At 29.3% G+C, this 57671-nt stretch carries 54 protein-coding genes (1 of these 54 running past the window's edge); 42 read left to right on the top strand and 12 right to left on the bottom strand.

What is annotated here, in order from left to right; genetic code table 11:
* A protein-coding gene (locus L8W56_RS05540) for a cation:dicarboxylate symporter family transporter (protein WP_263659665.1) crosses the window boundary here: on the bottom strand, positions 1-1299 show its 5' portion. 78 nt of this gene lie to the left of the window's left edge; the window shows 1299 of its 1377 coding nt (coding positions 1-1299); its start codon is at positions 1297-1299; its stop codon lies off the left edge, out of view.
* A gap of 285 nt (positions 1300-1584) precedes the next feature.
* Here L8W56_RS05540 and L8W56_RS05535 point away from each other — a divergent pair, with 285 nt between their 5' ends.
* The 11 genes from L8W56_RS05535 to L8W56_RS05485 all read left to right on the top strand — a co-directional run bounded on the left by L8W56_RS05535 (position 1585) and on the right by L8W56_RS05485 (position 18019).
* On the top strand, positions 1585-3636 hold the full coding sequence (locus L8W56_RS05535) for an FTR1 family iron permease (RefSeq protein ID WP_263659664.1): 2052 nt from the start codon (positions 1585-1587) through the stop codon (positions 3634-3636).
* A complete protein-coding gene (locus L8W56_RS05530) occupies positions 3633-4154 on the top strand; it encodes a ferrirhodotorulic acid transporter, periplasmic binding protein (RefSeq protein ID WP_012661874.1) in 522 nt (173 codons plus the stop codon). The genes L8W56_RS05535 and L8W56_RS05530 overlap by 4 nt, the downstream gene beginning before the upstream one ends.
* 77 nt (positions 4155-4231) lie before the next feature.
* Positions 4232-5653: a Fe-S-containing protein gene (locus tag L8W56_RS05525; RefSeq protein ID WP_263659663.1), complete on the top strand. Its 1422-nt coding sequence runs from the start codon at positions 4232-4234 to the stop codon at positions 5651-5653.
* Entirely contained in the window at positions 5643-6935 is a 1293-nt protein-coding gene (locus L8W56_RS05520) for an ABC transporter permease (protein ID WP_133319910.1), read from the top strand. Before L8W56_RS05525 ends, L8W56_RS05520 begins: the two co-directional genes overlap by 11 nt.
* Positions 6925-8040: an ABC transporter permease gene (locus L8W56_RS05515; RefSeq protein WP_263659662.1), complete on the top strand. Its 1116-nt coding sequence runs from the start codon at positions 6925-6927 to the stop codon at positions 8038-8040. Before L8W56_RS05520 ends, L8W56_RS05515 begins: the two co-directional genes overlap by 11 nt.
* The gene (locus tag L8W56_RS05510) at positions 8040-8696 is read left to right on the top strand and encodes an ABC transporter ATP-binding protein (RefSeq protein WP_012661870.1); all 657 of its coding nucleotides are present in this window, start codon (positions 8040-8042) and stop codon (positions 8694-8696) included. The genes L8W56_RS05515 and L8W56_RS05510 overlap by 1 nt, the downstream gene beginning before the upstream one ends.
* Positions 8686-9177, top strand: coding sequence for a TlpA family protein disulfide reductase (locus L8W56_RS05505; protein WP_220566705.1), 492 nt, complete (start codon positions 8686-8688; stop codon positions 9175-9177). Before L8W56_RS05510 ends, L8W56_RS05505 begins: the two co-directional genes overlap by 11 nt.
* Positions 9138-9635: a TlpA family protein disulfide reductase gene (locus L8W56_RS05500; protein WP_220566706.1), complete on the top strand. Its 498-nt coding sequence runs from the start codon at positions 9138-9140 to the stop codon at positions 9633-9635. Before L8W56_RS05505 ends, L8W56_RS05500 begins: the two co-directional genes overlap by 40 nt.
* Before the next feature lie 392 nt (positions 9636-10027).
* Positions 10028-12529 (top strand): hypothetical protein, encoded by a 2502-nt coding sequence (locus L8W56_RS05495; RefSeq protein WP_263659661.1) that lies wholly within the window; start codon positions 10028-10030, stop codon positions 12527-12529.
* Between the two features lie 27 nt (positions 12530-12556).
* Positions 12557-15982, top strand: coding sequence for a filamentous hemagglutinin N-terminal domain-containing protein (locus L8W56_RS05490; RefSeq protein WP_263659660.1), 3426 nt, complete (start codon positions 12557-12559; stop codon positions 15980-15982).
* Positions 15983-16102: 120 nt separating this feature from the next.
* A complete protein-coding gene (locus L8W56_RS05485) occupies positions 16103-18019 on the top strand; it encodes a ShlB/FhaC/HecB family hemolysin secretion/activation protein (RefSeq protein WP_263659659.1) in 1917 nt (638 codons plus the stop codon).
* A gap of 17 nt (positions 18020-18036) precedes the next feature.
* Here the strand turns inward: L8W56_RS05485 and L8W56_RS05480 are convergent, their stop codons facing one another.
* On the bottom strand, positions 18037-19128 hold the full coding sequence (locus L8W56_RS05480; RefSeq protein WP_263659658.1) for a CinA family protein: 1092 nt from the start codon (positions 19126-19128) through the stop codon (positions 18037-18039).
* 100 nt (positions 19129-19228) lie between these two features.
* On the opposite strand from L8W56_RS05480, the gene ileS reads away from it, so the two are divergent.
* The 10 genes from ileS to L8W56_RS05430 all read left to right on the top strand — a co-directional run bounded on the left by ileS (position 19229) and on the right by L8W56_RS05430 (position 31800).
* Positions 19229-21994: an isoleucine--tRNA ligase gene (gene ileS, locus L8W56_RS05475; RefSeq protein ID WP_263659657.1), complete on the top strand. Its 2766-nt coding sequence runs from the start codon at positions 19229-19231 to the stop codon at positions 21992-21994.
* Positions 21995-22093: 99 nt separating this feature from the next.
* A complete protein-coding gene (gene gatA, locus L8W56_RS05470) occupies positions 22094-23458 on the top strand; it encodes an Asp-tRNA(Asn)/Glu-tRNA(Gln) amidotransferase subunit GatA (RefSeq protein ID WP_263659656.1) in 1365 nt (454 codons plus the stop codon).
* A gap of 10 nt (positions 23459-23468) precedes the next feature.
* Positions 23469-24920, top strand: coding sequence for an IMP dehydrogenase (gene guaB, locus L8W56_RS05465; protein WP_263659655.1), 1452 nt, complete (start codon positions 23469-23471; stop codon positions 24918-24920).
* The gene (gene xseB, locus L8W56_RS05460) at positions 24920-25093 is read left to right on the top strand and encodes an exodeoxyribonuclease VII small subunit (protein WP_039628709.1); all 174 of its coding nucleotides are present in this window, start codon (positions 24920-24922) and stop codon (positions 25091-25093) included. Before guaB ends, xseB begins: the two co-directional genes overlap by 1 nt.
* On the top strand, positions 25086-25874 hold the full coding sequence (locus L8W56_RS05455; RefSeq protein WP_263659654.1) for a carbon-nitrogen hydrolase family protein: 789 nt from the start codon (positions 25086-25088) through the stop codon (positions 25872-25874). The genes xseB and L8W56_RS05455 overlap by 8 nt, the downstream gene beginning before the upstream one ends.
* Before the next feature lie 35 nt (positions 25875-25909).
* On the top strand, positions 25910-26167 hold the full coding sequence (locus tag L8W56_RS05450) for a hypothetical protein (protein WP_220567308.1): 258 nt from the start codon (positions 25910-25912) through the stop codon (positions 26165-26167).
* Between the two features lie 190 nt (positions 26168-26357).
* Positions 26358-27881, top strand: a complete 1524-nt coding sequence (locus L8W56_RS05445) for an LTA synthase family protein (RefSeq protein ID WP_263659653.1) — start codon at positions 26358-26360, stop codon at positions 27879-27881.
* A gap of 88 nt (positions 27882-27969) precedes the next feature.
* Positions 27970-29262, top strand: coding sequence for a UDP-N-acetylmuramate--L-alanine ligase (murC, locus tag L8W56_RS05440; RefSeq protein WP_263659652.1), 1293 nt, complete (start codon positions 27970-27972; stop codon positions 29260-29262).
* A complete protein-coding gene (locus L8W56_RS05435) occupies positions 29255-29602 on the top strand; it encodes a hypothetical protein (RefSeq protein ID WP_220567306.1) in 348 nt (115 codons plus the stop codon). Before murC ends, L8W56_RS05435 begins: the two co-directional genes overlap by 8 nt.
* Complete coding sequence (locus tag L8W56_RS05430; RefSeq protein ID WP_263659651.1) at positions 29602-31800, top strand: endonuclease MutS2; 2199 nt, start codon at positions 29602-29604, stop codon at positions 31798-31800. The genes L8W56_RS05435 and L8W56_RS05430 overlap by 1 nt, the downstream gene beginning before the upstream one ends.
* Here the strand turns inward: L8W56_RS05430 and L8W56_RS05425 are convergent.
* Complete coding sequence (locus L8W56_RS05425; RefSeq protein WP_263659650.1) at positions 31795-32808, bottom strand: hypothetical protein; 1014 nt, start codon at positions 32806-32808, stop codon at positions 31795-31797. The genes L8W56_RS05430 and L8W56_RS05425 overlap by 6 nt on opposite strands.
* On the bottom strand, positions 32774-33703 hold the full coding sequence (locus tag L8W56_RS05420; RefSeq protein ID WP_263659649.1) for a polysaccharide deacetylase family protein: 930 nt from the start codon (positions 33701-33703) through the stop codon (positions 32774-32776). Before L8W56_RS05420 ends, L8W56_RS05425 begins: the two co-directional genes overlap by 35 nt.
* 94 nt (positions 33704-33797) lie before the next feature.
* Between L8W56_RS05420 and L8W56_RS05415 the strand changes: the two genes are divergently transcribed.
* From L8W56_RS05415 to L8W56_RS05375, 9 genes are all read left to right on the top strand, one after another.
* Positions 33798-34496, top strand: a complete 699-nt coding sequence (locus L8W56_RS05415; protein WP_263659648.1) for an SIR2 family NAD-dependent protein deacylase — start codon at positions 33798-33800, stop codon at positions 34494-34496.
* Positions 34490-35083 (top strand): LysE family translocator, encoded by a 594-nt coding sequence (locus L8W56_RS05410; protein WP_263659647.1) that lies wholly within the window; start codon positions 34490-34492, stop codon positions 35081-35083. The genes L8W56_RS05415 and L8W56_RS05410 overlap by 7 nt, the downstream gene beginning before the upstream one ends.
* A 3-nt stretch (positions 35084-35086) precedes the next feature.
* Positions 35087-36187: a succinyl-diaminopimelate desuccinylase gene (gene dapE, locus L8W56_RS05405; protein ID WP_263659646.1), complete on the top strand. Its 1101-nt coding sequence runs from the start codon at positions 35087-35089 to the stop codon at positions 36185-36187.
* Between the two features lie 133 nt (positions 36188-36320).
* On the top strand, positions 36321-37079 hold the full coding sequence (locus tag L8W56_RS05400; protein WP_263659645.1) for a CAAX protease: 759 nt from the start codon (positions 36321-36323) through the stop codon (positions 37077-37079).
* A gap of 31 nt (positions 37080-37110) precedes the next feature.
* Positions 37111-37302, top strand: coding sequence for a sulfur carrier protein ThiS (gene thiS / locus L8W56_RS05395; protein WP_066006795.1), 192 nt, complete (start codon positions 37111-37113; stop codon positions 37300-37302).
* Complete coding sequence (thiF, locus tag L8W56_RS05390; protein WP_263659644.1) at positions 37299-38099, top strand: thiamine biosynthesis protein ThiF; 801 nt, start codon at positions 37299-37301, stop codon at positions 38097-38099. The genes thiS and thiF overlap by 4 nt, the downstream gene beginning before the upstream one ends.
* A complete protein-coding gene (locus L8W56_RS05385) occupies positions 38099-38857 on the top strand; it encodes a thiazole synthase (protein WP_263659643.1) in 759 nt (252 codons plus the stop codon). Before thiF ends, L8W56_RS05385 begins: the two co-directional genes overlap by 1 nt.
* 1 nt (position 38858) lies before the next feature.
* Positions 38859-39992 carry a 2-iminoacetate synthase ThiH gene (thiH, locus tag L8W56_RS05380; RefSeq protein WP_263659642.1) on the top strand — a complete coding sequence of 378 codons (1134 nt, stop codon included), beginning with the start codon at positions 38859-38861 and terminating at the stop codon, positions 39990-39992.
* A complete protein-coding gene (locus L8W56_RS05375; RefSeq protein WP_263659641.1) occupies positions 39982-40596 on the top strand; it encodes a thiamine phosphate synthase in 615 nt (204 codons plus the stop codon). The genes thiH and L8W56_RS05375 overlap by 11 nt, the downstream gene beginning before the upstream one ends.
* A gap of 4 nt (positions 40597-40600) precedes the next feature.
* Here the strand turns inward: L8W56_RS05375 and L8W56_RS05370 are convergent, their stop codons facing one another.
* Positions 40601-41962 carry a DASS family sodium-coupled anion symporter gene (locus L8W56_RS05370; RefSeq protein ID WP_133319807.1) on the bottom strand — a complete coding sequence of 454 codons (1362 nt, stop codon included), beginning with the start codon at positions 41960-41962 and terminating at the stop codon, positions 40601-40603.
* Between the two features lie 203 nt (positions 41963-42165).
* Here L8W56_RS05370 and mapA point away from each other — a divergent pair, with 203 nt between their 5' ends.
* The 6 genes from mapA to L8W56_RS05340 all read left to right on the top strand — a co-directional run bounded on the left by mapA (position 42166) and on the right by L8W56_RS05340 (position 48241).
* The gene (mapA, locus tag L8W56_RS05365; RefSeq protein ID WP_258107956.1) at positions 42166-42813 is read left to right on the top strand and encodes an outer membrane lipoprotein MapA; all 648 of its coding nucleotides are present in this window, start codon (positions 42166-42168) and stop codon (positions 42811-42813) included.
* Entirely contained in the window at positions 42810-43391 is a 582-nt protein-coding gene (locus L8W56_RS05360; RefSeq protein ID WP_133319809.1) for a ComF family protein, read from the top strand. Before mapA ends, L8W56_RS05360 begins: the two co-directional genes overlap by 4 nt.
* A 21-nt stretch (positions 43392-43412) precedes the next feature.
* A complete protein-coding gene (gene gyrA, locus L8W56_RS05355; protein WP_263659640.1) occupies positions 43413-45983 on the top strand; it encodes a DNA gyrase subunit A in 2571 nt (856 codons plus the stop codon).
* Positions 45984-46044: 61 nt separating this feature from the next.
* Positions 46045-46554, top strand: a complete 510-nt coding sequence (locus L8W56_RS05350; RefSeq protein ID WP_133319811.1) for an LPP20 family lipoprotein — start codon at positions 46045-46047, stop codon at positions 46552-46554.
* Positions 46530-46976: a hypothetical protein gene (locus L8W56_RS05345; RefSeq protein WP_263659639.1), complete on the top strand. Its 447-nt coding sequence runs from the start codon at positions 46530-46532 to the stop codon at positions 46974-46976. Before L8W56_RS05350 ends, L8W56_RS05345 begins: the two co-directional genes overlap by 25 nt.
* 62 nt (positions 46977-47038) lie before the next feature.
* A complete protein-coding gene (locus L8W56_RS05340; RefSeq protein WP_263659638.1) occupies positions 47039-48241 on the top strand; it encodes an ABC transporter permease in 1203 nt (400 codons plus the stop codon).
* Between the two features lie 10 nt (positions 48242-48251).
* Here L8W56_RS05340 and L8W56_RS05335 read toward each other — a convergent pair whose 3' ends face one another.
* Genes L8W56_RS05335 through L8W56_RS05325 form a run of 3 tightly spaced genes read right to left on the bottom strand, consistent with a single transcriptional unit; the run spans position 48252 to position 49678 of the window.
* Positions 48252-48809 (bottom strand): SCO family protein, encoded by a 558-nt coding sequence (locus L8W56_RS05335; protein ID WP_263659637.1) that lies wholly within the window; start codon positions 48807-48809, stop codon positions 48252-48254.
* Between the two features lie 3 nt (positions 48810-48812).
* Positions 48813-49259: a hypothetical protein gene (locus L8W56_RS05330; protein ID WP_133319815.1), complete on the bottom strand. Its 447-nt coding sequence runs from the start codon at positions 49257-49259 to the stop codon at positions 48813-48815.
* On the bottom strand, positions 49259-49678 hold the full coding sequence (locus L8W56_RS05325; RefSeq protein ID WP_263659636.1) for a copper chaperone PCu(A)C: 420 nt from the start codon (positions 49676-49678) through the stop codon (positions 49259-49261). Before L8W56_RS05325 ends, L8W56_RS05330 begins: the two co-directional genes overlap by 1 nt.
* A 126-nt stretch (positions 49679-49804) precedes the next feature.
* Between L8W56_RS05325 and L8W56_RS05320 the strand changes: the two genes are divergently transcribed.
* From L8W56_RS05320 to L8W56_RS05310, 3 genes are read left to right on the top strand one after another with little or no spacing between them, the layout of a single operon-like run.
* Positions 49805-50776, top strand: coding sequence for a L,D-transpeptidase family protein (locus L8W56_RS05320; protein WP_220567290.1), 972 nt, complete (start codon positions 49805-49807; stop codon positions 50774-50776).
* Entirely contained in the window at positions 50776-51783 is a 1008-nt protein-coding gene (locus tag L8W56_RS05315; RefSeq protein WP_263659635.1) for an alanine racemase, read from the top strand. Before L8W56_RS05320 ends, L8W56_RS05315 begins: the two co-directional genes overlap by 1 nt.
* Before the next feature lie 37 nt (positions 51784-51820).
* Positions 51821-52030 carry a hypothetical protein gene (locus tag L8W56_RS05310; protein ID WP_133319819.1) on the top strand — a complete coding sequence of 70 codons (210 nt, stop codon included), beginning with the start codon at positions 51821-51823 and terminating at the stop codon, positions 52028-52030.
* Here L8W56_RS05310 and L8W56_RS05305 read toward each other — a convergent pair.
* The 4 genes from L8W56_RS05305 to hemB are packed head-to-tail and all read right to left on the bottom strand — an operon-like array spanning position 52027 to position 56114.
* A complete protein-coding gene (locus L8W56_RS05305) occupies positions 52027-53301 on the bottom strand; it encodes a (Fe-S)-binding protein (protein WP_263659634.1) in 1275 nt (424 codons plus the stop codon). The genes L8W56_RS05310 and L8W56_RS05305 overlap by 4 nt on opposite strands.
* 1 nt (position 53302) lies before the next feature.
* Positions 53303-54658, bottom strand: a complete 1356-nt coding sequence (hemN, locus tag L8W56_RS05300; RefSeq protein ID WP_263659633.1) for an oxygen-independent coproporphyrinogen III oxidase — start codon at positions 54656-54658, stop codon at positions 53303-53305.
* Complete coding sequence (locus L8W56_RS05295) at positions 54655-55128, bottom strand: DUF2603 domain-containing protein (RefSeq protein WP_220567285.1); 474 nt, start codon at positions 55126-55128, stop codon at positions 54655-54657. Before L8W56_RS05295 ends, hemN begins: the two co-directional genes overlap by 4 nt.
* A 2-nt stretch (positions 55129-55130) precedes the next feature.
* Positions 55131-56114: a porphobilinogen synthase gene (gene hemB / locus L8W56_RS05290; protein WP_133319823.1), complete on the bottom strand. Its 984-nt coding sequence runs from the start codon at positions 56112-56114 to the stop codon at positions 55131-55133.
* A 71-nt stretch (positions 56115-56185) separates the two neighbouring features.
* On the opposite strand from hemB, the gene ribA reads away from it, so the two are divergent.
* The 3 genes from ribA to L8W56_RS05275 all read left to right on the top strand — a co-directional run.
* Positions 56186-56746: a GTP cyclohydrolase II gene (gene ribA / locus L8W56_RS05285; protein ID WP_220567283.1), complete on the top strand. Its 561-nt coding sequence runs from the start codon at positions 56186-56188 to the stop codon at positions 56744-56746.
* Positions 56743-57336, top strand: a complete 594-nt coding sequence (rsmG, locus tag L8W56_RS05280) for a 16S rRNA (guanine(527)-N(7))-methyltransferase RsmG (protein ID WP_263659632.1) — start codon at positions 56743-56745, stop codon at positions 57334-57336. Before ribA ends, rsmG begins: the two co-directional genes overlap by 4 nt.
* Positions 57330-57671 (top strand): hypothetical protein (locus tag L8W56_RS05275; RefSeq protein WP_263659631.1); only part of this gene is annotated, 342 nt, incomplete at its 3' end. The genes rsmG and L8W56_RS05275, both read left to right, overlap by 7 nt.

The raw sequence follows: 57671 nt of genomic DNA, 5'->3' as shown, positions 1-57671 counted from the left end.
CCAAATAGCTACGATTAAAGCTGCTACGCTATTACCACATAAATTTCCCACAGCACGAATTTCAGACATAAATTTATCCACGCCCAAAAGTATAGAAATGGCAGCCACAGGTAAAACCTCGCCCAAACTTGCTCCTAAGCCATTGTTAGCTTCTGCAATGTGCATATTAGATAAAGCCGCAAGTGTACTTCCTAGTATAATAAAACCTGATCCAGTCACACCAACAGCACCTTTTGAGGCTATCATAAGCACTATTAAAATGCTAATTTCATGAGTTAAAGAAAGTTCTACATTAAAAGCTTGAGCAAGGAAAATTAAACTCATAGCCAAATAAATATTAGTACAATCAAGATTAAAACTATATCCAGTTGGTAATACCAAGCCCACAGTGGCTTTTGAAATTCCTGCTTTTTCAAGTTTTCTCATAAGCGGAGCTAATGCTGATTCGCTAGAACTCGTGGCAAAAACTATTAAAACTTCTCTTGAGATAAAATGCATAAATTTAAAAATATTGACTTTAGCAATAAAACAAATAAGCCCTAAAACTCCAAAGATAAAAAGCAAAGAAGCAAGCAACATAACAATAAGCAAATAACCCAAATTTAATAAAGAATCAAGTCCATATTTTGCCACTAAAAAAGCCATCGCAGAAAAAGCGGCGATGGGAGAAAAATACATAATGATTTCTAAGATTTTAAAAACAAAACTTTGCATAATTTCTAAGGTTTTTTGTATAGCTTTTCTCTCATCAATTCTCATAAGCGAAATAATAAAAGCACAAGCTAGGGCTATAACTAAGATTTGCAAAGTTTTTCCCTCGCTAAAAGCAGCTATGATATCAGTAGGTATAGCGTCTTTTAAAATATGCAAAATTTCATTTTGCACACTTATTTCTATATTTTTATTAACAAATTGAGCCACACTTTCTTGATCTAGAGTGCTTGGATCAAGGTTCATTCCTTTACCAGGTCCCATAATGTTTGCCATAAAAATGCCAATAGCTAAAGCAAAAGTGCTTACTATTTCAAAATAAAGCAAAGCTTTAGCTCCTATGCTTCCAACTTGTTTTAAGCTTTCAAGACTAATAACACCTAAAACAATAGTTAAAAATATAATAGGACCTATGAGAATTTTTAAAGCTTGTATAAAATAATCTACACCGATTTTACTAGCTAATGCAAATTCCTTATCTAATAAGCCAAGGCAAATGCCAGCTATAATTCCTATAATCACCCAAAAACCTAAATTTTTTAACATTTTTTTGAGTTTGCTTGGTTTTTCATGAGTAATAACTAGCATAAAAAACTCCTTGTAATTTTAAAAAACGATACATATTAGCAAATAAAAACTTATTTTTATTGTTAAAATAAATAAAAAATAAATATAAAAGCTAAAAATAATAATTTTTTATCTTATTTTGTAGATAAAAGTAGCATTTTGTAGTATTTTTGTATGATTTATTATGAAATAAATAATGATAATGTTTATCTAAATTTAAGAAAGCTAGTACTATACTTGTGACTATGATTTTAAAAATGAATATCATTTCGGAGTAAAATAGTGTTTAAAAAAATAAGTTTATTAATGATTTTTTTATTTTGTTCTTTAACACTTGCTAGGGATATTGATTATCAAAAAGAAAGTCAAAATATTAAGCAAATTTTGAATGAAAGCATGGTGTTATATAAAGATAATAAAAATTTAGAAGCTAAGAAAAAAGCTGAAGATGCATATTTTCAGCATTTTGAAACCATGGAAGGCTCTATTGGTCGCAATGTCGGTAGAAAAGTCATTGTGATGGAGCGTAAATTTATTAATTTAAGAAAAATGTATAAAGATAAAGAAGATATTTCTAAGATAGAAGCTTTAATTAGTAGCTTGTATTTTGATTTAGATGAAGTCATTCCTATATTAGAAAAAGGATTTCAATTAAAAGCCGAAGCTAGTGATATAAATTATGATAAAAAAGCAGCTGAAAGCTCATCTTTAAAAGCAGAAAAAGAGCGTCAAGCGCAAGCTGAAGCTATGTTTGCATCTTTACTTGGAGAGGATATTAAAGGACAAGCATCATCAAATTTGACTCAAAATTCAACTACTCAAGAGCAAAATATCCAAAAAGATGAAACATTATTAGCCTTACAAGAAGCTTCAGCTATGGATGCAAGATTGCAATTTTTAATGGATTCAATGATTTCAAAACTTGATCAAGCAGCATTGGCTTTTGTAAATAAAGATTACCAAAAAGCTAAAGATTTAATCCAATCAGCATTATTCGAAGATTATAGAAATTCAAAGGTAGAAGTTTTAGTAGCAAGATACACAAAAGCGGGTATGGATAAAAAAATTCAAACAAAACTTAGAACTATAATAAGAAAAATCAACAATAACACTTTGGATGAAAAAGCTATAAGAGATGAAATTTCATACATATCAGATTTATTATATGAAGCATTCCTAGCTTTACCCAAAGAAGAATTAGCTTTACTTCAGGTTAAAGGCTTTGATGAAAGTGTTATGAGTACTAAAAACTATACTAAAGTATATGATGATATAAAAATTGCACTTAATAATATTTTACAAAATTATGATGGTTTTAATTTAAATAGCATAGATGCTTTACAAAATGTTTATTTGGATATTTTTGAAGCAAGTGGTATGGAAAGTAAAATTGGTGCTATTGATAGTGCTTTAAAATTAAAAATAGAAAGTTATTTTTCAAAAGGTGTTGCACTTATTAAAGCAAGTGCTTCTAAAGAAGAATTAAAACAGAATTTTGATGAGCTTGGTGCATTAATTGAAAATTCTTTGGATAAAATTCAAGAATCTTCACCTATGTCTTTATTTATATGGGCTTTGGGTATTATCTTAAGAGAAGGTTTAGAGGCTTTAATCATTGTTGTAGCCATAGTTTCATATTTAGTTCAAAGTGGCAATAAAAAGCGTTTAAGTATAGTATATTCAGCACTTTGGAGTGGAGTATTTTTAAGTTTTGTAACTGCATTTTTTATTTCATGGATTTTTAAAGAACAAGCAGGGCAAAGTAGAGAATTTTTAGAGGGCATTACTATGCTTGTGGCTGTTGCATTACTATTTTATGTCGGTTTTTGGCTTTTATCAAATGCGCAAAATAAAAAATGGGCAAATTATGTAAAAACTCAAGCAGTTGAAGCTATCTCAAATAATTCAGCAAAAACTTTATGGTTTAGTGTGTTTTTAGCTGTATACAGAGAAGGTGCTGAAACTATTCTTTTTTATCAAGCTTTATTATTTGATGCAAAAACAAGCACAGATTATAGTTTTATATTTATAGGATTAGCTAGTGGATTAATTATACTTATAATACTTTATTATTTATTAAAAGCTGGTGCTTTAAAAATACCAGTAAAACAATTTTTCTATATAACTTCATACATTATTTTTTATATGGTCTTTGTCTTTACAGGCAAAGGCATTGGTGAGCTCATAGAAGCCAAGGTTATTACACCAAGCTTACTTCCTTTTGATTTTGAAGGAATTTTATGGCTTGGAATTTATCCTTACTATGAGAGCATCATACCTCAGTTTATGGTTTTAATCTTACTCATTATGGGTATTTTTATAACAAAGCAAATTTCAAATAAAAGGGAAAAAATATGAAAAAAACTTTATTAAGTTTAGGTGCAGCAGCTAGTATTTTAGCTAGTTCAGTTTTTGCAGCAGAGGTGCCAATTGGCGATCCTTATGAATTAAATGGTATGGAAATAGCAGCAGTTTATTTACAGCCAATCGAAATGGAGCCAAGAGGGATTGATCTTGCAGCAAGTTTAGCAGATATTCACCTTGAAGCAGATATTCATGCATTAAAGGGCAATAAAAACGGCTTTCCAGAAGGTTTTTGGATTCCTTATTTAACTATAGCTTATAAGCTAACTAATCTTGATAATGGTAAAGTAAAAACAGGAACTCTTATGCCTATGGTAGCAGATGATGGTCCTCACTATGGTGCAAATTTAAAAATGGATACAGGTATTGGAAATTACGAGTTAGTATTTTTAATAGAAAGCCCAGAAAAACAAGGTTTTGGACGCCATGTTGATAAAGAAACGGGTGTTGGTAAATGGTTTGAGCCATTTTCAGTTAAATACAACTTTAAATACACAGGAAAACCTAAGTGATTTTTTCCCTAGCTTTTTGCTAGGGTTTATTTATAAAATTATTGATTTTATAAATAAATTCTATCAAAGAAGAGCCCATGTCGATTTATTTTGTACATTTTTTTGGAGTATTTTTTTCTTACGCACTTTTAAGTGCTTTATTTTTTTATAATCTAAAAAATTCTTTAGTGTTTAAACTTGCTTTTGTGGGTTTTGTTTTTTCTTATTTTGCTTTTTTTATTAGCGCTAAAACACTAAGTTATGATTTGTTGTATTTTTCTAATGATGTTTTATTTGTTTTATTGCTTTTAAGTGTTATCATTTTTTCTTTTATAAAAAATAATTTTTTAAAAGAAAAAATTCAAGTAATATTGCTTTTTTTATTATCTTTTGCTTTTGGTATAAAATATTTACATATTTCTATCGACTTTCCTATATTAAGCACTAATTTTTTAGATTCTTTAGCGATTAGTTCTTTTGGGCTTATTTTGCTTGCTTTTGTGATGTGTTTTGGGGTTTATCTTTTTACAAGATGGCTAAGGGAATTTAAATTTAAATTTTTAAATTTATTTTTACTCATTATCGTGATTTTTTATCTAAATGAAGCTTTAGCACAAATTTTATTGCACCTTATGAGAGAAGGTGTGATAGAAACAGAAAGTTTATATTTAAGCTATGTGGCAAAAAGTGTATATTATGCTAAATTTTATACATATATATGGTTTTTATTGCTAGGAATTTGTATAGTTTTAGCTCTAAAGCAAAGAGTGAGTGAAAACAGCAAGAAAAAAGATTTTGATATAGAATTTAGAAAAAATCAAGCAAAAAATTCAACTATAACTAATTTTAGTGCAAGTATTTTTAGTGCCATGATTTTAAGTCTTTGTATTTTTCTCTTTTATGACTTGCATGCTTCAAGACCAATCACCATAGACGAGCCAACCTATGTAGAGCCAAATGAAAATAATGAATTTGTTTTTGATGTGGCAATATTAAGAGATAATAACTTACATCGCTTTGCTTATATTAGCGATGAGGGTAAAGTGGTAAGATTTTTCTTGATTAACAAAAGAGAAGATAAGGACTCTCCAGTAGCAGTTTTTGATGCTTGTAGTATATGTGGAGATATGGGGTATGTTAAAAAAGGTGGAGAGTTAATTTGTATTTCATGTAATGTTAGAATTTTCTTACCAAGTGTAGGTAAGGCAGGTGGGTGTAATCCTATCCCTATGAAATATAAATTTGAAAATGGTAAAGTTATCATACCTTTTTCAGAAATTTTAGATGGGGTAAATTTTTTCACTCAAGTAGTAGAAAAGAAAGTTTATGATCCTATTGATCATACCGAGCTTATTAACTTAAAAGCACCAAGATCTTATGTTTATAAAGGAAGAACATATTTTTTTGCTAATGAAAAAAATTATGAAGAGTTTAAAAACGATCCTTTAAAATACATCGATATGAATAAATCTTCAAAATATAGAATTCATAATTTATTAGGAAATGACTATGCAAGTTAAGATTGTAAAAAACTCTATTTTTCAAAATAAAATCCAAAAATCTCTAGCCTTACTAACGATTTTTTTAGCTACTTTACTTATGGCTACTATGTTAAATCTTACTTTGGGTATAGGTAATGAAATTACAAAAGAATTAAGAAGTTATGGATCAAACATTTTAGTTTTACCTAAAGGTGCAAGTTTGAGTGTAGAAGTGGGTAATAAAATTTATGAGCCTTTGAAAAATCAAAATTTTTTAGAAGAAAACAAGCTCCATACTATAAAAGAAATTTTTTGGAGAAATAATATCAATGCCTTTGCGCCATTTTTAGATACTCAGGTAAAAATTCAAACTCCAAATGCAAATTATGAAAATATCTCTTTAGTGGGAACTTATTTTGATAAGGCTATAAAGATTCAAGATGATGATGATTTTTATGCAGGTATTAAAGAATTATACAAATATAGTCAAATCAAAGGAAATTACCCAAAAGATGATAGTTTAGATGAAATAATGCTAGGAATAGATTTAGCACAAAAGTACGATTTAAAAATAGATGATGAAATCACCCTTGTGCAAAATGATCAAATTTTTAAAGTAAAAATTGTTGGTATTATGGATTTAACTCAAGCTTTTTCAAATAAAATCATCACTTCTTTGCTTTTGGCACAAAAGCTTTCTAAAAAAGAAGGTTTATTCTCAAAAGCAGAAGTTTCAGCTTTGACTATACCTGAAAATGATTTAGCACAAAAAGCAAGACGCGATGTAGATAGTCTTGATCAGCTTGAGTATGATCAGTGGTATTGCACTGCTTATGTAAGTTCTATTGCCTATCAAATTGCAGAAGATTTTAAAGGTGCAAGCACAAAAGTAGTGAGTGCGATTTCAGATGCAGAAAGTTTGATAGTATCTAAAATTCAATCTTTAATGGCAGTAGTTAGCATTATATGCTTAATCGTAGCTTCCATAGCCATATCATCTTTAATGAGTGCGGATATTTTTAGAAGAAAAAGTGAAATAGGGCTTTTAAAAGCTTTAGGTGCTAGCACTTTGCAAATTTATATGATTTTTGCGTTAGAAGGGGTTGTGGTAGCTTTAGTTGGGGCTGTTTTGGGCTTTGCTTTTGGTATAGGTATGTCAGAGATTATCGCCTTGAGTATATTTGAACATACCATTGAAATTTCTTGGATTATCCTACCAATTTGTTTATTTTTTGCAGTGCTTATAGTATTTTTAGGATGTTTGTTTTCTATCAAAGGAATTTCTAAACTTTCTACTTCAGAGGTTTTATATGGGAAATAATTTTTTTATGCAAGAGGTTTTTAAATCTCTTATTTTTTCTTATAAAAGAGTTTGTATTATTTTTATAGCTGTGTTTATGGGTGCTATGGTCAGCGCCTCATTTTTTAATATTTATTTTGATATTGACACAAAATTGTCCAAAGAATTAAAAGCTTATGGAGCTAATTTTATCATCACGCCAAAAGATGATGAGTTTTTAAGCATGGATGAATTTAATCAAGCCAAAGAAAACTTGAAAGCAAAAGCTTTAACCCCATTTTTATATGGTTTTTATAATCTTGAAAGTTCAAGTGCGGTAGTTGTTGGGGTTGATTTTGCAAATTTAAAGCTTACCAAGCCTTTTATGGAGGTTTTAAAAGGAAGCTTTTCTTTGAGTGATTTTAGTGAAGATAGTGCCTTTGTGGGGGCTGATTTAGCTAAACAATTAGAGCTTAAAATAGGACAAGAATTGCAAATTTATAACCCAAGTATATCTAAAATAGTCAAAGTAAAAATCAAAGCTATTTTAAGAAGCAATGATGAGCAAGATGGGGTTTTAATCATCTCTTTAAAAAAAGCTCAAGAATTAGCAGCTAAAGAAGTGATAAATTATGCTCAAGCTATTTTACTAGGTGATTATGAAAGCTTAGATCAAAAAGCAAAAGAACTTAGCAAGGCTAATGTAGAAGCCAAAGTCATAGCTTCAGTATCCATTAGTGAAGGTGTGATTTTAGAAAAGATCAAGGCTTTGATGGCTTTGATTAGTTTAACTATTTTGCTCATTAGTTCTTTGAGTGTAAATACCACTCTTAGTGCAGTGATTTTTTCAAGAAAAAAAGAAATAGCCTTGCACCTTGCACTAGGAGCTAAGCATAAAGAAGTTATTAAACTTTTTGGAGCTGAAGTGTTTATTTTAAGCTTGAGTGCGAGTTTGTTCGGCGCTTTTTGTGGATATTTTTTGGCAAATATTTTTGGGTATTTGATTTTTAATGCAAGTATAGATTTTAGATTGCTTTCAGTGTTTTTTGCGGTACTTGTTTCTTTGGTATTTGCATTTTTTGCAAGTATCTTACCGCTAAAAAAAGCCTTAAAAATCAATGTTTGTGAAAATTTAAAGGGTGAGTGATGAAAAATATTATAAAAATTTCAAATTTAAATCGTAATTTTAATGAAGTTAAAGCTTTGCAAAATATCAACCTAGAAGTAAAGCAAGGCGAATGGCTAGCCATTATGGGCCCATCAGGTTCAGGTAAATCAACACTTTTAAATATACTTTCTTTAATGGATACTCAAAGTAGTGGGGAGTATTTTTTAGATGATAAAGAAGTTGGAAATTTAAGTGAAGAAGAAAAAAGCGTAATTAGAAGAGAAAAAATAGGTTTGATTTTTCAACAATTTCATTTAATACCTTATTTAAATGCTTTAGAAAATGTCATGCTAGCTCAGTTTTATCACTCAAGTATAGAACAAAAAGACGCTATAATGGCACTAGAAAAAGTAGGGCTTTCACACAGACTTACGCATTTACCTAGCCAATTAAGTGGCGGGGAGCAACAAAGGCTATGTATAGCAAGAGCTTTAGTGAATGATCCTGAAATTTTATTAGCAGATGAGCCAACTGGAAATTTAGATGAGGCAAATGAAAAAAATATTCTAGAGCTTTTTTGTAAATTAAAACAAGATGGTAAAACCATAGTTTTAATCACTCACAATCCAGACTTAGCTACTTTTGCTGATAGAACTATCATTTTAAGCCATGGAGTGATGAAAAGTGAAAATTAAAAGTATAATTTTAGCTTGTTTATGTTTAGTTTTTTTAAGTGCATGTTTTGAAAACAACAATAAAAATGGCGGCAAAGTAGGCTTAAAAGCACCAGAAATCGCAGCTAAAAATTTAGAAGGTGAGAAAATCAAACTAGCTGATTTTGATAATCTTATTGTTTTAACCTTTGTAGAGCAAGGTTGTGCATCTTGTTTAAAAGACTTACCACTCTTGGAAAAACTAGCTAACGAATATCCTAAAAAAATCACTATTTTAGCGCTTGATTCTGTGGATAAGGGGAAAGATTTTGAAGAATTTGCTACAAAATATGATTATAAAAATATTATATTTTTGCAAGATGATTTAGATATATCATGGCAAAGATTTAACATTTTTGCAGTACCAACAACTTTTGTCATTAAAGATGGAGTTGTGCAAGATAAAATCATAGGAGAAAAACCATGGTCACAACTAAAAGCTTCTATTGCTTCTTGGCTTTAATAAGTGTTTTTTTCTTTAGTGCATGCTCAAATAATGAATTTCAAACCTTAAATTCAAGTCAAAACTATACTTTTAAATACGATGGTTTTGAAAAAACCTTAAAAACACAAAATGCAAATCAAGCTTATGCTTTATTTTTTTTCACGCAAGATTGCGGTGCGTGTAATGCACAAATTCCGATGCTAAATGAACTTTATAGAGAAAGAAATTTTCCTATTTTAGCGGTGTTAAATGGAGCTAAATCAAAAGAAGAAGCTCAAAAAATTCTTTTGGAAAAAAAGTTAGATTTACCACTTATGTATGAAGCTAAAGCAAGCTCATTTTTGTCTAAGGCTGTGGGTGGAATTTATGGTGTGCCTGTGATAGTTTTTTATGATGAAAAAGGCAAAATAAATGAAAAATTCATCGGACTTACTCCAAAAAGTGTTTTAGAAAATAAAATTAAAGTTTTACAATAACTACTGCTAACTTTTTTAAGTTTATTTTTAATTAAAAAATAAAATTTGCAATTATTTTTTTTAAGTGATTTTTTATGTACTCAAAATGCAAATATATTGTTAATGTTATTGATAGGCTGTATGTTGATTGTTTGGTATGTTACAAAAATACCCAATTAAAATAATTAACCTAAAAGCCTATAAACAAGCATTTTGATAATTTTTTTCAAAATGAGATATTTTATATCTTATTCTTAATTTAAGCTTAAATTTATATGCATAGCAGTAGTATAACTTTTTTATGAAAATATAAAATTTCTAGGAGGTATTTTAAATACCATGAAAAGATTATTTTTTAATTTAAACCTTAGGGGGGGGGGATATTGTTCAGTCATATTTTGAGAAAATATTGCATGATATTAAAATTTTTCTTACTCACTATATTTTCCTTAAACTCTTTAGAAGCTGCCACCCAGGCAAATTATGATAAAACTTCTAATGCTTATATTATTAAACAGCACAAATTTAATAATAATGATGTTTATGATTATAATCTTGACACATATAAACTCTTAAGTGGTAAAAACTTCTATGGTCAAATGGCTAGCAATAAAAACCTTTCAAATATTACTTTAATTTATGATAATCCTAAAGATAAGGCTCATTTGAATTTAAATAAATTAGCCTTTAGACAGCATATACTTACTCCAAGTATTAAAGAAGATATTTTTGTAGTTAATGGTTTTCATAGTTTTAGTTCGGTTAATACCGCTTTAAATCAATTAAGCTATATACCTTTTTTAGTTTCAGCCTATACCTTTAATGCAAAAGCAAATAATAATACCTTAGTATTAAAAGCAGGGGAATTATCTTCAGTATATTATTTAAAACCTACCGATAAAGAGGTAATTAATCCTAAAGCTAGTGGCTTAGATAATAAATATAATTTTTTAATCACTCCAGCCATAGCAAGAAAAGGTGAAGCAAGTAATAATACTTTAAATTTCTTAAAAGATGCCTATGTGGATATGGGTGTTGAAAACACCTATACCTTACCTTTAAATGGTGCTCCTTATATCTTAGGTGCTTTTGGGGTTGATGCTAATACTAATAACAATACTGTTATTTTAAATAGCGGCTCTAAGATAGACTTTCATACTACCCCTTATAAACAAAGCACTTTAGGGGATAATATTTTTGATGAGAGAATGACTCATGTAGTGGGAGCTTATACTTATAATGGCAATGCTAAAAATAATAAGGTTATTATAGATGGAGCTTCTTTATTAGTCCATGGTCCAAGTGGAGCTTATTCAACATCAGCTGCTACTCACTTAGGAGGAGCTTTTGTAGATGTAAATAACAATCAAAGCTATGAAGTAAGCAATAATAGTGTAATTATTAATGATTTAAAACTAGATTTAAGAGTGGATACTAAAAATACTCCATTAGCATACAATGCTATTTTAGTAGGAGCAGTTTATGGGGGTAGGATTATAGAAGGTAATGCATATAGAAATGTTATTATTATTAAGGATTTACAAACCTTATTAGCATTAAATACCAATATAGAAGTAAAAGCACTCTTAGACTTTTATGCAGGTATAACTAATAATGGTATGGCTAATGATAATGTTATTTATATGAATTTGAAAAAGCCATTTGAAATCAATTTTAATTTTACCGGTAAAGATGAAATCAATCTTTATGGCGGAGTAGCTACTAAAGGAGCTAGTAGAAATAGTATAAATATAGAAGGAAGTATTACTCAAGGAGTAACAGATAAAAAAAGATATGATAAGATTAATATTATTGCTGCACAAACTCTAAGTTCTAAAGCAAATAATAATAGTATTAATATCAGTAATTCTAATTCTGATATTCCTATGTTTTTATATGCAGTTATGTCTGAAGATGGTAAATATTATGCAAGTAGTGCTAATGCTAATAGTATAGTTTTAGATAATGTAAAATCAGGTAGAAACCTAACTGCTATTATAGAAGCTGATAATTTAGAAAAAAACACTATAAAATATAATATGGTGCAATCTTTATCCAATGCTTCTAATATAGATAAAGGTTCTAAAATCATTTTAAGAGCTAATGAAAATGCTAATGATAATACTTTAAATATTAAAGATTATTCAAGTGCAGCTAGTTCTAATGTATATATTATTAATGCAAAAAATGAAAGTGCTAATAATACTTTTATCTTTGATAATTTAGCCCTAGGTACAGCTTCTGATAAAAGAGAAGGGGAAATAATAATTAGTGCAGGTATAGCTAAGAATACTCATGATAATTATACTCATATAAATAATTTAAATATAGATGAGTATAAAAACAACAAAGCTATATTTATAAGCGCTTCTGGAGTATATAGTGAAAATGATAAAAGCTATAATAATACTTTATACTTAAGTGGTAATACTAATATTTTTAACAATACCAATATAGAAGTATTAGCAGGAAGCTTTTTACAAACTAAAAAAGATAATAACTTTGTATCAAAAGCTCTAATGCATAAAAGTGGTACTAATAATCATTTAATATTAAATACAAATATAAAAGCAAATACTATTAATAACTTTGATCATTATAGCTTTATCTTAAAAGATGATACTAAAGCTTATTTAAGTGCTAAAGAAGTGATTAATCTTTCTAAAGATAGTTCTATTAATGTATATACAAACAATAATGTAAAAAATAAAAGCTTTATTTTAATGCAAAGTGAAAAAGGCTTTGTAGATGCAAATAATAAACACTTAAATCAAAAAGACTTACAAAGCTTATTAGAAACTATTACTAAAAACAATCAAAGCTTACATAAAAATATTAAAGCAAAAGTTCAAAAAGCTAAATACACTCTAAGTGTAAGTAAAGATGCAAAAAGCATAGTAGTGAATTTAAATTAAAAAAATAATACACAAAAAGGAGCCAACATGAAAAAATTATCAAATCACATCATACTCTCAGGCATAACAGTATCAATGCTATTTTCTCCACTAATGGCTTTACCTAGTGGAGGTAAATTTACTCATGGGACTAGTGGAACTATAAACAAACCAAATGACAATACCTTAAATATTAATGGACATGGAACAAATTCAGTCATACAATGGGGTGGTGGCTTTAGCATAGGCAAAGGTGAAAGTGTAAATTTTAATGGAAGCAATAAAAACTACCTAAACATTGCTCATGGGACAAGTAAATCTACCATAGAAGGTGTATTAAATGCAAAAGGTAATAATGTCTTTTTAATCAATCCTAATGGAGTAATCATTACTAAAACAGGAACTATCAATGCTAATCGCTTTGTGGCTTCGACTTCGTCTATGAGTGATGAGGATATACAAAAGTTTGCAAAGATGCAAAAATTTGATGATGGATTAACTTTTTCACCGGTGTTTAAACCACAAAAAGCAGGCAATGTAGTTAATATGGGTAATATTAATGCTAATAATGTATTACTTATAGGGAATAAGGTTTTATTATATGGAACTTTTGATATTAAAAGTAAAACTTTTAATCAAATTGTAGCTTTAGATAAAGGTAAAAAAACAAATATATATTTAGTTGGGAATGAAACTCATGCTGATATTGCTACCTTAAATAATACAGATAAGTTGCATATAACTGCTAAAGATAAAGGTTCTTTATATTTAGGTGCTACGGGATATTATTACAATCCATCTTCGTTTAAGGATTTTAATTATGAACAACAAGATTATGATAATGCTTTAAATGAAACTGGAAACAAAATAGAAGTAAAGCATAATAATGAAAAATTTTTAAATAATAAATTTATAGGTATAAGTTCTGATGTGGATTGGTGGCATTTTGCTAAAGGATGGAATGAAAATAAAAGTGATTTTAACAAAAATATCGAATATAGACTTACTAATAATATAAATTTTAAAGGCAATCAAGGCAAAGGCAAAGAAGGAAAAGATTGGCAAAACTATGCTAATTATTGTATAGATGGTCTTGGTTGTACTTCTATGATGATTGGTGATAATAAAAATCCTTTTACTAAAACATTTGATGGCCAAGGATTTACTTTAAAAAATGTTAATATAGAGGCTAACAATAAAAATTATGTTGGTATTTTTGGAAATTTAAGTAATGGGGCTAATATAAAGAATTTCAATGTAGATTATATGAATGGTAATGTTAAAGCAAATACGACAAATTCTATTCTTTATACAGGTGGTGTTGTCGGACTTATAGAGCAAGATGCTAAAGTTGAAGACATTGTTTTAAAAAATATCAATGAAATTATAGGCAATGGTAAAGATTATGCTTATGTTGGAGGTTTTGTTGGGGATATTGTTGATGTAGCTAATTTCGATTCTCTACCTATGATAATAAAAGGTAGTAAATTTAAAAATATTACAATTTTAAATATAAACGGTATTCAGGCAGAAGGAATACAAACTTCAAGAGTAGGCGGATTTAGTGGAGCTGTTTATTCCTCCCAATTGAGTCAAAATTCTAGATATGATTTTAATAATATTTTTTTAAATCATATTGGTTATATAGGTGCGGTAACGGATAAAGCAAGTGCTAAATCAGGAGGATTTGTCGGAGAGATTATAAATGTATACAAAAAAAACGAAACTCCAACTTATAATAGCTTTACAGATATTTCTTTAAATGATATAGGATTGATTCAATCTTATAACAAAGGAACATATGATCATTATTTAAACAGCTCTCATGATTTTGAGCAGGATGATTCTTTTGCTAGTGGATTTGCTGCAAGTGCTAGTGGAAATTATTTTGCCGGTATAACTTTAAATAATATAAAAACAATTCAAAGTATATCCAAAGACAAAGCTGAACTTAGCTATTCTTCTGGTTTTACGGCAATATCTGGGTCGAATTACTTTCACAATATTATTTTAAATAATATTGGAGAAATTATTGCTGAAGGAACAGGACATAATAAAGATGGAGCAACAATAGCAACTGGCTTTGTAGGTATGTATAATCCTTTTGATGATTTTTATAATATTTATATTTTTTATACACCTCAATCAAAAATCACAGCATTTCAATTAGAAAAAATTGCAGTAACTGGGTATTTTGATATTGGAGCAAATGATAAAAATCAAAAAACCCATGAAAATATTTTTATGTGGGCGCCTAAAAATTTTTTACAAGGAAAGCATTCTCCGCATATAAAATTTAGTGTGAGAGAATACAGCGATCAAACGCAAGCTTATAAAGAATATAAACAAAAATTGTTAGAATACTCTAATAAGCAATTTTTAAAAGACAATCATAATTATCTTACTTTTGCTTTAAATGAGAAAAAAGATGAACTTAAAGAAGCTTTAGAATTAGATTTAAATGCTATTTTAAACAAAGAAGCTATGCTTTTCAAAGATGATTCTTTTCAAAGTAGTATTGAAAATTATGCTATTAATGATATTGCAAGTCAATATTATAAATTTTATATTAGCTCGCTAGATGATATGCTTAAAGAAAAAGATTATAAACAGATGAGTGAAGATGAGAAAATTGATTTTGTGTCTAAGTATTTTTTAAAAGATAATGAAAACAATAAAGAAGAAGCTTTGAAGATAGTTCAGAGTTTGGAATTTATAGATGCTTATCAAGAAAATGGTTTAAAGGGTGCTAATAAAGAAAAAATTTATCAAAATGAAACTTTTGAAAAATTGTTAGATAATACTGCTAATGTGATTTCTAAAAAAGATTTTATATTCGCTTTATTAAAGAAAGATTTGAAAGATTTTCTTGATAAATCTATAATACTAACAAATCAACTACAAGAAATAAAAACAAAAATTCAAGAAAATGAAAGAGAATATAATGCTTTAGCTAGTAGTGAAAATATTGATTTCAAAAAAATCAATATTTTGGCAGAAAATATTAGCAGATTAAATCAGCAACAAAAAGATATTGTTTCTCAATTGGATATTAGCCCTATAAAAAATAAAATAGAATATACTATTTCAAAAGGAGGTTTTGAAATAATAGGAGATGTTAAGCAAGATATATATACGCCAAAATTAGCACAGCTTGCATTGCAACACGCGAAAAAAGAAATTCCGTGGACAGAACTTCAACCAAGCACTCCAGTGAAAAAAGAAATTCCGTGGACAGAACTTCAACCAAGCACTCCAGTGAAAAAAGAAAAATCTAAAAAAGATTTACCTTTTATAGAAAATAATATTTATTTATCAACTAGCGATAATTTGAAATCAGATGGTGGACTTGTGATAAAAAAAATTAGAAAAGAAAAAGATGTAGATAAGGCTGTCACGAGAAAAAGAGCAGTAACTTGCATAGTTAATGATGGATTTAAAACTATGAATCCTTGTGTAGTAAGTGATATATAAAATATAAATACTAGGTTATCCTAGTATTTATAGTTGTAGATATTATTGAAATTTACTATTGATCAATTCTTAAATTACAATTAATCTAAATCAAGTGTTATTATAAATTAAGGTAAAATCATGAAAAAACTCTCTCTTTGTATTATAGCAATTAGCTCTTTAGTCTATGCTAATAATGGAAGTATTATCATAGCTAAAAATGATATAGAAAAGGTTATAGAATTATCTCCTGATAGAAACCTCCCTCAAAACAAAGCTATCAAAGAAAATCTAAAAACCAAAGATGATTATAAAAAAGCTCAAGAAGCTAAAAAAGACTTTGAAGAAAAAAAGAAAGCCTTAAAAGAAAAACTAAATCAAGAAGATGAAACTAATGAGGAAACTAACAATCAAACTAATAACAACACTACCAACCTAAATAACCAAACTAACACTAACACAAACAATGACAAAGCTAACACTAACTCTAGTATAAATAATCAAACAAACAATAATTCTAATAACAACTCTACTAACTCAAGTAATCAAACTAATACTACCACCACTAAACAAGTAATAACCAAATACAAATTTGTTATCACTAATGAAAACACTAGCTTTGAAAAGCTAGGTATTAAAGAAGAAGATTTACAAATACTCATTAGCGAGTTTAGCACTAGAAAATTTAGTTTGCAAGATTTACAAGATATATCTAATATCATTGCTTATTATTTCCAAGTTAATGGCTATCCTGCTGCAACAGCTTATGTACCCCAACAAGAATTTGAAGATAGTGTGCAAATAAACATAGCTTTGGGAACATTAGGTAAGTATATAATAAAGAATAAAACTACTATAAAAGATTATTTTATTGAAAGTAAGCTTAATGAAAGAATCAAAGGTAAAATCATCTCTACCAAATTAATAGAAGATAGTGTGTATAAAGTCAATGAAATGTATGGCATTCAAACCCTAGCAGGCTTACAAGCAGGAGAGAATGTAGGAGAAACTGATATAGTTATAGAAGTAGTTCCTGATACTAAGGCTAATGTATTATTATATGCTGATAATTATGGTATTAAAAGTGCAGGGGATATTAGAGCTGGTATTAGTATGGGATTTAATTCTATATTTAATATGGGAGATTATTATAATTTTTACTTACAATCAAGCAATGAAAAACAAATTAACTATGGAGCTAGTTATACTTTCTTTTTAGGAAATTTAAAAATTACTCCAAGTGTATCAAAAGGAAATTATTCTTTAGGCGGAGATTATCAAGAAGTTGGCTTTAGTGGAATTTCAAAAAGTATAGGTATAGACTTTTCTTATCCTGTATGGATTAATACTAATTCATCTTTATACTTTACTTCTAGTATTTATCATAAAACTTTAAATGATAAAGCTTTCGCTTATACACCATTTTCATATATAGCAAATAAAAATTCTAATGTAGGTAGTATAGGTTTAGAAGGTTTATTTAGAGGCTTTGAGAATAATACTTTAAGTTATAGTGTTAAGATAAGTATAGGTAAGGTTAATGATGATGGACTTTTTATAGAAGATAATTATTTTAAAAATGAAAGTAATGGCTTTGGTTGGTTTAGAAAACTCAATGCTAGTTTGAATAATTATTATAGTATTAATGAATACATTACGCATACTTTAAATATAAATTATCAAAAGGTATTAGGGAATTTTGAATTAGATTCTTCTGAAAGTTCATCTTTAGGTGGAGCTTATGGAGTAAGAGCTTATGATAATGGAGAAGGAGATGGAGATAATACCATAGTAGCTAACTTTGGTATAAGAATAAATATACCAAATACTAATTTTTATTTTACTCCCTTTTATGATGTAGGTTATGCTTGGTATGAAAAAGCTTCAGGGGATAGATTAGCAGATGAGCATTTTTTAGATGCAGTAGGCTTACAAATACTTTATAATAAAGCTAATGAGTATTATATAAAGCTTGATGCAGCAAGAGCAGTTCATCAGTATAAATATGATGATGAACATAGAATGAAATTGTATTTAAGTGGAGGGGTGTATTTTTAACTACACCGCTTTTATAATTAAACACCAAAGAAAATTTCAGGTTTTAATCTAAGCATTAAACAATATGCAGCCAAACTAGCTTGCTCTCTTGTATAGTTTCTATTGCCTTGTATATGAATGCATTCTTGTAAAAAGGTTCCATCTTTATACATAGTTCCTATGTAGATGGTACCTGCTTTGGTGTTTTTATCATTCTCTTCTCCAGCTACCCCACTAAGCGCTAAAGCAAAATCACAATTTGTGGTTTTAAAAACCCCTTTTAACATAAAATAAATACAACGATCAGAATATTCCCCAACACTTTCTAAAGTATCATTGCTCACCCCAAGCCAAGAATTTTTTAAACGATTAGAATAAGTGATCAAAGAACCCTCAAACACATTAGAAATTCCTGAATTTTCAGCAAATTTTGAAGCACAAAGTCCTGCAGTACAACTTTCTGCAAAGGAAATTTTTAAGTTTTTTTCTAAAAGTTTTTTGGCTATAAATTTAATAGGATCGTTTCCTAAAAATACTTTTCCTGCAAAAAGTTTGAAAACCCCTTTTAAAAAGCCTTCTAGTTTTCCATATTGACTAGCGCTTGCTCTAATGCAAATGAGATTATCTAATAATGCACTTGAGCAAGTTTGAATTTCAAAAGAAGTAGTAAGTGTGCTAAGTAAGATATTTGCACTCATTTCATCTATATCTAAAAGACAAAAATACGCATAGTCAAGTTCAGGATTTTGCAAAATCAAAGGCAATTTTTGCTCTATATTTATGTTTAATAAATTAATATGGCATTGCTCAAAAGAACTTAAAAAGGAATTTTTTTCACGCAAAGCTTTTGAAGGTACTAGGGTATCATTTTCTAAGATTAAAACATCATCATTTAAGGTTGCTATGATTTTAGCTATGGTTGCGTAGTATTCGCTAATGCTAAAAATGGTTATATAGCTATATTCTTTAGAAAGTTTTTCAAGTAAAAAAGGAAGTTCTTTATCAGGTTTGTTTATAAATTTTAACTCATGAAGTTCTAAAAACTGCTTTTTGTATTCTTCTTGTATATAACGCATATAATTTTCATTAATAATAATTTCATTGCCTATAATGATGATGAGATGTTTCATGATTTTCCTTTTTTTATTGCGATTATAACAAAAAAATAAGTGCAAATTAAAAGTATTTTAAGTAGAATTTACTATTTTTAAATTTTTCAAGGTGGATTATATGGATTATAAAGATACGCTATTGCTTCCAAATACGACTTTTGCAATGCGTGCAAATTTAGCAGAGCTTGAGCCTAAGCGTTTTAGCAAGTGGTTTGAAAACAACTATGCTTATGAAAAAATGAAACAAAAAAGACAAGGAATAAGCGAGAGTTTTACTTTACATGATGGCCCTCCTTATGCTAATGGACATTTGCATATTGGCCATGCTTTAAATAAAATTTTAAAAGATATCATCATTAAAATGCATTATTTTCAAGGTAAAAAAGTGCGTTTTACTCCTGGTTGGGATTGTCATGGTTTACCGATAGAACAGCAAGTTGAAGTTAAACTTAAAGATAAAAAGCAAAGTTTAAGCAAAAAAGAAATTCGTGAGTTTTGTAGAGAGCATGCGAGAGAATTTGTAAATATCCAAAGAGATGAATTTAAGTCTTTGGGTGTGATTGCTGATTGGGATGAGCCATACTTGACTATGAAAAATGCTTTTGAGGCAGATATTTACAAAGCTTTATGTAAAATCGCTAAAAAAGGACTTTTGCTAGAAAGAAGTAAGCCTGTTTTTTGGAGTTGGGCTGCTAAGAGTGCATTAGCAGAAGCTGAAGTAGAGTATGAAGACAAAGAAGATTATTCTATTTTTGTAGCTTTTGAGCTTGATAAAACTTCCCTTGAAAAGCTAGGTGTAAAAAAAGCTAAAGCAGTCATTTGGACTACCACGCCTTGGACTTTACCGGCAAATCAAGCTATATCTTTAAATCCAAATGAAAAATATGTTATCACTGAAGAAGGTTATATTTTTGCTAAAGCCTTGCTTGAAAATATGATTAATAAAAACTTCACTCAAGGAAAAATTCAAAAAGAACTTTTAGGTGTTGAATTTGAAAATTTAAGTGCTATTAATCCACTCAATCAAAGAAAATCCACTCTTATTTTAGGCGATCATGTTTTAATGGAAGGTGGAACAGGGCTTGTACATACTGCACCAGGTCATGGTGAGGATGATTATTATGCGTGCTTAAAATATGGCATTGAAGTGATTATGCCAGTAGATGATGGTGGGTGTTATGATGAAACACTAAGAGCTAAAGGGCTTTTGCCAGAGCATTTATTAAATGAGTTTATAGGACTTCATATTTTTAAAGCAAATGAGCGTATTTTAGAATTGCTTGGCGAAGCTTTACTTGAGAGTTCTAAATTTATACATTCTTATCCATTTTGTTGGAGAACACATAAACCGGTTATTTATAGAGCCACAAAACAATGGTTTATCTTAATGGATGAGAAAAAATTAGATGGAAAATCTTTAAGAGAACTAGCACTAGAGCAATTAAATAATGTGAAATTTTACCCAGAAAGTGGGATAAAAAGACTTAGTTCTATGATAGAAAATCGCCCTGATTGGTGTATATCAAGACAAAGAGATTGGGGTGTGCCTATCGCATTTTTTAGAGATAAAAACACCAAAGAAGTGATTTTTGATGATGATGTTTTAGATCATTTGGTGGGAATTTTTGAAGCAAATGGAGCTGATGCGTGGTGGGATTTAGAAATAAAAGATTTATTACCGCCAAATAGCAAATATGATCCAAATAATTTAGAAAAAGTTTATGATATTTTAGATGTTTGGTTTGATAGTGGTAGCACTTGGGAAGCAGTATTAAACTCAGCAAGATATGATGCAGGAGAATATCAAGCTTCAATGTATCTTGAAGGAAGTGACCAGCACCGTGGATGGTTTCAAAGCTCACTTTTAATTTCTACCGCGATCAATCACAAAACCCCATATAAAAACATACTTACTCATGGCTTTACCGTAGATGAAAAGGGTCAAAAAATGAGTAAATCTAAGGGTAATGTGATTTTACCTCAAAATGTAGCTAAAAATTATGGGGTAGAAATTTTAAGACTTTGGATAATGCTTAGTGATTATTCAACGGACTTAAAAATTTCAGACAATATCTTAAAACAAGTAAGCGAGCAGTATAGAAAGATAAGAAATACTATAAGATTTTTACTTGCAAATACTAATGATATGGAATTTTTAGAAACAAAAAATTTCACACTTTTAGATAAGTGGATTTTAATGCGTGCAAAAGTTGCTTTTGAAGCATGTGAAGCTGCTTTTGAAAAATATGAGTTTGCAAAAGGCTTTAGTGTGCTTTTAAATTTCTTAAGTGCGGATTTAAGTGGAATTTACTTAGATGTGTGCAAAGATAGATTGTATTGTAATGCAAAAGATGATACAAAGAGAGTAAGCGCGCAAAGTGCTATGGTGCTAATAGCTAGAAAGCTTTTTGCGCTTTTAGCTCCAAGTTTAACTTACACTATAGATGAAGCTTTAGAACATGCAAATGTGGCTATTAAAGAAAATGCTAAAGATGTGTTTGATTTGGTATTAAAAAATGGCTTTGATTATGAGTATAAAATCGAAGATGATTTATTTATAAAATCAAGAGAAAAATTCTTTGAGCTTGTAGATGTATTAAAAAAAGACAAAATCATCAAATCAACCTTAGAGTTAAGCTTGCAAACAAGTGCAAATGAGCTTTTGAGTGAAGATATTGAAGAAGTAGCTGATTGGTTTATGGTAAGCTCTATAGAAAGCTTAGATGATAAAGAAGCTTTGAGTGAGTTTAAAATAGATGATCATAGTTTTAAAATCGTGCGTTCTTTATTGCACAAGTGTCCAAGATGTTGGAAATTTTTAGCAAAAGAAGAAGAATGTTTATGTCCAAGATGTAATAGTGTGGAAAAAGCAAAAAATGTTTGAGCAAGCTTTACCTTTTAGCGTGGTAGTGATTACTTTATTGAGCTTTTTATTTATCACGCTTTTTTTGTTTTATTTGGTTAAAAAATTTAAGGATAAATAATGGTAACTTTAAAAGAAGCTTTGAAATTTTCAAATGAAGAATTAGAAAATCTAAAAAAAGAATTAAATGAAAAAGCACATCAGCAAAAGCATTTAGGTGCTTATGTAGAGCAGTTTTTAAATAAAGACTTAAGCACTTCAGGTACTGGCGTACCAGTAGCTATAAAAGATAATATTAGTGTAAAAGATTGGGAATTAACTTGTGGCTCTAAAATTTTACAAGGCTATGTGGCTCCTTATGATGCAAGCGCTATTGTAAATTTACGCAAAAATAATTTTACTCCATTTGGAAGATGTAATATGGATGAGTTTGCTATGGGAAGTACAAGTGCAACTTCTTTTTATGGTAAGACTTTAAATCCGCTTGATAATACTAAAGTTCCAGGTGGAAGTAGTGGGGGGAGTGCTGCTGCGGTTGCTGCAGGGATAGCTTTAGCAAGTTTGGGTTCAGATACAGGTGGTTCAGTAAGGCAACCTGCTGCTTTTTGTGGTTGTGTTGGGTTTAAGCCAAGTTATGGAAGAGTTAGCAGGTATGGTTTAGCAGCGTATTCTTCAAGCCTTGATCAAATAGGAGTTTTAACGCAAAATGTTGAAGATGCTGCAATTTTATATGATGCTATTGCAGGCTATGATGAAAAAGATAGCACAAGTGTAAACATAGCTTTTGAACCAACTACGCCAAAGCTAAATGCAAATAAAAAGCTAAAAATAGCTGTGATTAAAAACTATATAGAACAAACTAATGATGATGTAAAACAAGCCTTATTAAAAACTATAGATATGTTAAAAGCAAATGGCCATGAGATTGTTTATAAAGACTTAATGGATTCTACATTTGATGTTGCGGCTTATTATATCATAGCAGCAGCTGAAGCAAGTGCAAATTTAAGCCGTTATGATGGTGTAAGATATGGTAGAAGAAGTGAAAAATGTGACAATCTTAGTCAAATGTATGTAAATAGCAGAAGTGAAGGTTTTGGTGAGGAAGTAAAAAGAAGAATTTTACTAGGAACCTTTGTTTTAAGTAGTGGCTATTATGATGCATACTACATCAAAGCACAAAAGGCTAGAAGATTTATCAAGCAAAAATATGAAGAAATTTTAAACGATTGTGATTTGATTTTTATGCCAGTTGCTCCAAGCGTTGCTTTTGGTTTTAACGATATAAAAACTCCAGTGCAAATGTATTTAGAAGATGTATTTACTATTTCAGTGAATTTAGCAGGACTTGGTGGCATTAGTGTGCCAGTAGGAAAAAATGAAAATGGACTTAGTATTTCTGCTCAACTTATATGTAAAGCTTATGATGAGCAAACTTTATTAGATGGTGCTTTGAGCTTGGAAGAAATTATCAAAAACAAATAAAGGAAAAATTATGAAAATCATAAAACGCGCTTTGACTTTTGAAGATGTTTTACTAGTCCCTCAATATTCTGAGGTTTTACCTAAAGAAGTAGATATTAAAACAAGACTTACAAAAAATATCACCTTAAATATGCCTTTGATTTCAGCTGCTATGGATACAGTTACTGAACATAGAGCAGCTATTATAATGGCAAGGCTTGGTGGCATAGGGGTAATCCATAAAAATATGGACATAGCTTCACAAGTTAGAGAGATAAAAAGAGTTAAAAAAAGTGAAAGTGGCGTGATTATGGATCCTATTTATATAGGGCCTAAAGCAAGTGTTAAAGAAGCGCTAGAACTCATGGCTGAATATAGAATTTCAGGCGTTCCTGTGGTAGATGAGAATAAAATTTTAATAGGAATTTTAACTAATCGCGATTTAAGATTTGAAACTAACTTTGATAATTTAGTAGAAAATGTAATGACAAAAATGCCTTTAATCACTGCTAAAAAAGGCTCTACTTTAGATGATGCAGAAAGGATTTTCTCTACTAATAAAGTAGAAAAACTTCCAATCGTAGATGAAAATAATCGCTTAGAAGGTTTAATCACTATAAAAGATTTGAAAAAACGCAAAGAATATCCAAATTCAAATAAAGACGCCTATGGAAGATTAAGAGTGGCTGCAGCCGTGGGTGTGGGTCAGCTTGATCGCGTAAAGGCTTTAGTAGAAGCTGAAGTTGATGTTATAGTAATGGATAGTGCGCATGGACATTCTAAAGGGATTATTGATACATTAAAAGCAATTAAGGCTGAATTTAATGTAGATGTGATAGTAGGAAATGTTGCAAGTGCTAAAGCGGTTAAAGATCTATGTGAAGCAGGTGCAGACGCTGTTAAGATAGGTATAGGACCTGGTAGTATTTGCACCACACGCATTGTTTCAGGTGTGGGTGTACCTCAAATTTCAGCTATAGATGAATGTGCAATAGAAGCGAGTAAATACAGCGTGCCAGTAATCGCTGATGGGGGTATAAAATACTCAGGCGATATTGCAAAAGCTATCGCAGCAGGAGCAAGTAGTGTGATGATAGGTTCACTTTTGGCAGGAACTGATGAGAGTCCAGGTGAGTTATTTACTTATCAAGGAAGACAATATAAGAGTTATCGTGGCATGGGAAGCTTAGGTGCTATGCAAAAAGGTAGTTCAGATAGATATTTCCAAGAAGGTACAGCTCAAGATAAACTTGTACCTGAAGGTATTGAAGGTAGGGTGCCTTATGTAGGAAGTATAAAAAGTGTAGTACATCAACTTTTAGGTGGGCTTAGATCTTCTATGGGTTATGTAGGTGCAGTAGATATCAAAGCTTTCCAAGAAAGAGCTGAATTTGTAGAAATCACAGCAGCAGGATTAAAAGAAAGCCATGTGCATGATGTAACTATCACTGCTGAAGCACCAAATTATAAGGTGAGTAATTAATGGAATTTGAAGATCATATCAAACAAGCCGAGCTTTCTTTGGAAAAACTTAATGATAAAGATTTGGACCTTAAAACTTGCGTAGAAATTTATAAAGAAGGTTTAAAAAGTATCAAGCAAGCAAGAACTATGCTTGAAAATGCTAAATTGGAAATCGAGCAAGTAGATGAGTAGTGTTGTAGCTTTACAATTTCCCACTTTGGCTTTGAGTGAATCAAGGCTTGATTATTATCTAAAAGCTGCTAAGGAAAGTGGTGCGAATTTGGTGGTTTTGGGCGAGTATGTTTTAAATAGCTTTTTTAGTGAGCTAAAAACTATGCCAAAAAGCATGATCAAAGAACAAAGTCAAAGCAAAAAAGCAAGCTTGATAAAACTTGCTAAAAAATATGATTTAAATATTATTGCACCTTTCATAAGTGTTGAAAATGATGGTTTAAAAAAACTATGCTTAAAAGTAGGTCCACAAAATGTAAAAGTGTATGAGCAACAAATTTTAATGCCTTATGCACACTGGAATGAAGAAAAATTTTTTAACAATAAAAAAGCTGATAAGCTTAAACTTTTTACTTTCACACATGAGGGCTTAAAATGTGCTTTGCTTTTTGGCTTTGAGGCACATTTTGATATCTTTTGGCAAATGATCATGAAAAAAAAGATAGACTTAGTCATCATTCCCACAGCTAGCACCTTTGAAAGTAATCAAAGATGGCTAGAACTTTTAAAAACAAGAGCCTTTTTAAACTCAACAAGCATTTTAAGGGTTAATCGTATAGGTAATTTAAAGCAAGAAAATGAGTGGAAATTTTATGGAGATAGCTTTTTTATTAATGCTTTTGGCGAAGTGCAAGAGCAACTTGGCGATCAAGAAGAAATGCTTGTAGTGGAAGTTAGTAAGGCAAATGAAGCTAGAAATTTATGGGGTTTTGATAAGCTTATAAAAAATTACGAAGAATAATCTTTTTAACAAGAAAATATTATTAAAGGAGTATAATGAGAAAAATTTTATTACAAATTCTTTCTTTTAGTTTTATTTTTATGGGAATTTTTGCTTTAGTTAGGTTTTTGATGATAAAAAATTTAACTAATGAAAGTGAAAATAGCTTAATGGTATATGTGTATGGACTAGGTCATGATATGAGAACCTTTAGTGCCATTTTTTTACCTCTATTTTTGTGTGGTTTATTTTCTTATATAAGTTTGGTTTTTAAAGATAGAAAATATCACGCTACGGGGGGGGGTAATCGCTAAATTTTATATTTATCTTTCTAGTTTTTATGTAGCTTTTATAGCTTTTGTTGTTTTAATTTCTGCGTTTATACATTATTATTACTTTCAACTTTATGCAAGCAAAATTGATATTTTTATTTTTGGTTTAAAAGATGATGATACTAAGGCAATATTATCTATAGTCTTTTCTGATTATCCTATCATAAAAGCATTGCTAGTAGCTATAATTTTTAGTATATTTTGTTTTTATCTTAATATTAAAATTCTTAGCTTAAAATTAGAGACTATTAAGCTAAAGCTAGTATTTTTTGTTTTATTAAACATTTTACTAATTTATGCTTATGTTGTGGCATTAAGAGGACATTTTACTTATAATGCACTAAGAGCTTCAAGTTATGAATTTAGCACTATAAAAGCTTTTAATGAAATTTCTACAAATCCCTTGATGGCTTTTTCTTGGGCATATAAAGAGTATAAAAATCAACAAGAATTTAAAAGTGTAGATATAAAACAGCTTAATCAACTAGAAGAAAAACTTTTTCCTATGTTTGATACTACTTTGACACATCAAAGTCATGCTAAAAATCATATTTATATTAACATCATGGAAAGTTTTGGTTTAAATTTAGCTGAGTTTAGCACTGAAAACACTAATCTTTTGGGAAATTTAAAAAAACATTTTGAACAAGATGTTATTTTTACTAGATTTTTATCCAGTGCAAACAATACTATAGAAAGTTTTAATCGTTTATTTTTTTTAAGTCCAAATATTATTTCAAACGGATTGTATCAAAAAGAAAAATTAGCCTTTACACCTTTGCAAATTTACAAAAATGCAGGGTATAAAATAATTTTTGTTTATAGCGGTAATGCTTCTTGGTATAATCTTGGAAATTATTTAAAAAATCAAGGTGTAGATGAAATTATAGATGAAAATGCACTTATGCAAGATTTTCCACAAGCTAGAAAAACAAAACATAAATACGGTATAGCTGATGAGTTTATGTATAAAAAAATATATTCTATATTTGAAAATGCTAAAAATCCTACGCTTGTTATTTCTCTTAGTATTTCCACTCATAGACCTTATATACATAAAAGCAGAACACAACTTATCGATGAGAACGCTTTAGATGAAAAAATATTAAGTCAATTTATTATCAGTGATTCTATAGGTGCTTTAAATGCTTATGCGTATGCAAATGATGAATTTGGAAAATTTTTAGATCGCATAAAAGAAAGTAGTTTGAGAGAAAATATTATTATTGTTGCTACAGGTGATCATAGATTTAGAGATATTAAGATGGATATAAAATCCCAAAAAGCTTTTGCTTATAGTGTACCTTTTTATTTATATCTTCCAAAGTATTTGAAAAATGATATTTATTATGATAAAAGCCGTGTGGGTTCGCATAAAGATATTTTTCCAACACTTTATAGTCTTACTCTTAGTGATACAAAATATTTAAGTTTAGGAGGAAGAAATATGTTAGCACCTGTAAAAAATGAAAAGTTAGAATTTGGTTTTAATGAGCTTGTTTGGATTGATCAAAATGGAGTGTATAGTGGAGATAATGGTTATTATTTTGAAAATAATACTAGTATAAAAGACACAAATAAGGCTTTTGAGCTAGATTTATATCATAAAAAATTTTCAAAAAATTATAAAGAGTTGTTTCAAAAGCAATTAAATTATAGACTAGTCAATCTCAAAACATCAAATAATAGCGAGTAGATTTTATCTCTAAGGGCTTTTTATATTTTATTTTTAGTAAACAAATGATAGAATTTTGCCTTAAATTTTCAAAAAATTTGAGGCAAGAATGCAAAAAATTCATTTTATAGGTATAGGCGGTATTGGAATTTCAGCTTTGGCGAGATTTTTAAAAGAACAAGACTTTAAGATTAGTGGTTCTGATATCAAAGAAAGTAAAATCACAAAAGAATTAGAAAAAGAAGGTATAAATATAAAAATTCCTCATCATAAAGACAATGTCAAAGATGTGGATTTAGTGGTGTATTCAGCTGCTATCAAAGAAGATAATGAGGAATTAATCAGTGCAAAAAAACAAAACATCACAACGCTTTCAAGAAAAGAAGCCCTGCCTATGATTTTAAAAGACAAAAGAGTTTTTGCGGTTGCGGGAGCTCATGGTAAAAGCACGACTTCAAGCATTTTAGCAAGCTTGATAGAAGCTTCTGTTATTATTGGTGCAGTGCTAAAAGAAAGTGGCACCAATATGCTTTATAAAGAAAGCGAAAATCTTATTTTTGAAGCTGATGAGAGTGACAGTTCTTTTTTGAACTCAAATCCTTATTTAGCTATAGTGACTAATGTTGAAGCAGAACATTTAGATCATTATGGAAATGATCTTTCAAAATTATACAAAGCTTATGAAGACTTTTTGCGTTTGTCTAAAATTCAAGTGATTAATGCTGAAGATGAGTTTTTGTCAAGTTTAAATTTAAATAATGCAAAAAAGCTTTACCCAAGCAAAGATATCACAAATATTTATATGAAAGTGGAAAATTTTAAGCCAAAAACCTATTTTACGCTTAAAGATTTAGGCGAATTTAGCGTTTTTGGTATGGGTGAGCATGTGGCGATGGACGCTGCTTTGGCTATTTTGGCTGCGAGTGAATTTATAAATATAGAAGAGCTAAAAACTAAGCTTTTAAAATATCAAGGGATTAAAAAAAGATTTGATATTTTGTTTGCAAATGAAAATATGGCTTTGATTGATGATTATGGACACCATCCAACAGAAATCAAAACAACACTTAAAGCAGCAAGTGAGTATGCAAGGCTAGCTGGATATAAAAAAATCATAGCTATTTTTGAGCCTCACCGCTACACGCGTTTAAGTGCAAATATAGAGTATTTTAGCGAGGTTTTAGCAAATGTTGATGAGCTTTATATTTTACCTGTGTATGCAGCAGGAGAAGCTAAAATAGAGATTAATATGCAAAAATACTTTCCAAAAGCTAAATTTATAAAAGAAATCAAAAGAGAAGAAAGTGCTATTTATCTTGATGATGAGTTGATTGAAAATGGCTTGGTAATTGGTTTTGGTGCAGGAGATATAAGCACAAAGCTCAGGGGCAAGTATGTTTAAGATTTTTTTATATGTCCTAGCTTTTTTTGCGATTTTACTTTTTTTTGTTTTTTTACGTAAAAAAATAGGCAAGATTAGCAATTATCTTTTGATTTTAGTGTTGATTTTGATGATTGCTTTTGCGATTAAATTTGAGTTAAGTGCCACAAGAAGTGGTATTTTAAAAAAAGAAACGCTCAATGCATTCTTACAAGGACAAAGTCTAATTTGCAAAGATATTAATGTCACTAAAGAGTATTTTAACTTTGAACATGGAACGCAAAGTTTTATTTCAAATGGTAAAAATAAACAATTTAAAGCCTATGTTTTTGATATAAAAGATTGCAAGGTAGATAAATAATGCAAGAGCAATTTTTTAAAAAGCTAGATTTAGATGGCTATATAGAAGACTTTAGGGGGCTTTTTGCAAGAGATAAAGAAATTTTTTTACAAGGTGATAGTAAGCTTCATTATAAAAGAATCAATGAGCTTTCACTGATTGATTTTAATCCTCCACCTATGATAGAAGGGCTAAATAGTGCTTTAACTCATCTTAGCAAGCAAGGAATTTTACATTTAAGTCAAAGCTTTGAATTTATTAAAATCTGTATGTATTTTAGATACTTAAAGGGTTTAAAATTTGAAGAAAGTTTAAAAGAATGGCTTTTAAAAATAGAAATTCCACAGGCTATTTTAGAGCTTTTTGAGTATTTTGATGAAAAGGGTGAGATTAAAGAAAGTGTTGATGAAAGACTTGTTAATCTAAATTTAGCTCTAAAGATAAAAAAAGAAAGCTTGGTAGCTGAGTTTAAAAAACTCACCTATACTAAAAATCTTAGTGTATATTTGATTGATACGCAAATCCATCTTATCAATGGTATGGAGGCCTTGCTTTTACGCGGTGGGTTTAATCATGTCTTAAAAGCAAAAATCATAGGTAGAAGTAGTGGCGGTGGGTTTTATGTGGTGCCTTTAAGCGTAGAAAAAATCCAAAGTCAAATAGATGAAATCAAAGATGCTAAAGAAGAAATTTTTTATGAGTATGCTAAAAAAATCAGCTTGATTTTTTATAAAAATTTGATGTTTTTGAAATTTATCAATAATGCTTTTGATTTATTTGACCATTATAGCGCTAGAGTTTTGATGGCTAAAAAACATGATTATGAGTTTGTTTTAGCTGATAGCTCTAATAATTTAAGCTTATATAACTTCGCACATCCGGCTTTAAAAAATGCAAAAAGTGTTAATATAGAATTTAATAAAAAAGTTTTAATCATCACAGGTGTAAATGCAGGTGGTAAGTCTATGCTTTTAAAAGGAATTTTAAGCGCAGCTTTACTTGCAAAGCATTTACTTCCTATGAAAATTAACGCACAAAAAAGCCAAATAGGCAATTTCAAAGAATTTGATGTGATTTTAGAAGATCCACAAAATGTAAAAAATGATATTTCTACTTTTGCAGGAAGAATGTTGCATTTTTCTAAGCTTTTAGGTAAGAAAAATGTTTTATTAGGGGTTGATGAGATAGAGCTTGGAACAGATTTTGAAGAAGCTGCGTGTTTATATACTGAGCTTATTTCTAAGCTTTTAGAACAAGATAATAAAATCATCATTACAACCCACCATAAACGCCTTGCTATGCTTTTGGCTAAAAATTCACAAGTAGAACTTATCGCTGCTTTGTATGATGAGGAATTATCACGTCCAAAATATGAGTTTTTAAAAGGCACTATAGGTAAATCTTATGCATTTGAAACGGCTTTAAGATATGGCATAAGTGCAAATTTAGTGCAAAATGCTAAAAAGCTTTATGGAGAAGATAAAGAAAATTTAGAAGAAATGGTAAGTAAAAACATCAATCTTGAACTTTCTTTACGCAAGAAAAATGAAGAGCTTGAGAAAAAAGAAGCTAAGGTAGATGAAATTTTACTTTCACTTAAAGATCAAAAAGAAAAAAATGAGCAAGAATTTAAAAAGCTTATTTCTAATTTAGAATTTAAATATCACAAAGCCATAGAAGAAGCTAAAAAAACGATAAATCTAAAAGATATTAAAGAAAAACAAAGAAGTTTAAACAAAGCCAATGAACTTAAAAAAAGTATTGTTTTACCAAGTATGGAGCAAAATGAAGAACTTAGAGTTGGGGATTTTGTAAAATATGAAAAAATCAAAGGTAAAATCACTGCAATTTCAAAAAACGATGCGATGATTCAAAGCGATGGTTTGAGTTTGCGTGTGCCATTAAAGCTTCTTAAAAAAAGCAATCAAAACCCTACACAAAAGGTAAAATCAAGTGTCAATATAACCCGTCCAAGTGCTTTAAATATGACTTTAGATTTACACGGCTTAAGAAGTGATGAGGCGCTTGAAAGATTAGATAAATTTATCTCTGATGCTTTGATAGTGGGTTTTGATGAGGTGATAGTTTATCATGGTATAGGCACAGGAAAACTAGCTTTTGCGGTAAAAGAGTTTTTAAAAGCCCACAAAAGTGTAAAAAGCTTTAATGATGCTCCGATTAATCAAGGTGGTTTTGGTGCTAAGGTGGTTAAATTATAATTTATTAATCCTATCTTGATCACTATCACCTTTAAAAAATGCATAGTTTTTATTATTACATTTATATGCAAAATAGATATCTTGATTTTCTTTAATAAAAGGTTCAAAATAATTTGTAATCACTTCTTTATTTTTTTCTATAAATCCCATATTTGTAATTTTTGAAAAATCGTTAATATAGCAAAGAAAATCAATATATTCATAATCATTTTGTATTAAAAATTCTTGAAAAAGACTATAAATATTTTCTGTAAAATTACCTATAAAATCAACTATTCTAATGCATTTTGCTTGAAGTATTTTTATTTCTCTTGTAACAAAAATACATTTTAGTGTAGATTTTTCAAATATTCCCAAAAATTGATATTTGTAAAAAGGGTTGTTGTAGTATCTGTTTATAAAGTATTTTTTGGATTTATAAGGTATAAAATTAAATTTAATATTTGATTTTATGAATTCTTCTGCATTTAAAATTTTATATGTAAAATTAATATTTTTTAAGTTACATATCGATGGAGAATTTGCAAAATCAGCCATATAAAAAATATTTTTTTTATCATTTTTAATATAAAAATGCTTAAGTGGTTCTATTTTATCATATAAAAAAAGTTTATAATATTTTATACCATACTCTGATAATCCAGCATTTCCAATTGATTTTGGTGTTAAAGTTTCTAGTAGAAATTTAATTAATACTAATCCAAATGTAGGTTTAATGCTTTTCCAAATTCCAAACCATAAATCTTTGTTGGCTTCGAGTTTATTATCATATTGACTAAGTAAGGTAAAGCCTAATATAGATTGAATAATATTATCTTCTAATCCCAAAACAATATTATACCTTTGATTGTATTTATCTAAATACTGAAAATCAAGCACTTCTTTATTATAGGCAAATACATGATTTTTATTCCAATGATTTTTTATAAATTCCATTATTTTGTTTGCTTCTTCTAATTTTGCAAAACGGATTTCAACCATAGTTAGCCTTTCCATATATAAACTCATTGCAATCATACCTATGAAGAGCAAAAGGATTATTAATTAAGTCTTTGTAGTTAATATCTTTTGAAGGTATGGAGCTAAAAGCAAAATCAAAATTATATTTTTTAAGCCATCTTTTTGCATAAGAGGTGCTTTCTCCATAGGGATAAGAAAATATTTGTATTGGTGGTTTTATAAAAGAGTTTAAAAAATTTATAGAGGATTTTAGCTCATATTTTTGGTTATATATGTTCAATGTTTTAAAGCTTAAATGGGTAAAGCTATGGCTAGCTATCAACATACCATTATCACTCATTGTTTTCAATTCATTTTTACTTAAATATAAATTATCAAAAATTTCATCATCATTCCAAAAATTTGTAATAACTTGATCTAAAATTTTTTCTTTATATTCTGGTTTTATAAAATAATTAAATAAGAGTTTAAAGTCTTTTGTACTTTTATCATCATCCAATTCTTGATAATAGTTTTTAAAAAGTTTTAAAGAAGATCTTTTTAACATGCTTGGTTTTATAATATTATAGGCAGTGTTTAATAAAATCCCCCCCCCCATTTTTCCAAGTAAATAATGTATTCTATGAACATCTAGTGCTTTTTTCTGTTTAAATATACGAGTAGGAACAAAAAATATACCAAAAAGCTTTCTTTTTGTAAGTTCGTTAAAGACATAATTATAATGATCTTTAAGTCCATCATCAAAGGTTAATAGAATTTTGTTTTTTAATTTATTACAAAATAATGGATTTTCTTTTAAAAATAAAAATTCTTCAAGGTTTACAAATCCAAATTCTTTTTCAAAAAAATCTAATTGTTTTTTAAAATTTTCAATATGTAAATATCTAAAATTAGGTATTTTTTTTACTTTTTCTCTTATGTAGTGATACATTATTATTTTCATAATTATCCTTTTTGGATATTATATCAAAGCTATCTTTAAAAAATAAAACTTAAATTTAATATTTTTTTGTTACTCTTTTAAACAAGGTTTAATAATGAAACAAGTGATGATTTTAAGCGGGGCAGGCTTGTCTGCTCCAAGTGGTATAAAGACTTTTAGAGCTAGTGGTGGGCTTTGGGAAGAGCATGATGTGATGGAAGTTTGCTCAGCAACTGGCTTTAGAAAAAATCCTAAAAAAGTTTTGGAATTTTATAATAAAAGAAGAAAAGAGTTAGCTAGTGTTAAGCCAAATCACGCACATGAAATCATCGCTTTATTAAAACAAAAATTTCCAAAACAAATTAGCATTTTAACGCAAAATATAGATGATTTATTAGAGCGAGCAGGTTGTGAAGAAGTGGTGCATTTGCATGGTTTTTTACCTGAGCTTTGGTGTTTAGAGTGTGAAAATATTTTTAACATAGGCTATGAAAGTAGTGATGATAAAATTTGTCCTAAATGTCAAAGCAAAAGTATAAGACACAATATCGTGATGTTTGAAGAAATGGCGCCAAATTATAAAATTTTATATGAAAAATTACAAAATTGCGATTTATTTGTATGTATAGGCACAAGTGGGCAGGTTTTACCCGTGGGAGAGTATGCAAGAGTATGTAAGCAAAGTATATTAAACAATCTTGATGAGGATAAATATTTAGAAAGTAATTTTACTAAAGTTTATATAGAAGATGTTTGCACAGCCATTGATAAAATCAAAACCGATATAGAAAATTTCTTGGAAGCAAAATGTTAGAAGTAATCTTACAAGGCATAGTTTTAGGTATGGGTGTGTCTGTGCCTTTTGGACCTGTGAATATTTTGATCTTAAATACTGCTTTGTCTTCTTTTAAAAATGCTTTTTGCGTTGGGCTCGGTGCTTTAAGTGCTGATATATTTTTTTTGATTTTGATTAATCTTGGGCTTTTAAGCTTTGCAAATAATGAATTTTTTTATAAAATACTAGCGGTTTTTGGCTTTTTCTTTTTGAGTTTTATGGTATTCTTAATGCTAAGAAAAACAAGAAAAGTCGATCTTAACAAGGTAAATAAAACACATCCTTTAAAAGGTTTTAGCAAAGGATTTTTCTTAAATGTTACAAATCCTTATGTTATAGGCTTTTGGGTGAGTGTAGCGGGGCTTAGCATGCAGAGTAAAAACTCTTTTGCTTTGCTTTTTGGTTTGGTTGGTTTTATTGTGTTTTGGATTTTTACTCTATCGTTTTTTGTGTCTAAATTTAAAGCCCTTGTGAAAAACAAACATATATTTTACATTAATCTTTTTTCAGCATTTATTTTAGAGTATTTTGCTCTTTCTATGCTGTATAAAGCTTTTATAGGATAGAACATGCAAGTAGTTGAAATTTTTAAAGAATTGAGCAAATTTAAATCCATCACCCCAGATGATGATGGAGCATTAAATTATATTGCAGTGGAATTAAGTGATTTTGAAGCTTTTTTTATAGAAAAAGAAGGTGTGAAAAATCTTTTGCTGACTAAAAAATTTAGTGATGATGGCGAGCATTTAGCTTTTGGCGGGCATGTAGATGTAGTGCCTGCAGGAGAGGGTTGGAGCAGTGATCCTTTTGAGCCTTTAGAAAAAGATGGATTTATTTATGCAAGAGGCGCACAAGATATGAAAAGTGGCGTGGCTGCTTTTATGTGTGCAGTTAAGGAGGTAGAAAATTTCAAAGGAAGAATTTCACTGATTTTAACAAGCGATGAAGAAGGCGAGGCTAAATTTGGCACGCTTGAAGTGCTTAAATTTATGCAAGAAAAAGATATGCTACCTGATTTTGCTGTGGTTGCTGAGCCAACCTGTGATAAAAAATTTGGAGATAGTATTAAAATAGGGCGTCGTGGTTCTATCAATGTAAAATTACTCATCAAAGGTAAGCAAGGCCATGTGGCATACCCGCAAAAATGCATTAATCCTGTGCATAATTTTGCTTTTGCTTTGAAATTTTTAGCAGGTTTTGATCTTGATCCAGGCGATGAGGTATTTGCACCATCTAAAATCGTTATTACTGATATACGCGGTGGTATGGAAGTGTGTAATGTAACCCCAAATGATTTAAAATTGATGTTTAATGTAAGAAATTCTCCACAAACTAGCTTAGAAGATGTAAAAGCTTATGTAGAAAAGACTTGTGAAGGGCTTGATTATGAGTTGAGCATAAATCAAAGTTCAAAGCCTTTTTTAACACAAAGTGGCTCTAAAATCGTACAAAAGCTAAATGAGAGTGTACAAAAAATCACTCAAGTAGTGCCAGAACTTAACACCAAAGGTGGTACAAGTGATGCGAGATATTTTGCTGAGTTTGGCGTGAAGGTGGTAGAATTTGGCGTGTGCAATGATAGAATTCATGCAATTGATGAAAGAGTGAGTATAGAAGAGCTTGAAAAATTGTATTTAGTTTTTAAAGATTTATTAGAGAATTTTAACTAGGAAAAGCATGGATGCAATAGGAATTTAGAGTAGCCTCTCATTTAAGAGTACCTTGCAGCTACCGGCAAGTTAGCCCTCTAAACTTCTAAAATTATATCATTAATTTTTTAAAATGGAGTTAATAGGAAGTAAAATGTCTTTTGAGCTTGATGTAAGTAGCTATGAAAAAATAGAAAAGCTATTTATCGATTTTAAATTAAAATGTGATTTTAAATTTAGAATGATAAAAGGGATCAATGTTTTGCATTTTGGATATTTGTGGGGAGCTTGCAAAGAAGCACAAAAGATTTTAGAAAAAAATCAAAAATGCGAAGATTTGTTTGAGCTAATTATGAAAATTTATTCCAAAAGACGCAAAAATCATCAAGCAAATTTTTTACTTTTACAATGTTATGAAAATGCTCTAAGAAGTACTTTAGCAGTAAAAATAGCAAATTTGTATAATAAGTTAGATGATGATTGGTTTAAATCTAATGAAGAAGTTTTTAATCCTGCTTTGAAAAATCTTTTAAAAAAAGTTAAAAAGAGATGTCGAAAAATAGATGAATATAATAGCACTTGGCAAATTTTTGATGATTTTTGTCTGATTGATTTAGAAGAGATATTAATAGATCATTGGAGTGAATTTGCTTATATATTTAAAGATAAAAAAATATATAAAAATCAAGTCTTACCAAGTTTTGGCACCAAAGAACATCTTAAAACAAAACTAAGCCAAATAAGAAAAGCTAGAAATGAGACCTATCATAATAAACCTACAAAAATAAAATTTAAAAAAGATTTGGAAATTTTACTTTTGAGATTTGGTTATAATTTAGAAGATGCTATTGATATTGGAGAGATAAAAGAAGCTATTATTTTAAGATTTAATTATAATAATGCAAGCGAGTAAGTATTTTAAGTAAAATAAATAAAGGTTTTAAATGATTATCAATGGGCAAAAGCTTGAGTTAAAAGAGCTTAGATTTATGGATTATGTTAAAGAAAAGCAATTAAAAATAGAATTTATTGCCTTAGAATTAAACGGAGAAATTATCCCAAGGGATAAATTTGAAAATTTGATTTTAAAAGAAAATGATAAAGTAGAGATTGTTACTTTTGTAGGTGGTGGTTGATGAGAATTAAATTTAATGGTAGTATGATAGACACGCATTTTAAAAACACTTTGGAATTTTTTCAAAGTGTGAGTAAAAATGAAAATGATGTATGGATAGTCAATGGTTTTGCAACAAAAGAAAGTTTGGAGCTAAAAGAAAATGATGAGCTTTTTTGTATAGAAAAAAATACTTTACCACCATATGAAGCTCTTGATGCGATGATGAGGGCAAGACATACTCCAAAACTTCATGATAAGCTTAAAAAGGCAAGTGTGGCAGTGTGTGGACTTGGTGGACTTGGTTCGCATATAGCTATAAATTTAGCAAGAAGCGGGATTGGTAGGCTTCATTTGATTGATTTTGATGTGGTTGAGCCAAGTAATCTTAACCGTCAAGCTTATATGGTGGAAGATTTAGGTAAATTTAAGGCTGAAGCTTTAAAAGATCAAATCGCTAAAATTAATCCTTTTATAGAAGTATTTGCACAAGTTTTAAAAATAGAAAAAGAAAATATAGCCAAACTTTTTGCAGATGATGATATAGTTTGTGAAGCCTTTGATAGTGCAAAATACAAAGCCCTTTTAGCGCAAAATTTTCACCAATACTATCCTCAAAAAACATTAATTTGTGCTTCTGGCTTAGCAGGATATGGCGATAGCAACAGCATACAAACAAGAAAAATTGCAAAAAACTTTTATGTTTGTGGTGATTTAAAAAACGAGGCAAAGGTAGGCAATGGACTTATGGCACCGCGTGTAAATATTTGTGCAGGACATCAAGCAAATTTAGTTTTAGAACTTTTAGCGAGCGAGTAATGGAAAAATTAAAAATAGGAAAATATGAGTTTAATTCCAGGTTTATTTTAGGTTCTGGGAAATTTTCTTTTGAGCTTATAAAATCAGCCATTGAAGAAGCAAAAGTTGAGATTATCACCTTAGCTTTGCGTAGGGTAAATGATAAAGGTATAGAAAATATACTTGATTTTATTCCAAAGCATATTAAGCTTTTACCAAATACTTCAGGTGCAAGAAATGCTAATGAGGCATTGCGTATAGCAAGACTTGCAAGAGAGCTTGGTTGTGGAGATATGATTAAGGTCGAAGTAATTAGCGATAGTAAATATTTATTACCGGATAATTATGAAAGTATAAAAGCAGTAGAACTTTTAGCAAGTGAGGGTTTTACACCTTTAGTTTATATGTATCCTGATTTATATGCAGCGCGTGCTATGGCTAATGCGGGAGCTGCTGCTATAATGCCTCTTGGAGCTCCTATAGGAAGCAATAAAGGCTTAAAAACTAAAGAATTTATACAAATTTTACTTAATGAAATTAGCTTACCTATTATAGTAGATGCAGGTATAGGAAATCCAGCACAAGCTTGTGAAGCCATGCAAATGGGAGTAAGTGCAGTGATGGCAAATACCGCCATAGCTCAAGCTAAAGATGTAGCAAAAATGGCAAAGGCTTTTGCTTTGGCTATAGAGGCAGGACATAATGCGTATTTAGCAGGTATAGCAAATGAAAGCATGCCAAGTGCAAGCTCGCCTTTGAGTGGTTTTTTAAGAGATTAAAATGCAAAAATATCCTCATATGCAAAGTATTGAAAGTGAAATTTTAACCAAGGTTTTAAAAGAAGTTGAAATTTTTGATGAAAGTAAATTTAGCGCTTTTGATGTAAAACAAGCTTTAGTTAAAGATTATCTTAACATAGAAGATTTGAAAGCTTTGCTTTCAAGCGCAGCAGAAGATTTTATAGAAGATTTAGCACAAAAATCAAGCAAGATTACTCAAAAATATTTTGGAAATTCCATTTCGCTTTTTACACCTTTATATCTTTCTAATTTTTGCAATAGCAAATGCACTTATTGTGGGTTTCAAAAAGGAAATAACATTAAAAGAGCTAAGCTAAATGAGGCTGAAATTCACAAAGAAATGCAAGAGATTAAAAAAAGCGGCTTGGAAGAAATTTTACTCTTAACAGGTGAGGGCAGGGAATATGCTAGCGTAGAATATCTTGCCAAAGCTTGTGAGATAGCAAAAGAGTATTTTAAGGTTGTTGGAATTGAAGTTTATCCTATGAATGTAGATGAGTATACATTGCTTCATGAAAAGGGTTGTGAATATGTAAGTGTTTATCAAGAAACTTATAATCAAAAAACTTATTCTAAAATTCATATTGAAGGTGAAAAAAGTGTATTTGAGTATCGTTTTCATGCACAAGAGCGAGCGTTAAAAGCAGGTATGAGAGGGGTTGCTTTTGGAACTTTACTTGGCGTGGATGATTTTAGAAAAGATGCTTTTGCTACGGCTTTACATGCGTATTTTTTACAGCAAAAACACCCTCATGCTGAAATAGCTTTATCCATCCCTAGATTAAGACCTATTATCAATAATAAAAAAATTCATCCAAAAGATGTAAGCGAAACAAGGCTTTTGCAGGTTTTATGTGCTTATAGATTATTTTTACCTTTTGCAAGTATTACGATTTCTACGCGTGAAAGAGCAGGATTTAGAGACGGGGTTATTAAACTTGGAGCTACTAAAATGAGTGCAGGTGTAAGCGTGGGGGTAGGTGAGCACCAAGGTAATAAAAAAGGTGATGATCAGTTTCAAATTAGTGATATGCGTAGTGTTGATGAGGTTTTAGCTATGTTAAAAAATGCAAATTTGCAAGCTATAATGAGCGATAGTATTTATGTGGGATAAAAAAATCATTGCTATTAGCGATAGTCAAAATACCCAAGGAGATTTTTTAAATTTTATTGAAAAACTAAGTCAAAGTAGTATTGATGCTTTAGTGCTTAGAGAAAAACATTTGGATGAGTTAGAATATACTAAATTAGCCAAAGAAGTATTAAAAATTTTTAATAAAACTCAAAAAATTTGCTTTTTGCATTATCATTATGAAGCTTGTTTAAAATTAAATCATCAATTTTTTCATGCTCCCTTAATAATTTTACAAAATTACCCACAAAGTTATAAAAAATTTGAGCTTTTGGGTACTTCTGTCCATTCTAAAGAAGAATTAGATTTAGCTTATAAGTTTAAAGTAAATCATACTTTTTTCGGACATGTATTTGAAAGCTCATGTAAGGCTGATTTAACACCAAAGGGTATAAAAAATTTAAAAGATTTGTTAGAAGTTTCAAAAATACCCATTTATGCCATAGGTGGGATAAATATCCAAACTATAAATCACTTAAAAGATTTAAATTTAGCAGGCGTATGTATAAGAGAAGCTTTGTATAAAAGTAAAGATGTAAAAAACTATGTTTTAAAGTGTAAAGATCTTTTAGTCCAAAAGGACTAAAAGATTATAGCCAGAAAAAGTATGCAATTACTGCAAGTGCGATTGAGCAAAAGATATTTAATATAATCCCAACTTTTACCATTTCTTGTTGTTTAATATGTCCTGTACCAAAAACTATAGCATTTGGTGGTGTAGCAACTGGTAGCATGAAAGCACAAGAAGCACCAATAGCAATGATTAAAGCAAGTCCTAAAGCAGGAACACCTAAAGTATCTGCTATAGAGATAAATAAAGGCACAAGTAAGGCTGCTGAAGCAGTATTTGAAGTAAATTCAGTTAAAAATACTATAAAAAATGCCACAATTAAACCTATAATAAATAAATGTCCATTTTCTATAAATGAAATGATAGTATCAGCCATTACTTTACTAGCGCCAGAATCTCTTAATACTACACTTAGAGTGATGCCTCCACCAAAGAGCATTAATACACCCCAATCGGTATTTTTTTGTATATTTTTCCAATCAATTACTTTAAAAGCACATACTAAAACAGCAGCCAATAAAGCAATAATCGCATCAAGATTTGCTATTTTGTGTCCAAAAATACTTGTGATGATAGGACTGATATTACCACTAAAAATCCAAGATAGTGCAACGACTAAAAAGATTATTAAAGTGATGATTCTAGGTCTTGTAAGTTCTATATTTTCAGTATGTAAATCAACTTGTAGATTAAATTTAGGTTTAAACATAAAGTATAAAATTAAAATCATTGCAGGTAGGAAAATTAAAACAATAGGAATTCCGTATTTTAACCATTGTGCAAAAGTAATGTGTAATTGAGTGGCAACGATTGCATTTGGTGGAGTTCCTACTATGGTGCCTATACCACCTATACTCGCACTAAAAGCTATACCTAAAAGGATGAAAACATAAGTATTTCTATCTTTTTGCGGATCAAGTGAAGCTAACATACCTATAGCAAGCGGAAGCATCATAGCTGCTGTTGCGGTATTACTCATCCACATAGATAAAAACGCAGTGGTAATAAAAATATACAAACTAGAAAGGCCTAAATGCCCTTTTGCTAATGTTAAAATTTTATGTGCAATAAGTTTGTCTAATTTTTGATGATGCATAGCTGCGGCCAAAGCAAAACCACCAAAAAATAAAAAGATATTAGAATCAGCAAAACCTGTTAAAGCTTTAGCGGTGGGTAGTAATCCCAAAATAGCAGCTAAAACAGGTACTAAAATAGCTGTAATAGTAACATGCAAAGCCTCGCTAAGCCATAAAACGGCAATAAAAATTAACAAAGATAAACCTTGGTTTACTTTAGTTTCACCAAAAGGGGAAAAATAAAGCAAAGCGATAAATAACACTAAATCAGCAACGACTATAAGTGTTTTTGTATTTGAACTCATTTAACAACTCCTTTAAAATATTGCAGTTTTGTAACATATTCTAAATGAATTTTCTTTTAAATATCAATTTTTGTATAAAATTTTTTCAATAAAATTATTCTTGTGTGAAAAAAAGTAAGTTTTAGTAAAATTTATTTGTTTTTGGTATAATTTTTGCTAATTAAAAATCATAAAATAATAAAGATGATTCTAAGGAAAAAAAGATGTTAAAAAAAGTATTTGTATTTGTTTTAGCTTTATTTTTTAGTGCATGTGCTGTAAATTCTAAAAATCAAAGTGTTGCAAAAGTTAATGAGCTTATAAAAATTCAAGCACAATGTTATAATCCTTCTGATTCTAAAGCATATGAAGCAAAAATTAAAGGCCTTGTGTATATTAGTGATGTGGGGCTTAAGTATTGCGCAAATAAAAGAACAATTGATAAAAGTGCTTCCTTAAAAAAAGTTTATATTCATAGGGTATATGATTTAAATGAGAATTTAAAATATTCTTCTTCTAATGGAAATAATTATTATATTAATGAGAATTTTAACTACTATTTTTATGTGTTTTTAAAAGAAGAATTAGAAAATAGAGGTATAGTTGTAGTAGAAGATACACAAGATTCTCCTTATGTTTTAAGGGTAGATTTAAGTTTTAATGATTTTTATTCTAAATTTGATTCTAATTCTTTATTTTCAATTATTGCTAGTCAATTGACACTAAAAGATATTAATACCAATAAAACTATTAATATTAAAACCAAACAAGAAGTTAAAGGTTTTTATAATATCAAAGATCTACCTTTTTTCACTCAGCTTCTTATAAAACAAGTGGCTAATAAATCTGCAGATATTATCAGCTCTTTGTGAGGTGTTTTAATTGCCATGGATTTTCCTTTGCGAGTTTTTGTCCAGCTTGCAAGGAAGAGCTTTTAGAATATTCTTTAGGTATAAGAGAACTTGAGGGAAATTTTAAAGTTTATTATTTTTATCAATATGAGCAAATTAAGCATTTGATTTATTTTAAACACAAATTTCAAGGCTATTTTGTTTTAAATGCTTTGGCAAAATTGAGTTTTGCTAAATTTGAGGATTTTTTTCAACCATCTTGTAAAATTAATGCTATAGCTTTAGATGATAAAACATATAAAAATTACTCTCATACTGCTATTTTAACTAAATACTTAAATACTAAATTTATAAAACCTATGTATCACACCTTGCAAGCTAGTTCAGAATTTAAATATAGTGGTAAAAGTTTGAAATTTCGTAAAGATAATAAAAGATCTTATAAGCTTTTAAAGCGTCCAAAATATCCTGTAATTTTAGTAGATGATGTGATAACTACTGGATTAAGTTTATTAGAGGCAAAAGAGCTTTTAGAAAAAAATAATATTGAAGTACTTTTTGCTTTAGTTTTGGCTAATGCAAAATTTGATACAATATAGGCATTAATTTTAAGGATTTTTATGGAAAATATTTTTACTAAAGATTCAGATATTGAAAATATAGATATAGAAAGTTCTATAAAAAGTAGTTATTTAGATTATTCTATGAGTGTTATTATAGGCCGTGCCTTACCTGATGCTAGAGATGGGCTTAAACCTGTTCATAGAAGAATTTTATATGCTATGAATGATTTAGGTGTTGGAAGTCGTAGTGCATACAAAAAATCAGCGCGTATAGTGGGTGATGTAATCGGTAAATATCATCCACATGGTGATACAGCTGTATATGATGCTTTAGTAAGAATGGCGCAAGATTTTTCTATGCGTTATCCAAGCGTAGATGGACAAGGAAACTTCGGTTCTATTGATGGCGATGGTGCTGCTGCGATGCGTTATACTGAAGCTAGGATGACGATTTTAGCTGAAGAGCTTTTGCGTGATATAGAAAAAGATACGGTTGATTTTATACCAAATTATGATGATTCTATGAGTGAGCCCGATGTTTTACCTGCTAGGGTCCCAAATTTATTGCTTAATGGTTCAAGTGGTATTGCAGTAGGTATGGCTACTAATATTCCTCCGCATAGCTTAAATGAGCTTATTGATGGTTTGCTTTATTTAATTGATAATAAAAACGCAAGTTTAGAAGAAATAATGCAATTTATTAAAGGACCTGATTTTCCAACCGGCGGTATTATCTTTGGTAAAAAAGGTATTATAGAAGCATACCGCACAGGTCGTGGTAGGGTAAAAGTAAGAGCAAAGACCCATATAGAAAAAAGAGCTAATAAAGATATTATCGTTATAGATGAACTTCCTTATCAAACTAACAAAGCAAGATTAATAGAGCAAATCGCTGAACTTGTCAAAGAAAAACAAATCGAAGGTATTGCTGAAGTTAGAGATGAGAGTGATAGGGAAGGAATTCGCGTGGTAATTGAGCTAAAACGCGATGTTATGAGTGAGATTGTGTTAAATAATCTTTTTAAATCTACCACTATGGAAAGCACTTTTGGTGTGATTATGCTTGCTATACATAATAAAGAGCCAAAAGTTTTTTCTTTAATTGAGCTTTTAAATTTATTCTTAAATCATAGAAAAACTGTAATTATTAGAAGAACTATTTATGAGTTGCAAAAAGCTAGAGCTAGAGCACATATTTTAGAAGGTTTAAAAATTGCACTAGATAATATTGATGAAGTGATAGCTTTGATTAAAAACTCTCCTGATAACCCAACGGCTAAAAATTTATTAATGCAAAAATTTGGTCTAAGTGAGCTTCAATCTAATGCTATTTTAGATATGAAATTAGGCCGTTTAACAGGTCTTGAGAGAGAAAAAATTGATAACGAATTAAGGGAATTATTAGCAGAAATAGAGAGGCTTGATCAAATTTTAAAAAGCGAAACTTTGCTTGAAAATTTAATCAAAGATGAGTTAAAAGAAATCAGAACAAAATTTGATGTACCGAGAATTACTCAAATTGAAGATGACTATGATGATATTGATATAGAAGATTTAATACCAAATGAAAATATGGTAGTTACTATCACTCATCGTGGCTATATTAAGCGTGTTCCAAGTAAGCAATATGAAAAACAAAAACGCGGTGGTAAAGGTAAGGTCGCAGTTACAACTTATGATGATGATTTTATAGAAAGTTTCTTTACAGCAAATACACATGATACCTTGATGTTTGTTACTGATCGCGGACAGCTTTATTGGCTTAAGGTTTATAAAATTCCTGAAGGAAGTAGAACCGCTAAAGGCAAAGCCGTGGTTAATCTCATTAATCTACAAGCAGATGAAAAAATCATGGCAATTATTCCAACCACTGATTTTGATGAAAGTAAATCATTGTGTTTCTTTACTAAAAATGGTATCGTAAAACGCACAAATTTAAGTGAATATCAAAACATTAGAAGCGTGGGTGTAAAAGCGATTAATCTAGATGAAAATGATGAACTTGTTACTGCAATTATCGTAGCAAGGGATGAAAATGAAACTCAAGAACAAAATTATGAAGAAAATTTAGAAAATGAAATGCTTGAACCTAATGAAGAGCTTGATAATACTATCGTTGGTAAAATGCTTTTTGCGGTTACTAAAAAAGGTATGTGCATTAAATTCCCACTTGCTAAAGTTAGAGAGATTGGCCGTGTAAGTAGAGGGGTAACTGCGATTAAATTTAAAGAAAAAGATGATGAGGTTGTGGGTGCTGTTGTTATAGAAAATGACGCTCAAGAAATCTTAAGCGTAAGTGCAAAAGGTATAGGTAAGCGTACTGATGCTGGAGAATATAGACTTCAAAGTAGAGGTGGTAAGGGTGTTATTTGTATGAAACTTACTGCCAAAACAAAAGATTTAATCGGTATAGTCATAGTTGATGAAAGTATGGATTTAATGGCATTAACAAGCAGTGGTAAGATGATACGCGTTGATATGCAAAGCATTAGAAAAGCAGGTAGAAATACAAGTGGTGTAATTGTTGTTAATGTTGAAAATGATGAGGTTGTAAGCATTGCTAAGTGTCCTAAAGAAGAAGATGAGGAATTAGATGCTGAAACTAATATGGATTTAAATTTAGAATAGTAAAATTATTGGAATGCTTTTTGCTGTTTTAATAAAATCAAATAAATTGAAGGTGTAAAAAATGAAAAAAGTTATTTTTATGTTTTGTTTAGCTTTGGGTTTTAGTGCTTGTGCACTAGATCAAAGAGGTGTGAATCCAAATCAGACTCAAGCAGCAAATTCTGATGTTGTGGTTCAAAAAGTTGATAAAGATGATGTGCGTAACATCATTAGAGAAGAAAAAATGCTTGCAAATGATACAAGCACAGACAATGATCTAACTTTTACAGCGGTGGGTGAGGGTATTGCTCCTTTAAATACGGTTTCAGTTGGTCAAGCTTTGGCTTTAGCTAAAAGAGCGGCAATTACCGATGCTTATAGACAATTAGCAAGTAAGTTGTATGGTGTCAGAGTTAATGGTAAAGATACAGTAAAAGATGCAATGCTTAAAAGCTCAACTATTACAGCACAGGTAAATGGTTTGATTAAAAATGCAAGTGTTGTAGATCAAGACTTTAAAGATGGTCTTTATAGAGTAAATGTAGAACTTAAAATCGATGCTGACAAGTGGAAAGAATTGTTTGCTTATTAATCCTCATAATTTTTAATGCTACTGCCCAAGATGAATTTATATTTTGGGCAGAACTCTCTAATAAAAATTTTATCCTTTATCATCAAAATGAAACTATTTCTATGGCTATGACTAAAAGCAAAAAAAAGAATTTAGAATATGCTTGTGAGTTAGTTTATACACCAAGTGATTTAAAATCTTTAATACGCAATGATTTTGGTATGGTGGCTGAAGAAAAGATGACAAAGTTAGATAAATTTAACTTTTTAAATAATCATAAAAATGATTTAATTGATTGCTTTTTTAATTCAAAAATAGATGTAAAAGATTTTGTAAAAAGTGAACAAGCAAGCGCACAAAGTGAAACTTATGTGAGAATTTTGCCACTAAGATTTATAGTTGAATTTCATGATAATAGTGCCTTTGTATATTATCTTAAATAAATACAAAGCTTGCTTTTATAAAAATCAAGTTAAAATACTTAAAAAAATATTAAGAGTAAAAGATGTATAAAAGTATCCCTCGTTATTTATTATTTAAATATCTGCGTTTTGATAAAGATCAACCCTTTATTATGCTTTCAAAAATTTTAGCCTTTTTAGGTGTAAGTATAGGACTTTGTGTGCTTTTAGTTGCAATGGCTATTATGAATGGCTTTGATAAAGAATTTGAGAGAAAACTTTTTACTATGAATTACCCTATCACTATATTACCGCGTTTTGGGGCAAATGTAGATGATAAATTATTGCAAGAATTAAGAAGTAAATTTCCAAATTTATTATTTAGCCCTTATATTGCTACTCAGGTTATAGCAAGAAATGATTTAAAATTGGAAGGCGGTATGCTTTTTGGGGTTAATTTTGAAGATGAAAAAAAGATCAATGAGGTAGTAGCTCAAGCTTTAGAAGATAAAAAATTAGATAATTTTGATATTTTAATTGGTAAGGGTTTAAAAGATGAATTTGGACTTGATTATAATGAAAAAATTACCTTAATTTTTTCTAATCTTAATGCAAGTGGACTTTCGCTTATTCCAAAAGTTAAAAGATTTGATGTTATGGCTGATTTTTCTTCAGGTTTGTTAGCTTATGATAAAGCTTATATGTATACAGATGTAAAAGCTTTAGCTAAGATTTTGTCATATCCCCAAGGAAGTTATGATGGGGTACATGTATATTCAAATAAGCCTTTTGAGGATATTAAACAAATTGAAGCTTTCTTGGGTGCAAGATATGCTAGTATAGGTTGGTGGGAGCAAAATGGAAATTTCTTTGCAGCATTAGCTTTAGAAAAAAGAGCTTTGTTTATAGTATTGATGTTGATTATTTTGGTCGCAAGTTTAAATATAGTAAGTTCTTTATTAATGATAGTAATGAATCGTCGTAGCGAGATAGCTTTGTTGCTTTCTTTAGGAGCTAGTAAGTTAGAGATTAAAAAAACATTTTTTTCTTTAGGATTTTTGATAGGTGGAAGTGGTATCGTAGCAGGTGTGATACTTGCAGCTATTGCTTTGTGGGTACTTGGAAATTTTGACATTATTTCTTTACCAAGTGATGTTTATGGCATGAGTAAGCTACCTTTGGAGCTTTCTTTTGTTGATTTTTGTACTACGATTTTTGGTGCTATTATGATTGTAAGCTTGTCTTCTTATTATCCTGCTAAAAAAGCAACACAAGTAGATATTTTAGATACTTTAAGAAACGAATAAATTGAGAAATTTATTCGTTTAAGAATTTTTGAATTTCATTGAAAAAGCTTTCATAACTAATATCTTTAATGGTTTTAATAAATTTTCCATTCTCATCAATCAAATAAAATTCGCCACTATGTGCTATAGAATATCCCATAGCAGAATCTTTAAGATTGATTTTTTCATATACTACGCCATAATTTTTAGTAACTTTTTCTAATTCTTTTTCATCTTTAGCAACCAATGCAGTTGAATTTGGGTAAAAATACTTAACCCATTGGCTAGTTTGAGTTAAGTTGCTATCTCTTGCTGGATCTAGTGAGATAAATATCACATGAGCTTTTTCTTTATTTGGCATTTTTTCTAAAACATTAGCAATCAAGGCAAGCTCACTAGGACAGACATCAGGACAATATGTATAGCCAAAATATACAATTAGTTTTTTACCGATAAAATCTTTTAGACTAAGTATGCCTTTTTCAGAATTTAAGTGAAAATTGTATTTGTTGTTTTCAAAATACTGCACAGATATAAAAAATACTCCAAAAATTACCACAATTAATAAAAAAATATTTATTTTTTTCATATTTTACCTCTTTACATCAAAGTCAAAATAAAAACCTAGTGGAGTTTCATCATCAAAAAGCTCTATTCTAAAACGCATTATATCTAGAGTGCAAGAACTTAAAACTAATTTAGCATGATAAGTATTGTTTATTTTTTTAAATTGTGGAACAATATCTCCCATATACATATTAAGTCCATAAACCCTAGCATTAAGTTTTTTAAACTCACCTAAATTGGTAATATTTAAATCAAGCTCATTTAATGTAGTAATAGGCTTTGGATTTAAATTTACTAAGACTTTTTTATCCTTAAAATTGTATTCACATTCTTGAATGTTTAGATCACATGTTAGAGGTGTTAAAGTGGTAATTAATTCTCTCTTTTTTCCGGTATTTGATGAATTGGTGTAAAAATAAGCCCCGCATATAGCAAAGACTATAGCTAAGGCAAAGACAAGTAGATTTTTCATTATTTTTTAATGCTTCTTGACTCGATATCTTTTAGTTCAATTGTGCTATTATCATCAAAATAAAGAGTTAGATTGGCCTTTGTTTGCGGTGTGATATTTTCTTTGAGATTTAGTATCATAATGTGCATCCCACCAGGTTTAAGTTCAGTGCTTGAATTAGCTTTTATTGTGATTTGAGGAATTTGAACCATCATTTTTTTACCATCCTTCATAATATGATCATGAATTTCAGCTGTATCGCTTAATGAACTTTGAGCTTTTATGAGTTTAATATCTTTGTTTGAGTTGTTTTTAAGTTCTAAAAAAAATGCCGTTGTTTTAGAATTAGGTGGAGTTTGTCTTACATAAGGATCATTTATAGTAATTTGATTTGAAAAAGCAAAAGTGCTTAATATGGCTAAACTAAGTAATTTTTTCATTATTTTTCCTTTTTTTGTTTTTGGTTATTTGTAAACATTATACACGGAAAAAATTAAAAATATATTTATTGTAAAAATATTATAATTAGCTCTTTGTTGTTTTAATTTTTAATAGAAAGGTGAAAATTGTTTAAAATTATATTAGCATTGTTTAGTTTGGCTGTGTTTGCAAATGCAAATAATCTTGCAAAAATTTATCTAAACGAAGGTATTGATGCGGTTGAAAGGGTATTGGAGCAAGAGTTAAGTAAAAAAGATTTTTGGCTTGATGAGATAAAAGACAAAAATATTAGTTTAGGATATTATGAGGAAAATGTTGCAATAGTTTTAACAAATAAAAGTGATAAAATTATTAGAGTTTATCACTACAATGATGGAAAAGTAGAAAATAAATTTATCCAAAGGGATGTTTTAACAGGTTTAGCTGGAGATAAAGAAGTAGAAGGAGATTTAAAAACTCCAATAGGTTTTTACGAACTTGGAAAGAAATTTTATCCTGGTGATCCATATTATGGCCCATTTGCATTTGCAACAACTTACCCAAATGTTTTAGATAAAACTTTGGGTAAAACAGGTGGTGGTATTTGGATTCATGGCTATCCTTTAGATGGAACACGCTTGGATACTTATAAAACTAGAGGTTGTATTGCTGTGCATAATGATTTATTGGAAGATTTTAATAAATTAGTAGCTGATAGAAAATCTTATGCAATGACAGAAGAGAAAAATAAAGTAAGAGCAACTCATGATGAAATAGCGATTTTACTAGCTAATTTATTTGCCTGGAAAGATAGTTGGCAAAAAAGTGATATAAATAAGTATTTATCTTTTTATGATAAAAAAATTTTTAAACATAATAATAAATCTACTTATGAGCAATTTGCAAAAAATAAAGAAAGAATTTTTGCAAAGAGAGAAAAAAAGAGCATTAAATTTTCAGATCTTAGCATAAGTCCTTATCCAAATGATAAAAATGAGAAAATTTTTAGAATAGGATTTTATGAAGACTATCGTAGTACTAACTATAAATTCAAAGGAGAAAAAGTCCTTTATGTTAAGCTAGTTGAAGATAAAATGCAAATTTTAGCTGAACAATAATGGCATATATAAAAATTGATCGTTTGGCTTATGAGTATAATCTTGACTTAATAGCCTCTAAAGCAGGAGGTTATCAAAAAGTAATATGTGTTTTTAAAGATAATGCTTATGGACATGGAGCTAAGCTTTTAGCTCCTATAGCTAGAGCAAAAGGTATAAATTTTATAGCGGTAAAAAATGAAACTGAAGCAAAAGAGCTTGAAGATATTTTTGATAATATCTTAATTCTATCCCATCATCCACATGGCAATGAAAGTGAAAAATTTATTTATGCTTTAAATGATAAAAATGATATTAAAAAATTCAAGCAAAATATAAAAATTCATTTAGTTGTAGATACAAATATGCATAGAAATGGAATTATACCTGAAGAAATTCAAGAAGTGATACAAGAACTACAAAGTAATAATTTAATACTTCATGGAGTGATGATGCACTTTGCAGGAAGTGATGAAATAGATGCTAGTTATTTTGTGCAAAAACAAAAATTTAAACAAGCTAAAGAGCTAATATATACTTTGCTTTGTGATGAAGCTAAAAAGCTTATATTTCATTCACATAATTCTGAAGCATTATTTAGAGCAAGCGAGCTTGGGTACGATGAGTATTGTAGAGTAGGGCTTGTACAATTTGGCTATGCACATTTTAATAAAGACTTACGCAAAGTTTTAAGTTTATGGGCTGAAAAATTAAGCCAAAGAGTGTTGAAAAAAGGTCAAAGTGTTGGTTATGGTGGTGTATATAATGCAAAAGAAGATCTTGAAATAGCAACTTATGATTTAGGTTATGCAGATGGGCTTTTGCGTTATGATGGAAAACATGATTTTTTTCTTCCTAATGGTAAGAAATTGCTTGGAAAAATGTCTATGGATAGTTTTTCTTGTGAGAATGATGAAGATGAAATTTGCGTTTTAAATGACGCAAATATTATGGCTAGTTTTTTTAATACTATCAACTATGAAATTTTAGTCAAACTTTCTCCAAATTTGAAAAGAATTTTAGTTTAAGATAAAAAGTGTTAATATATCTAAAGAAAGGGCAAATATGGCATTTTTAAATTGGGCTATTTTAATTTTATTTTTATTTATAGTATTTTTATTGATAAATCGTTACGAGAGAAAAATAAAAATTTTATATAAAAATATTGAAATCTTGAAAAACGAGTGTAAAAAAAATAGTGAAAATATAGAAAAAAATAGAATTTTAATTGAAAAAAATAGATCAAATATCGAAGATATAAAAATTCAAGATTAATTTTTATCTTGAAGTATTTTTGCTATCAATTCTAATGGATGCAAAAAATGTGTAGAGGATTTTTCATGCTCTAATGCATTAGAAATTTGCATTCTACAAGCTGAACATTCTGCACTGATAATCTCCACATTGCTTTTTTGTATATTTTGAGCTTTTTTTATACCAACTTGCAAAGCTTTTTCATAGTGATCAGTTTGCATACTAACACCACCAAAACCACAGCATTCATTTGAGTTAATAAGTTCTTTGAAAGTATAGTTTTGTTTAAGCAAGGTTCTAGGTTCTTTAAAAACACCTTGCATTTTTCTTGCATGACAAGGATCGTGGTATGCAATTTTTGTCTTTAATTTTTTCTTTGTTTTTAAAAGCTCTTCTAGTTTAGTATATTCATAAAAATATTTTGTTGCAAGTAGTATTTTACTAGAAATATTTTTAGCTCTTATAGCCCATTCTTCATCTTTTTGCATGTGGAAAAAATGTTCATAGTCTATATTAATCATCGCAGAACAGGTTGCTTCGGGGATAATGATATAATCTAGAGTTTTTAATTTTTCTTCAAAATAAACGATATTTTTTTTAGCTAAAATTTCTACACTTTTAAAATCTCCAGTAAAATAATGAGGAGCACCGCAACAAGATTGATCTTTTAATAAATCTACATTGATTTTAAGATGTTTACAAATTTCAAGCAAAGCAAAGCCCGTATTTGTATAAGAGTAATTTGACAAGCAGCCTATAAAAAGTCCTATGGCTTTTTCACCTTGATTATTTATGAAATCAGGATTAGAAGCTAGAAAGCTTTTTTTAGCTAAAGAAGGAAGCAAACGATCTTTTTTAATTAAAGGTAGGTTAAATTTAGCTTTCATTCCCAAATTTTTATGTTGTAAACTAAAAGCACAGCTTTGGAAAACATAACCAAATCTTGCTAAAATATCTAGAATTTTTCTGCGTCTTAGAAAAAAGAAAGCAAGTTTTTTGTACCAAACAATGCCAAATTTTTGTGCTATATCGTAACGCACTTTTTCAATAGCGCTATCCACTCTTAAATGGCCTGGACAAGCTTCAACGCAATTTGTACATAAAAAACATGATTCAAATATTTTTTTAAGATTTTTATCAAGCTCTAGTTCTTGGTTTTCATAAGCACTGATTAAATCTAAAAAGCCACGAGGAGAAGTACTTTCATCGCGATTTATTTCATGTATGGTGCAAACTGGTATGCATTTTCCACATTTTACGCAAGCATTAGAAATTTCATTAACATTTAACATATTAAACCGTTTTAGAGAAAACTTTTTTATCTTCGCTAATGCGTTTTAAATATTTATCAAAACACATAGCAATATTACGGATTAAAAGTACTCCTGTTTCATTAACTTTGATATGAGTTTTATCAATGTTGATAAATTCATTAAGTTTTTGGAGTTCTTCTAAATCTTGCTTAAAATATTCAAAAAAATCAATCTTAAATTTACTTTCAATATTTTTTATATTAAGAGCAAAATTACTCATAAGTTCCATAATAACAGCTTTTCTTAGTTCATCATCATCATCAAGCATGATACCTTTTTCGCAAGGCAATCGACCTTCATCGATAGCCTTTTCGTAGCTTGGCATATCTTTGAAATTTTGCATATAGTGTCTTTTACCTTCGCCTATACTTGTTAGGCCAATCCCGATTAAATCAGTTCCGCCTTTTGTAGTATAGCCTTGAAAATTTCTATGCAAACTACCATTTTCTAAGGCTTTAAAAAGTTCATCTTGTGGCTTTGCAAAATGATCCATTCCTATCATTTTATAACCATTTTGAGTTAAAAATTTTTCACAATATTCTAAAATTTGAAGTTTTACATCAGGACTTGGTAGAGTGTTTTCGTCAAATTTTCTCATATTTTTTTTAAGCCAAGGCACATGTGCATAATTAAAAATAGCAAAGCGATCGGGATTAATCAGCAGTGCTTTTTCTAAAGTTTGCTTAAAACTTTCTAGACTTTGATAAGGAAGGCCATAAATTAAATCCATATTTACTGAATTTATCCCTTTTTTTCTTACCATATCTACTGCATTTTTGGTAAGTTCAAAAGGTTGAATTCTATGAATTTCCTTTTGAACCTTTTCGTTAAAATCTTGCACACCAAAACTAATACGGTTGAAGCCATTTTGAATTAAAACATCAGCTTGTTCTTCATTTAAGAATCTAGGATCAATTTCACAACTTACTTCACTATCTTGGGTAAAATTTGGAAAAATGCTTTTTATTTTAAAAATCAAACTTTGCAATTGTTTAGCAGAAAAAAAAGTAGGTGTACCACCACCAAAATGCATTTGAGCTACTTCTCTTTGTGTGTCAATGGTATTTGTTAAAAGATCAAGTTCTTTAAAAAGATAATTTAAATACCTTTCTTTACTTTCTTCTTTTGCGGTATATATTACATTACAACCGCAAAAATAACAAGCACTCCTGCAAAAAGGCAAATGAAAATATAAAGATAATTGTGCTGTTTGTTGTTTTAAAATTTTTATATAGTCTTCATATTTAAAATGGGTGTTAAATTCTACTGCAGTAGGATAAGAAGTGTATCTAGGTCCTGCTTTGGAGTATTTAACAAAATTTTTATAATCTCTCATTTTTTACCTTTTTGCATCATTTCTTTCATGTTTATAAATAAGTTAGGATGTTTTGTATGAATATTGCTGATTAATTGATCTAAATCAATATTAACTTCTTTTATACCTTTGGAAACTTGATGTTTAATCTCATCCATTGCGACTGTCCATACATCATTAAAGTCAATAGGAATTTGTTGATAGATAGCCTTTTCTAGTTTAAGTTCAAAATTATCCTTTTGTATCTTTTTGGCACTTTGTAAAAACTCAATCAGAGTTTTTACAGAAAACATAGTTTTAACTTCATCATTTTCATCTACTATAAACCATGGTTCGGGTGCTAAATTATGGCCATTTTTTAGACTTAACTTTTTTTCTTTATCGTTAATGTGGGTTAGATGAAATATAGTTTGATTGTGTTTTTCTATGCCCAAATGATTAGATAATTCATTGATTACATCTTGAGAACTTTTTTTGCTTAGACTATTCAATCTCACTCCTTATTTGTTAATAATTTTGCAATTTCTTTTGCATGATAAGTTATGATAAGCTTGGCTCCAGCTCTTTTAAAAGCAAGCATAGTTTCAAGTACTATTTTTTCATAGTCAATCACACCTGCTTTTTGACCTGCTTTTAACAAAGCATATTCCCCGCTTACATTATACACACAAAGTGGAAGTTTAGAATGATTTGCTATATCTTTTACTACATCTAAATACGCAAGTGCTGGTTTTACCATTAAGATGTCAGCGCCTTGTTTTTCATCTTCTAAGCTCTCACATAAGGCTTCTTTACCATTGGCAAAATCCATTTGATAGGTTTTTCTATCTCCATAACTTGGTGCAGAATCAGCCACATCTCTAAAAGGCCCATAATAGGCTGAAGCAAATTTAGTAGAATAAGCCATAATAGGTAAATTTTCAAAACCATTTTCATCTAAAGTTTTTCTTAAAGTTTCAATAATACCATCCATCATGCCGCTTGGTGCTATCATATCTGCACCGTTTTTAGCATGAATTAGAGCTTGTTTGGCTGAAATTTCTAAAGTTAAATCATTATCTACGCTTTTACTTTTTGGATCAATAATACCACAATGCCCATGATCAGTATACTCACAAAAACAAAGATCGGTAATTACTACCAAATCAGGAAATTTTGCTTTAATAGCTCTTAGACTTGTAGCAATCAAGCCATCATCGCTTAATGCATCACTTCCACAACTATCTTTTTTGGAACTTTCTAACACGCCAAATAAAATAATCGCTTTAATACCAAGATTAATTAACTCCTCACATTCTTTTAAAATTTCATCTAAGCTCATTTGAAACACACCTGGCATAGACGTGATTTCATTTTTAATATTAGCACCATTGATAACAAAAAGTGGATAGATTAAATCATCTAAATTTAAGGTATTTTCTTTTACTAAGCTTCTAATATTCTCATTAAGTCTTAATCTTCTAAAGCGTTTAAACATAAATTTCCTTTTTGTTTGTTAAAATTGTTTAAATTCTAGCATATTTTTTATAAAAAAGGTAAAGTAAAATAATGACTATTCAAATTTCTGAAATAGCAAAACTCCCTACTCGTTTTGGGGAATTTAATATACAAAGTTTTAAAGAAAATGATAAAGAACATCTTTGTATTTTTAAAGGAAAATTGGAAAAAGAAGTTAATATTAGAATCCATTCAGAATGTTTAACAGGGGATGTTTTGGGAAGTTTAAAATGTGATTGTGGAGAACAGCTTGATTTTTCTTTAAAATACATTCAAGAGCATGGTGGTATGGTGATTTATCTAAGGCAAGAAGGAAGAGGTATAGGACTTTTTAATAAAATTAATGCTTATGCTTTGCAAGATAAGGGTTTTAATACCATAGAAGCAAATCATCAATTAGGTTTTAAGGCAGATGAGCGTAGTTATGAAATAGTAGAATTTATACTTAAGCATTATAAGATTTCTAAAATTAACCTTTTAACTAATAATCCTGAAAAACTAAATTCATTAAAAGAAAAAATTAATTTAAGAGTGCCTATTTTAATAAAAGCAAATCGTTTTAATAAAGATTATTTAGAAATTAAATATACACAAATGGGACATCTAAATTGAAAAAATACGAAGAGCAATTAAATTTTTTAAAAGATTTTGCAAATAAAGATGATTTTTTTAAAAAAACCACGCTCTATAAAGAGTTGTTAGAAAAATTTAATGCTGTGCATAATTTAACTCATTTTGAAAATATAGATGAAAATATTATTGATAGTGTTAAAATTTTAGATTTTTATGATTTGAGTAATAAAAAAAAGATCATTGATATTGGAAGCGGGGCTGGTTTTCCTGCATTATTTTTAGCTTGTATTTTGCAAGATAATGAATTTTTTCTTTTTGAGCCTAGCGCTAAAAAGGCCTCATTTTTAAGGGTGGTTAAAACTGAACTTAATTTGATAAATGTAAATATCATAAAAGAAAAATTACAAAACTATCCACCTTTTAAAGTAGATTTAATTACTTCAAGAGCTTTAATGGATGTAAAACCTTTGGTAGAAATTTCAAATGGTTTTTATGATAAAAATACTTTATTTTTGCTTTATAAGGGAAGTGAAATTTATGATGAATTGCAAGAATTGAAAGATTATCAAATTTTTAATCAAGGCTTTAGGAATTATTGTCTTTTAAAGATAAAGGAAAAATTATGTTAATTTTTGGACATTCTTTGATAAATATGCAAAAATTTAGTCATTATGAAAATATTTTTATCAAAACAAATGTAAATTGTTTTAATTATAATGAACAAAATATAAAAAGTGCAAAAGAGGAAAAAATAGATTTTGCTATATATGCCAAGAATGAGGAAGAAATTTTACTTTCTAATGCACTAGGAGCAAAATATATTTTAATAGAAGATGAGAGATTAGCAAAAATTGCTTCAAAAATGGCTGAGTTTTATATGTTTGACTCTAAAATTTTATTTTTACTTGATGTTTTAGATAATAATTTAAAAAAAGCTTATGAGTTAAGCGTTGATGGAGTTTGT

This window comes from Campylobacter sp. IFREMER_LSEM_CL1085 (genome assembly GCF_025772235.1).
In the GTDB taxonomy this organism is placed as follows: Bacteria; Campylobacterota; Campylobacteria; order Campylobacterales; family Campylobacteraceae; genus Campylobacter_D; species Campylobacter_D lari_D.
This window is presented reverse-complemented; position numbering and strand designations above follow the sequence as displayed.

What these genes read in the sequence shown, in the direction of transcription:
- L8W56_RS05535 (WP_263659664.1), top strand. Translation starts at nt 1,585, where the DNA reads ATGATTTTTTTATTTTGTTCTTTAACACTTGCTAGGGATATTGATTAT.
- L8W56_RS05530 (WP_012661874.1), top strand. Translation starts at nt 3,633, where the DNA reads ATGAAAAAAACTTTATTAAGTTTAGGTGCAGCAGCTAGTATTTTAGCT.
- L8W56_RS05525 (WP_263659663.1), top strand. Translation starts at nt 4,232, where the DNA reads ATGTCGATTTATTTTGTACATTTTTTTGGAGTATTTTTTTCTTACGCA.
- L8W56_RS05520 (WP_133319910.1), top strand. Translation starts at nt 5,643, where the DNA reads ATGCAAGTTAAGATTGTAAAAAACTCTATTTTTCAAAATAAAATCCAA.
- L8W56_RS05515 (WP_263659662.1), top strand. Translation starts at nt 6,925, where the DNA reads ATGGGAAATAATTTTTTTATGCAAGAGGTTTTTAAATCTCTTATTTTT.
- L8W56_RS05510 (WP_012661870.1), top strand. Translation starts at nt 8,040, where the DNA reads ATGAAAAATATTATAAAAATTTCAAATTTAAATCGTAATTTTAATGAA.
- L8W56_RS05500 (WP_220566706.1), top strand. Translation starts at nt 9,138, where the DNA reads ATGGTCACAACTAAAAGCTTCTATTGCTTCTTGGCTTTAATAAGTGTT.
- L8W56_RS05495 (WP_263659661.1), top strand. Translation starts at nt 10,028, where the DNA reads ATGATATTAAAATTTTTCTTACTCACTATATTTTCCTTAAACTCTTTA.
- L8W56_RS05490 (WP_263659660.1), top strand. Translation starts at nt 12,557, where the DNA reads ATGAAAAAATTATCAAATCACATCATACTCTCAGGCATAACAGTATCA.
- L8W56_RS05485 (WP_263659659.1), top strand. Translation starts at nt 16,103, where the DNA reads ATGAAAAAACTCTCTCTTTGTATTATAGCAATTAGCTCTTTAGTCTAT.
- L8W56_RS05480 (WP_263659658.1), bottom strand. Translation starts at nt 19,128, where the DNA reads ATGAAACATCTCATCATCATTATAGGCAATGAAATTATTATTAATGAA.
- ileS (WP_263659657.1), top strand. Translation starts at nt 19,229, where the DNA reads ATGGATTATAAAGATACGCTATTGCTTCCAAATACGACTTTTGCAATG.
- gatA (WP_263659656.1), top strand. Translation starts at nt 22,094, where the DNA reads ATGGTAACTTTAAAAGAAGCTTTGAAATTTTCAAATGAAGAATTAGAA.
- guaB (WP_263659655.1), top strand. Translation starts at nt 23,469, where the DNA reads ATGAAAATCATAAAACGCGCTTTGACTTTTGAAGATGTTTTACTAGTC.
- xseB (WP_039628709.1), top strand. Translation starts at nt 24,920, where the DNA reads ATGGAATTTGAAGATCATATCAAACAAGCCGAGCTTTCTTTGGAAAAA.
- L8W56_RS05455 (WP_263659654.1), top strand. Translation starts at nt 25,086, where the DNA reads ATGAGTAGTGTTGTAGCTTTACAATTTCCCACTTTGGCTTTGAGTGAA.
- L8W56_RS05450 (WP_220567308.1), top strand. Translation starts at nt 25,910, where the DNA reads ATGAGAAAAATTTTATTACAAATTCTTTCTTTTAGTTTTATTTTTATG.
- murC (WP_263659652.1), top strand. Translation starts at nt 27,970, where the DNA reads ATGCAAAAAATTCATTTTATAGGTATAGGCGGTATTGGAATTTCAGCT.
- L8W56_RS05435 (WP_220567306.1), top strand. Translation starts at nt 29,255, where the DNA reads ATGTTTAAGATTTTTTTATATGTCCTAGCTTTTTTTGCGATTTTACTT.
- L8W56_RS05430 (WP_263659651.1), top strand. Translation starts at nt 29,602, where the DNA reads ATGCAAGAGCAATTTTTTAAAAAGCTAGATTTAGATGGCTATATAGAA.
- L8W56_RS05425 (WP_263659650.1), bottom strand. Translation starts at nt 32,808, where the DNA reads ATGAGTTTATATATGGAAAGGCTAACTATGGTTGAAATCCGTTTTGCA.
- L8W56_RS05420 (WP_263659649.1), bottom strand. Translation starts at nt 33,703, where the DNA reads ATGAAAATAATAATGTATCACTACATAAGAGAAAAAGTAAAAAAAATA.
- L8W56_RS05415 (WP_263659648.1), top strand. Translation starts at nt 33,798, where the DNA reads ATGAAACAAGTGATGATTTTAAGCGGGGCAGGCTTGTCTGCTCCAAGT.
- L8W56_RS05410 (WP_263659647.1), top strand. Translation starts at nt 34,490, where the DNA reads ATGTTAGAAGTAATCTTACAAGGCATAGTTTTAGGTATGGGTGTGTCT.
- dapE (WP_263659646.1), top strand. Translation starts at nt 35,087, where the DNA reads ATGCAAGTAGTTGAAATTTTTAAAGAATTGAGCAAATTTAAATCCATC.
- L8W56_RS05400 (WP_263659645.1), top strand. Translation starts at nt 36,321, where the DNA reads ATGTCTTTTGAGCTTGATGTAAGTAGCTATGAAAAAATAGAAAAGCTA.
- thiS (WP_066006795.1), top strand. Translation starts at nt 37,111, where the DNA reads ATGATTATCAATGGGCAAAAGCTTGAGTTAAAAGAGCTTAGATTTATG.
- L8W56_RS05385 (WP_263659643.1), top strand. Translation starts at nt 38,099, where the DNA reads ATGGAAAAATTAAAAATAGGAAAATATGAGTTTAATTCCAGGTTTATT.
- thiH (WP_263659642.1), top strand. Translation starts at nt 38,859, where the DNA reads ATGCAAAAATATCCTCATATGCAAAGTATTGAAAGTGAAATTTTAACC.
- L8W56_RS05375 (WP_263659641.1), top strand. Translation starts at nt 39,982, where the DNA reads ATGTGGGATAAAAAAATCATTGCTATTAGCGATAGTCAAAATACCCAA.
- L8W56_RS05370 (WP_133319807.1), bottom strand. Translation starts at nt 41,962, where the DNA reads ATGAGTTCAAATACAAAAACACTTATAGTCGTTGCTGATTTAGTGTTA.
- mapA (WP_258107956.1), top strand. Translation starts at nt 42,166, where the DNA reads ATGTTAAAAAAAGTATTTGTATTTGTTTTAGCTTTATTTTTTAGTGCA.
- gyrA (WP_263659640.1), top strand. Translation starts at nt 43,413, where the DNA reads ATGGAAAATATTTTTACTAAAGATTCAGATATTGAAAATATAGATATA.
- L8W56_RS05350 (WP_133319811.1), top strand. Translation starts at nt 46,045, where the DNA reads ATGAAAAAAGTTATTTTTATGTTTTGTTTAGCTTTGGGTTTTAGTGCT.
- L8W56_RS05340 (WP_263659638.1), top strand. Translation starts at nt 47,039, where the DNA reads ATGTATAAAAGTATCCCTCGTTATTTATTATTTAAATATCTGCGTTTT.
- L8W56_RS05335 (WP_263659637.1), bottom strand. Translation starts at nt 48,809, where the DNA reads ATGAAAAAAATAAATATTTTTTTATTAATTGTGGTAATTTTTGGAGTA.
- L8W56_RS05330 (WP_133319815.1), bottom strand. Translation starts at nt 49,259, where the DNA reads ATGAAAAATCTACTTGTCTTTGCCTTAGCTATAGTCTTTGCTATATGC.
- L8W56_RS05325 (WP_263659636.1), bottom strand. Translation starts at nt 49,678, where the DNA reads ATGAAAAAATTACTTAGTTTAGCCATATTAAGCACTTTTGCTTTTTCA.
- L8W56_RS05315 (WP_263659635.1), top strand. Translation starts at nt 50,776, where the DNA reads ATGGCATATATAAAAATTGATCGTTTGGCTTATGAGTATAATCTTGAC.
- L8W56_RS05310 (WP_133319819.1), top strand. Translation starts at nt 51,821, where the DNA reads ATGGCATTTTTAAATTGGGCTATTTTAATTTTATTTTTATTTATAGTA.
- L8W56_RS05305 (WP_263659634.1), bottom strand. Translation starts at nt 53,301, where the DNA reads ATGTTAAATGTTAATGAAATTTCTAATGCTTGCGTAAAATGTGGAAAA.
- hemN (WP_263659633.1), bottom strand. Translation starts at nt 54,658, where the DNA reads ATGAGAGATTATAAAAATTTTGTTAAATACTCCAAAGCAGGACCTAGA.
- hemB (WP_133319823.1), bottom strand. Translation starts at nt 56,114, where the DNA reads ATGTTTAAACGCTTTAGAAGATTAAGACTTAATGAGAATATTAGAAGC.
- ribA (WP_220567283.1), top strand. Translation starts at nt 56,186, where the DNA reads ATGACTATTCAAATTTCTGAAATAGCAAAACTCCCTACTCGTTTTGGG.